Source organism: Novosphingobium barchaimii LL02 (assembly GCF_001046635.1).
GTDB classification, from domain to species: Bacteria; Pseudomonadota; Alphaproteobacteria; order Sphingomonadales; family Sphingomonadaceae; genus Novosphingobium; species Novosphingobium barchaimii.
The window spans coordinates 57672-115342 of record NZ_KQ130459.1; the positions used below are offsets into that span (position 1 = coordinate 57672).

Below are 57671 nucleotides of genomic sequence, written 5' to 3' on the forward strand. Positions count from 1 at the left end.
TGGCCAAGCTCAACTTCCGTGACTTCAAGGAAGTTGCGTCCATCGTTCCCGGCCTGCAACTGACCACCGAAGCGAACGGCACCGGCGGCAACGCGCGTCTGCGCGGCGTCAACTTTGACATTACCGCCAGCGGCAGTAACCCGACGGTCGAATTCTACTTCAACGATGCCCCGATCACCGCCGGCGCCATACTTCAGCAGATGTACGACATCGGCCAGATTGAAGTGCAGCGCGGACCCCAGGGGACGCTGCGTGGACGCGCCGCACCTTCGGGGTCGATCACCATCGGCGCCAAGAAGCCCGATCTCTATGAACTCGGTGGTTTCACCGACATGACCGCCAACGACATCGGCACGGTCAACTTCAAAGGCGGCCTCAACCTGCCCGTGATCGAAGGCGTGGCAGCGATCCGCGTCGCCGGTGTGTGGGACGAAAACGAAGGCGACCGCGTGCGCCCGATCACCGCAGGCCGCGATCCCTTCTCGCGGACCAAAAGCGGGCGCGTTTCGGCGCTGGTCCAGCCAACCGACTGGCTGAAGCTGGAGGGCCTCTACCAGTACATGGACCGCAGGGCGTTCACTTACGATCAGGTCGCCTCGTTCAGCGAAGCCAACCCTGACGCGGCTGCCAGCCCCGTCTACGTCAGCACCGCCGACCGGCGTTCGATCCAGGAAACCGCACGGGAAATCCATCAGGTCTATGAAATCTTCAACTGGCGCGCCGAGGCTTCGGCGATGGGCCAGGTGCTGATATATCAGGGTCAGCACAATACCCAGAAAATCAGCGCACCAGAGAATCAGGACTTCGGCAACTTCTTCCCTGGCGACGTTGAACAATTAACTTATTCGCATCCAGCCTGGACTTCGCATGAAATCCGGTTGCAGAACGATGCGCGTATCGCCGACATCTTCGACTACGTGGTGGGTTACTTCAACTACAAGACCAGCCAGCCGACCGAACTGACCCGCCCGACTATCATCGGTTTTCCGACGAGCGCTAATACAGGGCAGATCGCAACGGTGTTACAGACGGCAGTGGGCCGCGTCGGGGACAGCCGCGAAAAGTCGTTCTTCGGCAACCTGACCGCTCACATCGGCGCGAGCACCGAAATCTCCGGCGGTGTGCGGCGGATCTCCTACCAGTCCGAAAACGCGCTCTACGTGAACGGCGCGCTGACCGACACGCAGGGGCAGGATGCGAAGAAGTGGATTTATTCGGCTTCGGTGAAGCAAAACTTCACGCCGGACTTCATGATCTATGCCAGCACCGGCAGTTCGTGGCGTCCGGGCATTAACGTCGTGGGCGACTTCAGCCAGCGGCAGTCTGCACTGGAGAGCAGCTTCATCAATCTGCCGGCGGAAACGTCGAAGTCCTACGAGGTCGGCTTCAAGAGCACGATGATGGGCGGACGCCTGCGCGCGAACGCGACAGCCTACCATCAAAAGTTCACGAACTACCCCTACCGTGTCGGCGGACGCGGGATCTACTTTGTGGACTACACCAATCCGGCGAACCCGGTCGTCTCGCAGTTCAACTTCGTCGGCGCGGTGCCGGTCGAGGTGAACGGCATCGAGGGTGACGTTTCCTTCGATGTCGTGCGCGGCCTCAGCGTAAGCGCAGTCGCCAGCTATTCAATGGGAAAGATCAAGGGCGGAGTGATCCCGTGCAACGACCTAAACCGCGATGGCATTCCCGATGCGACAACTAATGCGCCAACGCTGGGGCAGTTGCAGGCGGCTACCGATGCCAACAACCTTGCAGCCTGCGCGGTCTCGCAGCGGTCGGGCTTCCAGTCGCCGTTCAGTGCCTCGCTTACCAGCGAGTATAACTTCGCGATCAGCAATCATGCGAATGCCTACTTACGCGGACTGCTGAACTTCGCGGGCACATCGCGGGTCGATCCGAACAACGTCTACGACGATATCGGATCGTACGGGCTGGTGAACCTTTACGCGGGCATCCGCGATTCGAAGGGCGCATGGGAGGTCTCGCTGTTTGCAAAGAACCTTTTCGACACCACCAAGACGCTGAGCCGCAGCGACCCGCTGTTCACGTCCTACCGCAACGCCGCAGGGGGGTTTGCGGCGACGACCTATACCAGCACCTACACGGCGGTCACCAGTACCGCCCCGCGCGAATTCGGTATCAACGTGCGTTACGCATTCGGCTCGCGCTGAGGTTTTCGCCCGTTATCGGGAAGGGTGACCCCGTTCCCGATAACGGGCGATGGAGAGACGCGATGGAGGCGATGGTACAACAAATGGTCGATCGTGAGGCGATCCGCACTTGCGTCGCCCGGTTGGCGCGCGGTGAAGACCGGCGCAGCGCCGACCTGATCCGCGCTTGCTGGTGGCCCGGGGCGCGTTTCGACTACGGCGTCCATAGCGGTGATTTCGACACTTATCTCGCCTGGGTGGTACCGGGGGCCGACGCGATCAAGGACACGCAGCACTTGCTGGGCCAGACCCACATCGAGCTTGATGGCGATGCGGCAAAGGCGGAGACGCATGTGTTCTCCTACCACCGCATCGACATGGGCGAGAAGGGCGAGCGCGATACCTGCATCGGCGGGCGCTATCTCGATCGCTTCGAGAAGCGCGCCAATGAAACGGGCGATGGCGAATGGCGGATCGCGCATCGGGTAATGCTCTACGACTGGGAGCAGGATTGGGGCCAGGCAGCGGACTGGTCGAAGGGGGTGATGGGCTATCCTTTCACCGCCGGCCATTTCTCCGGCCGCGCCAAGGGCGATTTCAGCGAAAACTGGTTTGCGGGAGACGGGAAATGAGCGGGCCACTGACAGGCAAGGTGGCGCTCGTCACCGGGGCGAGCCGGGGTATCGGCAAGGGTATTGCGCTGGTCCTCGCGGAGCAGGGCGCCACCGTTTACATCACGGGACGCACCGTGCGCGAGGGCGACTATTACTTGCCTGGCACCGTGGGCGGCACCGCTGCCGAGTGCGACGAGCGCGGTAAGGTGAGTGGCGGCAGGGGCGTTGCCGTCGCCTGCGATCATAACGACGACGTGGCGGTGGAAGCGCTGTTTGCGCGCATCGCCTCGGAATCCGGGCGGCTTGATATTCTCGTCAACAATGCCTTCACGATTTCGGAGGATTTGCTGGAGCCCAAGGGGTTCTGGGAAAAGCCGCTTTCCAACCTCGAAATGTGGGATGTCGGGGTGAAGTCCAACTACGTGGCGGCTTGGCACGCGGCGAAGATCATGGTGCCGCAAGGGTCCGGGCTGATCGTCGCGATCTCCGGCTTTGCGGCGGTGACTTATACTTACAGCGTGATTTTCGGCACGTCGAAGTCGGCAGCAGACCGCATGGCGCGGGACATGGCCATCGAACTGGAGCCGCACGGCGTCGCCTCGCTCACCCTGTGGCAGGGCCTCACGCTGACCGAGAAGGCGCAGGACAATCTCGCGCGGATGGGCGATCGGATGACCAAGACCATCACTTCTATGCAGGGCAGCACTGTCGAACATCCCGGCCGGGTGATCGCCGCGCTGGCGGCCGATCCGGCGGTGATGAAGCGCTCGGGTGGGGAGTTCGTCACAGCCGAACTGGCGCAGGAATATGGCATCACCGATGTCGACGGCAGCGTGATTGCCTCTGCGCGGGCCAGGCGTGGCTCGCCGATCTGGCAGCCGATCAGCGAGATCGATTATCGTGGCAAGTAATCGCGAGACGCGCATCGACGCACTGCTCGACAAGCAGGACATCGCCGAGTGCCTTGCCCGCTTCTCGCGCGGGATGGACCGCTTCGACCGCGATATCTACCTCTCGGCGTTCTGGGACGATGCCGAAATGGCCGCCGGACCCTTTGTGGGCAGCGCGGCGGATTGTTGGGACTGGGCGGTGCCGATGCATGAGGCCGGGCAGATCGTCACGCACCATGCGCTGCTGCAGACGACCATCGATCTCGACAGCGATTTTGCGCATTCGGAAACCTACTACCAGTTCGTGGGCCGCAATCGTGACGAAAGTCTGTGGATCGCCGGCGGGCGTTACATTGATCGGCTGGAGCGGCGCGGCGGAGAATGGAAGATCGCGCTGCGCACCAACGTAATCGAGTGGGGCTGTCTGCCGCCGCCCATGCCGATCCCTTTTGCCGATGTGCCTGACATTGCGGTGAACGGCGTGTCCTCGCGCAGCAAGGAAGACCCGTCGTATCAAAGGCCGCTGGTCAACCGCCGCGCGGTGCAGTGTGCGTAGCCCTACCAGTCGGCCGCCGCTGAAGGCCCGGAAAGATCGCTCCATTCCTCGAAATGCGGCGCCAGTTCATCCGGCAATTCTTTCTCGAACGCCGCGCCCATCGGATAGTGCGGCATTGCCTGCGCCACCGCGTCCAGCAGAGCCAGCCCCTGCAGGCGGTCCTTCGGGCGTTTGAGCGGATTGCGTTTGTCCTGCGCCGCCATCCATAGCTTGTGCAGCGCGAACCACCGCGGGTCCGGTGCGACGATGCGCGCGGGCGAGCCGTCGCGGCAACCGATCACATGATCCACCGGGCGGCCCAGCAGCAGCCATTCCTGCTCCGGCAGCGGCACCGGGCGCGGCTGGTCGCGCCCGCCCAGCGTTGCCGCGCGAGAGGGCGCGACCAGAAGCTCCACCTCATAGGCCCGTGCATTGCGAGCCTGGAAATCGCGCTCGATGTTGACGGTGAAGGTAGGGTCGACTGCTTTTAGCATTTCCCACACGCGCTTTTCTTCATCCTGCGTCTGCGCGACCCAGGCCAGATCGAAGTCCTCCGTCTCGTCGGGCAGGTCGATGCGGCTGTTGGCCTCGGCCATGTACGCGGCGATGGCATTGGTGCCCACCACAAGCAGGTGCGAGCCGAGCAGCACCCGCCGGTCGCATTCGCGCAGGATGGGCCCGGCGTCCGAGGACAGCAGCGGCAGCCGCAGCGCCCGGTACAGCGCCGCGCTTTCCGCGAGCGCCGGGCGCAGGCCCTTGATCCGTTCCTTCAGCGCTTCCTTTTCGGCACGGTAGGAAAGAAATTGTGCTTCCAGTTCCGGCGTCATCGCGCCGAGACTGCGGCCATTGCCGCCCCGGTCGAAGATGCGGTACAGGTATTCACGTTGGCCTACCGTCTTGCGCCGCAGGTCGTAGGGTAGGGCGGCCAATGCGCGCTCTGCGTCAATCCAGACCTCGTAGCGCTGGCGCAGGTTCACCAGCAGGCGCGATTGTTCATCGCTGAAGGGGCGGATGCGGGTCATGGGAAGTTTATCCCACAAATCACATCATCCGTAAATATGTGGGATAATCACCCTGACGCGGTGCCCGCCAGCAGAGGTTGAAGCCGCCGCCTCAGCAGCGCCACCAGAAGGCTGACCTTGGGAGAAAGGTGCTTGAGACGCGGATAGACGGCCCATATCGGCTCGTCGTCGGGGCAGTCGGGCGCGAGCACTTCCTCCAGTCGTCCCGCTGCGATGAGAGCGGCGGCGTAGAAGGCGGGCAACTGACAGATGCCCATTGCGTCCAGCGCGGCTTCCAGGACCATGGTCCCGTTGTTGCAGCGCCAGCGCCCTTCGGGGCGAAATGTCTCGCCGCGTTGGAAATGCCATGTCGGCGCGGAGCCGACGAGGCAGTCGTGGTCCTTGAGGTCGGCGATGCGCTGCGGAATGCCCCGCGCGGCCAGGTATGCCGGTGCCGCCACCGTCACCATCGCGCGCGAGGCGACGCGGGTGACGACGAGGCGTGAATCCTCCAGATGCCCGGTACGGATGGCCACGTCGTACCCATCGCGGATCAGGTCCACCACATCGTTGTCGAGGTCGCAGGCGATCGACAATTCGGGGTGCTGGGCCGCATATTCGCGCAGGATCGGACCGATGAAACGCTCTCCCAACGTGTAGGAGCAGGTGATGCGCAAATTACCGCGCGGGCTCCCCTGCGCGGCAACAGCGGCGATGGCATCCTCGCGCTCGGAGATCAGGCGGCTGCCGGTCTCGTAGAAGATGCGCCCCGCTTCCGTCAGGCCCAGCGAGCGGGTGGTGCGGTGGAACAACTGGCTGCCCAGCTTTGCCTCAAGCCGGCTGACGGCGCGGCTCATGTGAGTGACAGAGGCGCCGAAGCTGCGGGCGGCGGCGGTGAAACTGCCGGCGCGCGCCACCGTCACGAATTCCTCGATGCCGTCCCAGGCGCCAATCATTCATTTTTTCCACTCGGTTATAATGCTTTTCCCAAGAACCCCATTAACGACAATCCTGCAAGGCGCTAGAAGGCACCGCATAGACAGGAGACTGCACAGATGAAGACCCGCGCCGCCGTTGCCTTCGAAGCGAAAAAGCCGCTCGAGATCGTCGAAGTGGACCTCGAAGGTCCGCGCGAAGGCGAAGTCCTGGTCGAGATCATGGCGACCGGCATCTGCCATACCGACGCCTATACCCTTGATGGTCTGGACAGCGAGGGCATCTTCCCCTCAATACTCGGCCACGAAGGTGCAGGCATCGTGCGCGAAGTGGGCGCGGGCGTCACCAGCGTGGTGCCGGACGATCACGTAATCCCGCTTTACACGCCGGAATGCCGCCAGTGTAAGTCGTGCCTCTCGGGCAAGACCAACCTGTGCACCGCGATCCGGGCAACGCAGGGCAAGGGCCTGATGCCGGACGGCACCAGCCGTTTCAGCTACAAGGGCCAGCAGATTTTCCATTACATGGGCTGCTCGACCTTCTCGAACTTCATCGTGCTGCCGGAAATCGCCCTCGCCAAGATCCGCACCGACGCCCCGTTCCAGACCTCGTGCTACATCGGCTGCGGCGTGACCACGGGCGTTGGCGCGGTAGTGAACACCGCCAAGGTGCAGGTCGGCGACAATGTCGTGGTCTTCGGGCTGGGCGGCATCGGCCTCAACGTGATCCAGGGCGCGAAGATGGCGGGCGCGGGCCTGATCGTCGGCGTCGACCTCAACCCAGACCGTGAAGAGTGGGGCCGCCGTTTCGGCATGGACGCCTTCATCAACGGCAAAGGCAAGAGCCGCGAAGAAGTCATCGCCGAGGTTCTGGCCCTGACCGACGGCGGTGCGGACTATACCTTCGACTGCACCGGCAACACCGAAGTCATGCGCACCGCGCTCGAAGCCTGCCATCGCGGCTGGGGCACCTCGATCGTGATCGGCGTGGCCGAGGCGGGCAAGGAAATTGCCACGCGCCCGTTCCAGCTCGTTACGGGACGCAACTGGCGCGGCAGCGCGTTCGGCGGCGCCAAGGGCCGCACCGACGTGCCCAAGATCGTCGACTGGTACATGAACGGAAAGATCCAGATCGACCCAATGATCACCCATGTCCTCAGCCTGGACGAGATCAACAAGGGCTTCGACCTAATGCATGCGGGCGAGAGCATCCGTTCGGTCGTCGTCTTCTGATGGATACCATTTCCACCAACCGCAGCCACGGCGGCACTCAAGGCGTCTATAGCCATCGGAGCGCCGAGACGGGGACGCAGATGACTTTCTCCGTCTTCGTGCCGGATCATGCGCCCGGCGCGAAGCTGCCGGTGGTGTGGTTTCTTTCAGGGCTCACCTGCACCCATGCCAACGTCACCGAAAAGGGTGAATTTCGTGCTGCTTGCGCGCAGCACGGCGTAATCTTCGTCGCGCCGGATACGAGCCCGCGCGGCGATGACGTGCCGGACGACGAAGCATACGACTTCGGCAAAGGCGCGGGTTTCTACGTCGACGCTACGCAGCAGCCCTGGGCGGCGAACTTCCGCATGCGCGCTTATATCGAGAAGGAACTGCCCGCGCTGGTCGCGGCGCAGTTCCCGGCCGATATGGCAAGGCAGGGGATCACCGGCCACTCGATGGGCGGGCACGGCGCGTTGACGATCGCACTACGCAATCCCGGCGTCTTCCGCTCGGTCAGCGCGTTCTCGCCGATCGTTTCGCCGCTCAATTGCCCTTGGGGCGACAAGGCGTTGACCGGCTACATCGGCGCGGATCGCACGGTCTGGCGCGAGTACGACGCCTGTGCGCTGATCGAGGACGGCGCCCGCCTGCCGGACCTGCTCGTCGATCAGGGCACCGCGGATGGCTTCCTAGAAGGCCAGCTCAAGACGCAGATTCTGGCGGACGCCTGCGAGAAGGTTGGCCAGCCGGCGACCATTCGCATGCAGGAGGGCTACGACCATTCCTATTACTTCATTTCCACGTTCATGGCGGATCACATCGCCTGGCACTCCGAGCGCCTCAAGGACTGACTGCGTCAGGCAACGCAGAAGCGGCATGACGCAAAGCGTCCAGCGTCTGAAAGCCGGTCCGATACGTAATTTTGCACAAAAGATCGCACCCGATCCGATTGGATCGGCGTATGTGCCGGCCCAGGAATAGGCGGGGGCGGATAGGGGAAAACTAAGCAAAACTGACGGCTATATCGTCCGACGACTGCCCTTTGCTGACGAAACCCCACGCCATCCCGCGTTTGCAATGCCACTTTCCGGGCCGCCAACCGCGATAGGGCCGGAGTGGCTTCAATTGGACGTGATCGCCGCCTGCGCATCCGTAATCTGAATGAAAGGGGGCATTTTCGCCGCCATCGACGGATTGAGGGTCAGGCGGGCAGCCACGTATCATGAGGGCAACTTCGGACAAAAGGGATCGAACGGCAGGCGCAGGCAGACGCGATGCGTTTCGCCGCGCGCTGTTGGGCATGGGGGCCCTGCTGGTGCTGACGGGCGCGAATGCCTTCGCGCAGGGTAATCCTCCTGCAATCAGCCAGTCGCCCACGATCGACCGTGACCGCCTCGACCGCGCCGGCCCGGCCATTCCACGGACGGCTCCTGAGATACAACTGCCATCGGCTCCCGCCCGCGTCGAAGCGGCGACCACAGTGCAGGTCGCCCTCAGTCAAGTCCGCTACGAAGGCGCGACCCTGTCGACTGAAACTCTGGACCAGGCGACGCGGCCCTTCGTCGGATCGCCGCTCGACCGGGACATGCTCCAGAAGATCGCGAATGCGATCAGCGGTGCCTATGCCAAGAGCGATATCGCATTCTATGCAGTTAGCATTCCGGCGCAGTCGGCAGCTGGCGGTGTGCTGGTGGTGCACGTGATCGAAGGGCGTATCGTCGAATACAAGCTGGCCAGCGAGTCCAGGAGCACACCCAAGCGTCTCATCGACGCGCAGGTCAAGCGGTTGATGCGCGAAACGCCAACCCACAAATCGACGATCGAACGCACGCTGTCACTGCTGCGCGACATTCCTGGCCAGACGGTGCAGGCGAACCTTCGCACCACGACGACGCCGGGTGAACTTGCGCTCGATCTAGACGTGAAGCGCAAGCAAGTGGACGTGACGCTGAACCTCAACAATCGCGGTGTCGTCAACGTCACCTCCGGCGCGCAGGCGCAGCTTGCGCTCTCGCTTAACGGGTTGCTGCGCGAAGGCGATACAACGCAGCTGTCGGGCTATATTCCGTTTCAGCCGAGCCGCTACCAGTTCTATTCCGCGAGCCATGCCACTCCGATCGGTTCCAACGGAACCACGGTTGGGCTGAGCGGCGCCTATGTTCGTACACGCACTCGCGACCTTGGCATCAAGGGCGAAGCCAAGCAGATGGGCATTGTCGTCGCCCATCCGCTGATCCGCTCCTACAAGCGCAACCTGACGCTGACGGCCTCTTTCGACGGGACCAACAGCAGCAATTACTACCTCGATACGGCCTTTGGCGGGTTCCGTACCCGTGCGCTGCGGTTGGGGGCCAATTGGTCCTCGATAGGCGATACGAGCGGCTACGGCGTTTCGCTCAGCCTAAGCCAGGGCTTCAATGCCTTCGGCGCGCGCGAGATCGAGGGCTATTCGAAACCCTCCTACCGCAAGGCCAATCTGCAGACCACGTTCGTCAAACAGCTAAGCTCTTCCATTACCGCGAAGGCAACGGTCAGGGGGCAGTATAGCAGTGATCGCCTGCCTACGACGGAGCGGGTCGTCCTGGGCGGCGAAGGTGCGGGCCTTGCGTTTCGCGATGGATTTCTGACGGCCGATAAAGCCGCGACAGGCGGCGCGGAACTTTCCTGGCGGATGATAGGAGGAAAAACCGACCCGCGCGGATTGACCGTTTTTGCTTATGCGGATGGCGCCTTGGCGCATTCTCATGCGCGCCCGCTGTATAACCTGCCTGGCCGCAACTACTCCTTGGCATCGGCAGGCGGAGGAGTGCGAATCACTCCAATAAGGGGGTGGACTGGATCTGCACAAATAGCAATTCCTGTCAAGAAACCATTTGCAGGAATTAGCGAAAAGCCGCGCTTTTTCTTCAGCGTGTCGCGCACGCTCTGATCACCCGTTTTGCGTACACGCAAAACCTTGCCGGGTGAAAAACAGGAAATCACCATGCAAAACATTTGGGAAGTCTGGTCCGACGCATTGACCGAGGCTGAGTGTGACGCGATTGCCGCGCGCGCTGAACACTACGCACCTGCGGAAGCCACGATAGGTTTTTCTGACGCGCTGCGTAGCGACAAGGGCTATCGCACCTCCACCATTCGCTGGCTCGACACTTCGCGTGAGAAGGACATTGTCGGACGCATCATGGATTTCGTTCGCTGTTCTAATCGCACCAACTTCGGTGTTGATGTGGAGGCGCCGTTTGAGCTTCAGTACACAGAATATCGCGCGACGAACAAAGGGCATTACGACTGGCATCAGGATGTCTGGCTGGAATCGCCGCGCCCTTATGCCCGCAAGCTTTCGGTCGTAGTTCAACTCTCCTCACCGGATGAGTACAAGGGCGGTGGGTTCGAGTTCTTCGGCATCCAGAACCCTGGCGCGACATTCTTAGGGCGCGGCAGTCTGCTGATCTTCCCATCTTTCCTGCAGCACCGAGTCTTACCAGTCACTGACGGTCTGCGGCGTAGCCTGGTGACGTGGATCGAGGGTCCGAACTGGCGCTGAGGCGGCAACTCTCCTGTCATCCGCCCACTTTCAATCGTTGTCGGACCGGTGCGGCCTTGGTTGGCCGCGATCGCAGCATTGGGGCGTTTACTTCCACCCGGCGCGGTTATCTATTTGGATCTAGGGCGCAGGCGCACTCCCGATACCCTTTGTGTCGAATGGGGCTGCTAGGTCTGGTCGTCACATTAGGCGAAACGAGGTGGTCGGGCCTTCCCATCTTCGCTTGGCGATCGCCGGATCGGTGGCGTTGCCTTAGACAATGCTGTTTGTGCTCCGCCTGCCAGGAGGCGAGGACGTAATGTTTGTTGCAGCTCTGTCGGTGTGAGTGCCTGCATCGAACATGCCCGCCATGCCCTTTGTCACTGTACTTGCCGGAGCCTTGGTCGCGATCTCGCTCAATCTGGTGAACCGCCTGGTCTGCTTCATTCGCGCGGAAACAGTTCCTTGCAGCGCGGCGATTGTCGTAGGCGCGCTTTGCGTCCTGATCGCACGCTTCAATGGCCTCGGAGCGGCGGCCTGCACATTCATCATCTGCTGACGCGGGTGTGCGCCGAGTTGCGGATTGCACCCGCATCGGGCGGAACCGTTGAGGGGGTAGGAAGCAGGGCGTCTGCACCCGCAGTTCTCATGCAGTATAGCCGAAAAAACCTTGCAGAACGGTCGGAAAATAACGGAAATCCGACAGTTTGATACGCAAATTCGGTGGTTGCGATAGCGTCATTCATAGCGTCGATTTGATGCAAGTTCGGCTGGTCAGGCGGGATTAGCAGCGTCACCCTCAAGGCAATTCAGAGGCGGTCTACAGCCTCGGCGCATCAGTGGAGTAAGTGAACTTGCGGCAGACCCTGTCCGTTTCGACAGCCCGGCTTTCGGTAGGCATCATTGCGTCGCTGGGAGCGCTTTGCGGCCCTGCGGCGCTCGCTCAGACCTATGGACCTGATGCGACCACGCCGGGAGAGGCCGCTGTTGCCGGAGCGCTCGACAAGGTCGCCAGCCCAGCAACCAGCCCTTATGCAACGATGCTTGGCGCAATCGACGCGCTGCCCGATCCTGCCGCTCGCGCTGATGCGCTGGGCCAGTTGAGCCCCCGTAACTACCGCCTTATGCCGCGACTTTCGATCCAGTCCATGGATGCGACAGACCGCGACATCCGTGGCTACCTGCAACAGCGCCGCGAGATGGCGCTGGATGCGTCCGCCAATGTTCCGGTGAGCGGCGATCGGACCATCTCCGTCATGGGTAGCTATGGTCTGCGTCAGGGCAAGTACAAGGCGCGGGTTGACCGCCCGGCTGCCAATTCCGACAGTCGCTCGGTGCGTGTGGGTTTCGATGTTATGCCCGTTGCCGGCCTAATTATGGGTGCCTCAATCGGCATCGATGGTCTGGACACTGCACTTGATCGCAGCCAGAGGCCGCGCAGTACGATGTTCAATGCGGGCATCACGCCTTACGCCAGCTATACCAACGGCCGCTTCTACGTCGACGCCACCGCCGGATATACGCGCAGCTGGTATCAGCTGCGCCGGCAGGTTTCCTATAATGGTTTCAACGACCAGCTGCAGGCCGGAGCGAATGGCGATAACGCCGCCGCTTCGGTCGAGGCTGGCGGCATCCTGCAGCTCGGCGTCCTTCGGGCGCAACCTTTCGCCGGGCTACAATACCGCTATGCAGACCTTGGCGGCATAGTGGAAAGCGGCGGCGCGGCATCGCTGGCCGTCGCTAAATTCAAGTCCGAAACCGTGAGGAGTAGCCTGGGCATGCGTGTGTCCACGGCGCTGCAAAAGGGAAGCTGGACGCTACGGCCCAGTGTCGAAGGGCAATGGCAGCGTGAACTGCGATCAAGGCCGGAAAGCCGGATCGAGGCTGTGTTCGTCAATGGTGGAACCCCGATTTTCACTTTGCCGTCCTGGCGTTACGATCGCGACACAGCTGTCGTGGGCGCCAGCCTGACTGCAGTACATGGGGAACGCACTGCCGTTCGTTTCTCGTATTCGGGCGAGTTCGCCAATGATCGGCATGTCCACGGGTTCGCGTTTACCGCTAGCCGCCGGTTCTGATCGGAACCTTCGGCGAGCATTCCGTCGCGCGAAACGGCGGGATCAATGGGTTGATAGAGCCGATCCGAACATAGTCGGCGCGGCGCTATGATTCAGCTTCCGCTATGTATTCTCGCAAGAAACACGGAAGTAGGGGCGCGCAATGGGTGGTTTTGTACGGGATATTCTCACCACGCTTTCCTACGAGCCTGACCCGGCCGAGACGTCGCGTGTCGAGGGTGCCGAACTTTCACGGCTGGACCAAAGACTTGCGGGTTTCGTTCAGGGAAATGGCAGGCGAACGGCGATTTCCATCCGGCCTGGGGATTGCAGCGTTTGGGATGGTAATCCGCGCGATGTGCCGGGGCTTTCTGCAGATAGTTGCCGTTCCCTGATCGAATCTATCGCGCAGGAAGACGGCAATCGTATCCCTGTATTGGTACGCAACAATCCGCCCGGATCGGAACTTCCTTACGAACTGCTCGTCGGTAGTCGCAGGCGTTTTTCCGTCAACTGGCTCAATCACAACGGCCGGCCGGAAATTCGCCTCAACGCGATGGTCGTGGACCTAAGCGACGAAGAGGCGTTCCGGCTTGCGGATATTGAGAACCGCGAACGCCAGGACATTACCGAACTTGACCGTGCACGCAGCTACCAAGGGGCGGTTGATCGCTTCTACGGCGGGGTGCAGTCGCGCATGGCTGAGGCTCTCAATCTGTCCAACAGCCAGCTCAGCCGCTTGTTGTCGCTGGCGCAGATGCCGGACGAGGTGGTCGATGCTTTCGCCACCCGTGAGGAGCTGCGCGTGCGTCATTCCGAAGTGCTGACTCCGCTGCTGCGTCGGTCCGAACAGCGTGAGCGCCTGCTCGTCGCTGCGCGTGGCGTTGGGCAGGAGCAGCAGCGCCTTGCTGCCGCTGGAGATCGGATGATCCCGGCCGCTACCGTTCTTACCCGTCTGAAACAGGCAGCGATGGAAGGCGGCGCGGCGCGCGCACAGGATATGCAGGTCATGATGGGCGATGACCGCGTGGGCCGGATCAAGCCGGGCCGTGACGGTCTGACCGTTGAACTGGCGATCGCGGGGGATGCCGACCTCGACCGTATTCTTGCAGCCCTGCGCACCGCGATTCTCGACAGCCGCGCCCGGCTCACCGAGGAAAAGCGCGATTCGGCGCTTGACTGACCACAACCTACCAGGCGCTCCAAAGGACGCGACCCGGCGATAAATCACTTTCATTTCGGCTCTATCATCCGGCCCGTGCGCAAGTCTCCACTTGCTCGCGGGCCGGTTCGGTTTTCGGCTTTCTTCTACCTTAAATGGGGTGTTTGCGCGCGGTCTGGCGTTTTTGACGACCCATTTCCCGATTGAAATCCATGCTTTTCGGAGTCTCTGATGGAGACATCTCGTAGTTGGGCATCGCGTTACCGTAGCGGCTTCTTCTGAGCGCGATCTCGCCTCCTGACTGTGCCTAACCATCAACGCACTGGGCAGTTCATGGAGGACAACACAATGCCGCGTAGTAAACCGCGCCAGACGACAAGGCACATCCTGCTTTGCGCGACGGCTATTCCGCTTCTTCTTCTGGGCGCCTGCGCCGATGGCGTTGGCTTCCGCGTCGGCGCCGGCGGCGGCGGCACGCCGTCGGGACCGTCTGGTCCGACCGATCCGGCGGGTCCGTCGGGTCCCAGCGGCCCGAGTGGGCCCACTGGTCCGACTGACCCTTCTGGCCCTAGCGGTCCTTCCGGTCCTTCCGGTCCCAGCGGTCCGACCGGCCCAACCGATCCATCAGGTCCGACTGGCCCCACGGGTCCGACTGGGCCCACCAGTCCAACTGATCCGTCCGGGCCAGCGGGACCGACGGGTCCGACCGGCCCTGGAGGTCCGACCGGCCCTGGAGGTCCGACCGGCCCTGGAGGTCCGACCGGCCCTGGAGGTCCGACCGGCCCTGGAGGTCCGACCGGCCCCGGAGGTCCGACCGGCCCCGGAGGTCCGACTGGCCCTGGAGGTCCGACTGGCCCCACTGGCCCGTCGAGCTTCACCGGCACAGTCGCTGGTGTGACTATCGGCGGCAATCCGATCCTTGGTCCGAGCGGTCCAGGAACGCTGATTGACGTCAACGTCACCCCGGGTACCTCGACCAACAACGGCGGCGGTATCGCGGTCGATGTCCTGACGGGTGACGGCAGCCTGGTGAATGTCGCTCTGCCGACGACGACGGCGCAGACGCAGGAGGCGCTTGCCCCGGTCGGCTCGCTGGCGGGTGCCCTGCTGGGCAGCCAGCTTGGGGGCACCGTTACGCAGCTCACCGACGGGCTCTCGCCCACGGTGGCTGCGGTGACCTCCACCGTCAGCCAGGTGACGACGCCGCTGCTTGACACGGTGGATACCGTGCTGGCTCCGGTGATTGGACAGAACGGCCTGCTTGCCCCGGTAACGGGCCAGCTCGGCGGCCTGATCGATGGGATCACCGGCAGCTTGCCCATTGGCGGCGGTGGAACGGTGCCTACGTATACTGGCCCGCTCGTAGGGCTGGACCTTGGTAACAATGTCCTGACGGGCCCCAGCACCAGCGGTACACTTGCCGGTGTCAATCTGCTCTCGGATGGTCCGGGACTGGTTTCGGGGCAGCTGGTGACGGCTGACGTGCTTGCCAACGGCAATGTGCTCGACGTGACACTGCCAACTACTGCGGCTGGTGTTGCTCAGGGCCTTGCCCCGGTGGGCAACCTTGCCGGATCGCTCCTTGGTCAGCAGGTTGGGACTGGCGTCACGCAGGTGACGAACGGTCTGGCTCCCGTGCTGGCTCCCGTGACCGGCGTAGTCGAGGGTGTGGCATCGCCGCTTCTTGGCGCGGTCAACGGAACCCTTGGTCAGGTCGTCGGCGGTGTCGGCGGCGTCACGGATGCAGGAACGGTGCTGGCTCCGGTAACGGGCGTGGTGGGCGGCCTGCTTGGCGGTGTCGGCGGCGTCACGGATGCAGGAACGGTGCTGGCTCCGGTAACGGGCGTGGTGGGCGGCCTGCTTGGCGGTGTCGGCGGCGGCACGGATGCAGGAACGGTGCTGGCTCCGGTAACGGGCGTGGTGGGCGGCCTGCTTGGCGGTGTCGGCAGCGGCGCGGGTACAGGAACGATCCTCGCGCCTGTGACCGGTGCTGTAGGCAGCCTGCTGACGGGGGCTGGTGGCAACACTGGAGCGGGGTCCGTTCTGACCCCCGTGACGGGGGCGGTCAGCGGCCTGCTCGGCGGAACAAGCGGCAGTTCGTCCGGCGCCGGGTCCCTGCTCTCACCCCTAACCGGTCTGCTGGGGGGCAGAACAGCCAACTGAACGAGGCCGGCGTGTCCGCCGCTTTGTTGCCCTCCCCCTGGTTGGACACGCTGTAGCCCGACCTCGGATGACGAGGCGGGGGGAGGGGGTGGTCCTTGCCATGGACCACTCCCTCTTCGCCTTTCGAAATTCGCGGACAGTATTTCCCGAGTAAATGAACAAGGAGAATACCATGACGACTGAAGCCTCACGCCAAGCCCGCGATCTTCTGCGCATGTCACTCAACCTGCTTGACGACGACGAATCGCTGACTGCAGTGGCCATGATCTCCGGTGCGCTAGACCTTCTGGAACGCCGCGCCGAGCCTGCCGCCCTGCGGCCGGCCATGGCCTGGCAGCATCTTTCGCAACTTCAGCCATTGGCCGGCGGCTGCCGCAGCTGTGCCTGATCTGCAACGGTATTTTCCAATACGCAAAACCTCTGTGGAAATAACCGTAGACTGTTATAGATTTGGAAACGAAAAAGAACCTAAGTGATGTTAACTAGCATCGAAAAGAACGAAATTGGTGCGGTGGGAGATATTAGAGAAGGCGGTCGCATGCAGAGCAAACAGGCTCTCGTATTGCTCATCGACGATGTCAGGGAAATCGTCGAAGAGCTGCTGACGTTCATGGAGCTTCACGGCATTCCCGCGGTCGGAGTGTCCGATCTCGACGAGGCTATAGCCGCGCTCGAGGGAAACCCCGCAATCCGCGTGCTGGCTTGCGATGTCCGGCTGGGGCGGGAATCCGGGCTCACGATCGTCTCGCGCATTCGCAATCATACCGTGCTCTGTCAGCGCCCTTTCAACTATATGTTCATTACCGGTGACCCGCTGCTTCAGGATCCGACATTGCAAATGCCCGATCATATGGTTCTGACAAAACCCGTCCAGCCGCAGATATTGATCGACGTCCTGCGCGACATGCTGGGCGAACTTGAAAATTCGACGCAGCAGGGAGACGGTTGACGATGAAACCGAACGAGATCACCCAGCGCGATATCGAGAACTGGACCCGGTGCACGCCTATGAAACAGCAGTGCCATCCGGTGGAGGACATTGCTGCGCGGACGATGTCCGGCGGGATCGACATTAGCGATGCGCACCAGTTGTTCGAAACGATCGCCGCAAAATCCCGCCTTGCCGACCTTGGAGAGCAGTCTTCCGCGCTGGCCCACGAACTGCGCCAGCCGTTGTTCTCGATCTCGGTCGCCAACGAAAATCTGCGCATGATGCTGGGCCGCTGCGATATCACCAAATCGCAGCTCGACAAGGCGATCGCGCGTATCGCGCAGCAGGTCGAACGGGCACAGACCATCATCGAGCGCACTCTGGCTTATGCTTCGGGCAATAGCCGGGGCGCGGTAGGCGCGGACATCGGGCTGGCCGCCAGCAACGCAGTGGAATTCCTGCGACCCTTGTTCGAAGCCGCCAATATCGAGATCGACGATCGCGGTGCCGATGTCCACGCAAGCATTGGCCTGTGCCAGGTCGAGACCGAGCAGGTCTTCGTCAACATCCTGCGCAATGCGGCAGAGAGCATCGAAAGCCGGCGGGAGGGCGGCTGGCAGGGGGCCGGGCACATTGCGATCCGCATTGCCGTGCAGGAGGGAGCCGTGCGCTGTGTCGTTTCCGATAACGGCGCCGGTCTTTCGGGCGATACGGCGCGGGCGGTATTCCAACCGTTCTTTACGACCAAGCCGCGTGTCGGCACCGGCCTGGGCCTGCATATCTGCCGGCAGGTGCTGAAGAAGGCTGGCGGCGTCGTTACCCTGGTGCCTGGAGAAAACGAAGGCGCCCGCGTGGAGATCGAACTGCCTCTGGGCGGCTAATCTTTTTGGGCGGGCAAGTGCGGAGAGGGCAGGTCATAGTCGGCTCCCGTTTCAGCTTCAGATATCGTAGCGGCCAAGCCGGATGATGAACCGCACCGGCTGACGATTGCGCACGAGGCAGCGGAAATCGCTTGCCGCGTCACGTGCGACCTGCTCCACCAGCCATAGTGTGGCTTCATCAATGCGGTGGCTGGGCAGGGGCTTTCCGTCGCTATCCGTGCACTCCACCGTTACCACGACATGGCCCGGCGTCATCGAGGCGTGCAGCAGAACGTCGCCGCGAAGCTTCTTGCCCTCGCTATCCACGAAACTCGCAAAGGCGCTGAGCAGAGAGGCTACCGCCATCATCTCCAGCGCGCCGTGCTGCACAGGCACCAAATGATCCAGCGCGTTGCCGCGCAGGTGGATCGAAACGCCGTGATGGCGCATACTGGACTTCGTGGCGGCCACGGCTCGCTCCAGAGCGCTGCGTACCGTCAGCTGGCCGTCGCCGTCATGGCCGTCACGGCCGAACCAGCGGAACAGGCTGAGAATGGCAGCCGCGCCTTCGGTATGCGAGGCGATCCGCTTTACTCGTTCCTTCAATTGCTGGCGGTTCTCGTCGTCGATATCAAGGCGGCCGATTATGTAATCCATGTTGGCGTTGGCCATCGAGATCACGTTCAGCGGCTGGGCAAGGTCATGCAGCATGCCGCTGGTGATGCGGCCTAGCAGCAGGTCGCGCGTCACTTCGACCAACCCGCCGTCACCCCATGCAAGCAGTCTTGCGTCGACGACCGCAAGGTGGCGGGCAATGCCGGCGCCCACGAACGACGCGCATATCGAGGCGACGACCACGGAGATATTGGCGGCAATGCCCGGCAGAATGAAGTGCAGGCACAGGGCCAGGCTGCCGGACACCATCGCGAGAAGCCAGGACCAGCGCGAAGCCTGCAGGAATGCAGGGGCCAGACGGCGGGGAAAGGACGCCGCGGTGGCTACCATCAGGAGGTCCGCCCAGTACGAAGCGGACTGCATCGCATCGGGTATGAAGAAAAGCCCGGCGACCAAGACCGCCGTTACCCCCAAAGCCAGCGCGGTGCGGTGCAGGACGAACAGGCCACCTGCGGCAGCTGCGCTCAATACGCCGGCACCGGGGGCCTCGGCTGCGGTCAGGCCAAGGATCAGCGCGCATAGCGCGACTGCGGCCGGGTACATCCGTGTGCCGTCCTCCCAGACGCGCACCGGCCCAGTACGTTGAGAATAAGGAATTATGAGCTTGCACTCCCGCGTGCGGCGATGGGGATGTTGTAGCGAAGCCTGAATTCTTCAGCTGGTTTGTTCATTCCCGCGCTTCCTCTATCTAGGCACGCTAACCGCGCCAATCGTGCGACAAGCCACGAACGGCCATTTGGCTCCCGATGGCGATGCGCAAAACTGGGCCGTGTCGAGGAAGAGATACTACGAATCCCCGGGACACCAGGCCCAGTTCCACGGCGCCCATTTCCTGTCGACGGCATTGCACAAACTGCACTTCCTATTGCCTTGGTACTGGAGGCAAGTCACGAAAAGAACCGATACGAAGGTGACTGGTAAGGCCCCCAAGTGGCTGCGTGCCAAGCCTTGGGAGGGTGTTGGGTAGTGGCCGGTTAACCGGTGCTAGTGGCGGAATACTCAGTAAAAACCCCTTGCCCCGGCGATGCCTTCGCATCGGCTTCTTCTCAATGACTACGAGAATCCGAGGCGCGCTATCATTCAGACATCAAGACGAACTTGTCCCGGCAAGGAACGGTTCGGCGAAATTTCGGGACGCGGGGCAGCGTTTCCGGTTTGCGTAAGCGCAATGGCAAAGGGGAATTGCATGCGCCTGGGTTCGAAAGCGAAACTCACGATCGGAGTCGGACTTGTGGCAGCGGCCACGTTCGGTTTCCTCGGTGTTCGCGAACTTGGCAGATCATCGACTACGAAGGCCAGTCCGGTGAGCGTGCTCGCCGGAAAGCCAGTTGAGGCTAACGGGATCGTTCTTGCGACGACCACCCGCGCCGTGAAGATCGGCGAGACGATCACGGCCGACATGATCCGCAACACTGCCTTCGATCCGGTGAAGTTTCCGGCGGCGGCAACGCCCGCCGAAGTAATTGGGCGGGTGGCCACGCGCGCCATCGCCGCAAACACCCTGATCCCGCGCGAGGCGCTGCAGCAGGAAAGCAAACTGGCGATCCGGGTGCCCGTGGGTATGCGGGCAATCAGCATCGACACTACGGCGGAAATCGCCGTAGCCGGTATGGTGCGCCCCGGTGACAAGGTGGACGTGCAGGTGGTCTATCCCGGCGAGGACGCGATCAGCGGCGCGCGGGGCAATGGCCGTAGCCGCGCCAAGACCCTGCTTCAGCTGGTCTCGGTTTTGGCGGTGGGCGACCTTGTGCTGGGCACCCCGGTCAAGGAGGGGGTGGCCGACACGGTGTCCGCACCGCCACCCACACCGGCGCGCACGGTCACGCTGGCGCTGTCTCCTCAGCAGGTCTCCGAACTCTCGCTCGCGAAGAGCACCGGCGCGCTGTACCTTTCGCTGCGCAACCCAGAGGACGCGCAGGAGGTGGACTCCGCGCAGATCGCCAGTTCGCCCGAACCCACACCGCGCGCCGTAGCGGCCGCTGCGCCTGTGCCCGCCATGATGGCGGCGCAGCGCATGGCGCCGCCGCCTGCCGCGCCGGCCCCGCGCCGTGCTCCGGCGCCGCACGCGATCGAACTGGTTGTGGGCGGCAATCGCGAAGTCATCTATTCCGGGAGTGGTTCGCGATGAAGGTCTTGATGGCAAAAGGCCCGATCGTTGCGGGGCTTCTCGCGCTGGCCGCACCTGCGGTGCTGGCGCCGAGTATCGCGGCTGCGCAGGAAGGGCGCGCGCTGCAAGTTGATGAAGCACGCACGCTGTCCTTCTCCCGCGCCATCGGGCGCGTCGAGGTCAGCCGCGAAAATGTGATCTCGGTTTCCGCGCCGTCCACCCGTTCGCTGCGCATCACCGGCCTCGGCGCGGGGCAGGCTACGCTCAGCGTCTATGCGCCGGACGGATCGCTGATCGAGGAGGGCCAGATCCAGGTCGACCCGGCGCCTCCGTCGTTTTCCAATGGCTCTGGACCGCTGCGGGCGGGCGAGAAGGTGGTCGCGGTTGACCTTCAGTTTGCTGCGGTTTCGTCCTCCACACTCAAGGCGCTGGGCTTCAGCTTCTCCAAGCTCTCCGGCGATTTGCAGGGGGCGGTGGTTTCGCCCAGCAGCCTGAACTCGTACAGCTTCGGCGGATCGGGCCTGTCCGTTAACGCCTCGGCGCCGATCCAGAGCGCCTTCAACTTGTTCCTTTCGGCTCCGAACCGGGGCATCGGCGCTGTCCTGAGCGCGCTGTCGACCAACGGGCTTTCGCAGCTTCTGGCGCAGCCGACGCTGCTGGTGCGGTCCGGCGCGCAGGCCGAGTTCCTGGCCGGCGGCGAAGTTCCGGTGCCGGTTCCGCAGTCCAATGGCGGCACGGGCAATTCGATTTCTATCGAGTACAAGAAGTTCGGCGTAAGCCTGAAGGTAAGACCTTTCGTTCTGTCTGAGAACAATATCGTCCTCGAGATCGAACCCGAGGTGAGCGAACTGGACTACAGCAACGGTGTCCAGTTGCAGGGTTACGTGGTGCCGGGTTTCCGCAATCGCTCCGCCAAGACCACGGTCGAACTGGGTAGCGGGCAGAGCTTCGTGATTGCCGGCCTCAACTACACGAATTCCTCGGTCACGAAGGACAAGGTGCCGTTCCTGGGCGATATTCCGGTGCTGGGAGCCTTCTTCAAGCGTCAGCAGAACCAGAAGGAACGGCAGGAACTGATCATCGTCGCCACGCCGCGTCTGGTGGAACCGGAAGCGGTGCGCCCGGTACTGGCGGACAACATGAAGACACTCGATCCGGGCGTGGGGCAGATGATCGTGGGCAACGACGGTGTGGAACAGGCGACAAAGTCCTTTGGCGTGGTGAGGCGCTGACATGGTTCGTATCCATCTTCTCTCGATCGACCGCGCGCTGGCCCAGCGCATCACCGACGCCATGGGCGCGCATGTCTCGGTCGACATGGCGCAGTCCCTGGACGACGCGACGTTCGACGGCCCCGGCATAGTCGTCATCGATCATGCCTCGATCCCGGCCGAACGCTCGATGGCCTCGGTCATCGGCGAGGTCTCGCAGGCCGCTCCCGGCCGGGCCGTGGTGCTCGCCACCGAGGACATGTACGCTGTGCACGTCCTTCAGGCGATCCGTTCCGGCGCGACCGACGTGATGCCGCGCGGGGCCGTCGCCGCCGAAGTGAGCGAGATCCTTTCGCGCGTACTCAATTCCGCGCTCGCCAGCCAGGGCCGCCTTGGCCGGCTGACACTGGTGCTGGGAACCGACCGCGACGCGACTGCCATGCTCGCCACCGACATGGCGCTGGCGCACAGCCTCGACGGCCCGCCGACCTTGCTGATCGATTGCACCCTGCCGTCCAGCACGGCCGAAGCCTATCTCGACCTCAAGGTGGACTACGGCCTCGCCTCCGCCATCACCGATATCGACCGGATGGACGCCAGCCTGCTGGGCGACGCTCTGGCGCGCCATGAACGCAGCGGGCTGACCGTTTTGACTCTCGACGGCGGCACGGGCGCGGAGCCGGTAGGGATCGGCCCGTCCGACATCGTCGGGCTGGTGCAACTGCTGCGGGCCAGCTGCGCGAATGTCGTGCTGTGCGGCGGGTCGCTGCGCAACGGCGGCCTGCTCCGGGAACTCGCTTCGCAGGCACAGAGCATCGAGGTGGTCTGCAGCCAGTCGATCCGCGAGCTGGACTCCTGTCGCCGCCTGCTCGACCGCATCGCGCTCGATACGGCCAGCGCGCAGCGCCTGCGACTGCTGGTATGGGATCACGATCCGCGCATCCTCCTCGACGGTCGGCGCATGGCGGATGCGCTGGATATCGACACGGTGCTGGGCGTGCCCACAGACCGGGTGCGTATGCGCAATGCCCTCAACGCCGGGCGACCGATGATGATCGAGCGCGACGGCGGCCAATATGCGCAGGCGATCCGCCGGGCCTGCGGCATCTCTGCGTCGACGAAGAGCAACAATTTCGGCATCGAAAAGATGCGCAAGGCCATCCTGCGGTCGGTGGAGCGCACCGCATGAGCCTGCTGACAAACGAGTTCGAGCCCGAGGGTCGCAACCCGGGAGATGCCGATTCCAGGCGAAAGGCGCCCATCGCCCAGCCGTCAGCTCAAAGAATGAGCGACAGCTACCAGGCGGTCAAGGCACAGACCTGCCGCCAGGTGATCGAGCAGCTCGAAGCGCAGGGTGCCACTGCCGAGGCGCTCGACAAGCGCACCCTGCGCACCGAAATCGAACAGGTCATCAACAGCCGCAGCCGGCGCGGCCAGCTCGCGCTCAACAGCGCCGAGCGGCTGCTGCTGATCGAGGATGTCGAGGACGAAGTGGTAGGCCTCGGCCCGCTGGCGCCGCTGCTGCGCGATGCCAGTGTCGACGACATCATCGTCAACGGCGCCAATACGATCTATGCCGAACGCGGCGGGGTCCTGCAGCGGGTCGAGACGCGTTTTCGCGACGATGCGCACCTGATGAACATAATCCAGCGCATCGTCGGCCCGATCGGACGCCGCGTGGATGAGGCAACGCCTTATGTCGACGCGCGCCTGCCGGATGGTTCGCGCGTGAACATCGTCATCCCGCCGATCGCGCTCGACGGGCCGCTGGTGTCGATCCGCAAGTTTCGCCTTCAGGCGCTGAGCGTCGAGGACTGCGTGAACAGCGGGACGATGAGCCAGGCGATGGCGGCGTTCCTCACGGCTGCCGTGCGATCGCGCCTGAACATCCTGATCTGCGGCGGCACCGGCGCCGGCAAGTCCACCCTGCTCAATGTTCTGTCGAGCTGCATCAGCAACTCGGAACGCCTTGTCACGATCGAGGATGCGGCGGAACTTCAGCTGCGCCAGGACCATGTCGTGCGGCTGGAAACGCGGCCGCCCAACGTCGACGGCAGCCGCGAAGTCAGCGCCCGCGATCTTGTGCGCAACGCACTGCGCATGCGCCCCGACCGCATCATCCTGGGCGAAGTCCGCGGCGTCGAGGCGGTGGAAATGCTGCAGGCGATGTCGACCGGCCACGATGGCTCGATGGCCACGCTGCACGCCAATACCCCGCGCGATGCCCTTTCGCGTCTGGAGATGCTGCTCGGTTTTGCCGGTGCGCAGAACGACGTGCGCGCGGTACGCCGCTTCGTCGCCAATTCCATCCACGCCATCGTCAACATCCAGCGCCTGTCGAACGGTTCGCGCCGCATCACCTCGATTGCCGAAGTCACCGGCGTCGAAGGCGAAGCCTATACCCTGAACGAGCTGTTCCATTTCGAGGAGCACCCGCCGCTGTCCGGCGAGGGCCTGTTCCGCACGATGTCGCCGCGACCCTACCATGCCGCGCGCCTGCGCGATTACGCCCCGCCCGCGGTGAGCGCCGCCGGTAGCGGGAAGGAGGGCACTGCATGGTAAAGGGCATCGCCTATCTGCTGCTGGCGTTCCTGCTGCTGGGCGTGATGGCCTACAGTTGGTTCTCCGAGCGCGCGCGGGGCCGCGTGACGCTCGACCGGCGGCTTGAGGCGATCTCCACGCCGGGCACTGCGCCGGTGCGCCAGATCATGGCCGTTACCGTGCCCGAACGGATCGCGCCGCTTCTGGCGCAGGCGCAAATCGAACTGACCGTTCCCACTTTGCAGATGATCATCGGGGCAGGGCTGATTCTGGCGCTACTCCTGCTGCTGTTCGCTGGTCCGGCAGTTGCCCTGATCGCGCTGGTGGGTATTCCGATGATGGCGCTTTCGTGGCTGCAAGGCCGTGCCCGCAAGCGGGTCGAGGCGCTGACGGATGCGATGCCTTTGTACCTCGATGGCGTGCGCCAGTTGCAGTCGGTGGGCAATTCGCTGTCGCAGGCGCTGGAGCGCGCGCTCGCGGATTCGCCCGATGCGCTCAAAAGCTATTTCGCGCAGACCGCCCGGCGGCTTGCCATGGGGGCGCCCGTGGCCGAGACGATGCAGCAGCTGGCCGATCGTCTGCAGATCCCCGAGGTCTCGATGCTTGCGGCCGCGATCCGCACCAACCTGCGCTACGGCGGCTCGATCGCAACGGTGTTCAACAACCTCGCCAATATCCTGCGCGAGCGTATCCGCATTCGCCGCGAACTTTCCGCCGCAACGTCTGAAGCCAGGGTCAGCGCGAAAGTGCTTATCGGCATGCCGCTTATTTCGATGGCGCTGCTGGTGGCCATGAACCGAAACTACATCCAGTTCTTCATCCACGATCCACGCGGGCACACGATGTCGATGGTGGCGATCGGCCTCGAAGTTCTGGGCATCCTGATCATTCGCCGCATGTTAAGGCCTTCGTTCTGATGCAGGGACTGTTCGCCTTCCTTTCGTTCGGCTTGGCCATGGGGGGCTTGCTGCTTGCGGCGGCGGGGGTGCGCTGGTTGCAGGTCGATGCGCGGCTGGGCGCCCGGATCGAAGGGCAGGCCGTGCGGGCGGGCAGTGCTGCGGGGCGGAGCCGTTCCGCGCCGCGCCTGCCGCAGGTGTTCATCGCACGCGGGCGCGACCGCAGCGAAATCGAGCTGAAACTGCGCAGCGCCGGGTATTTCGAACCCAACGCGATCGAGGTCTTCGTCTGGCTGCGCCTGGGCGCCGCCGCGTTGGTGGCGGTCGCTTCGCTGCTCACATGCTGGGCGGTTACCGGCAATCCCTTCAAGCCCTTGTTCCCTACTTTTGCGCTGCCGGGTCTCACCTATATCGGCGCGAAGTACGTGTTGCATATGCGGGCCAATGCGCGCGAGCAGGTGCTGACGGCCGAGTTTCCTTTCCTCCTCGACCTCATGCTGATGATGCTCGAAAGCGGCGTCTCGCTGGACCAGTGCTTCCGCGGCATTGCTCGCGACGAGCGCGTGGCGGTGCCCAATCATGCGCGGCTGGTGGCGATGCTGGTCGACGATCTCGATCGCGGGCAGGACTACCAGATCGCCTTCGACCGCTGGGCTACGCGCGTGGGGGTGCAAGGTTCGCGCGAACTGGCGGCGCTGTTCCGCCAGTCGCTGTTCCAGGGCATGGAGCTGGTTCCGGCCCTACGCGAATTCATCCGCGAGTTCTCGCAGCGACGTGTCGCCCGCGCACGCGAGCAGATCGGCAAGATCACCGTGCGCATGGTGGTGCTGATGCTGGTCTTCTTCATGCCGGCGCTGTTCATCGTCCTGGCCGGACCGCCGGTTGCCGCCATTCTCGACACTTTGCGGAGTACCGCACGATGAGGCGCCTTGTCTTGCTTGCAATGGCCATGTCCATGCCGATGGCGGGCGCGGGTTCCGCGATCGCGGCTGACGCATCGGGGCAGGGGGCGCTGGAAGGGTCGACGCGGGGGCTGTACATCTCGCTCATCCGGCAGGCGCGGACCGATGGGCGTCCGCGCGCCGCGATTGCGTATCTCGACGATTTCGACCGCCAGCATCCCGACGACCGCGAGGCGCAATTGCTGCGCGTCAATTGCCTGCTCGACCTGGGCCAGGTGACGGCCGCACGCACTGCCCTGTCGCGAATCCCATCCAGCGACCGTAGCGGCGCGGCCCAGGCGATGCGCGGTCACGTTTTTGCGGCGGAGGGCAACTGGAGGCAAGCGGCGGTGCAATATGCTGCAGCTTTGCAGGTCAGTCCCGCCGATGCCTTCATCGCCAATGCGCTGGGCTATGCCTGGCTTCGCGCCGGGCAGTCCGCGCAAGCGGTGGAGACCCTGCGCGGGGCCTACGATCTTGCGCCTGACGATGCTGTTGTGCGCAACAATCTGATGCTCGCCCTGACCGTCACCGGCAGGCTGGCCGAAGCCGATGGCCTGCTTTCGAAGGTTGCCGACATCAGGGAAAAAGCGCGGCTGCGTCAGCAAGTGGCGGGCGAGGCAGCACGCCTTGCGGTGGCGGGAGGCGGCACCGTGTCGCTGGGCTCATGATCGAAGGGCGCACCCGGAAGCGGTGGCTGCGCCGCTTACGTGAACTTGCGCGGGACGACAGCGGTGTTGTCGGACCGATGATCGCCGTGCTTGGTGTTTCGCTGCTGGCGGCGGCGGGTCTCGCGCTCGACGTTGCGCTCTATTATTCGGGCAATCGAGACTTGCGCTCCGCCACCGAGGCGGCCGCGCTCGCCGCCGCAATGGACCCGGCGCACGCGCAGTCCCGTGCGGTCGATTACCTGACGCGCAATGGCTATGACGCTTCCGTGCTCAAGACGGTCGAGGTTGGCTATTACTGCGCCAATATCGATCGTGCTTCGGGCTCGCGCTTTGTCGCGGCGGGTTCGCCGGACGTTGCCAGCTGCCCCGGCAGTTCGGTGAACAATGCGGTGCGGCTGACGACGGGCAAGGACAGCCGCCAGTTCCTGTCGGGCACATTGGGTAGCGCCAGCCCCATCCCCCAGCTTGGCGCAACGGCCAGCGCCGCACGGGTCGACGAGGCGGGGATCGCTGTCACCTCGGGCCTGTTGACGGTCACAAATACCCTGGTCAACTCGGTCAACGAACTGCTCGGCGCGCTGCTGGGCATCAAGCTGCTGCTGTCCACCGCCGACATCGAGGCGCTGATGGGCGGCAATGTCGACGCCGGCCGCTTCTTCGACGCGCTCGCGAAGCGCGCCGGCCAGAGCGGCACGTACCAGCAGCTTATCGAGGGCACTTACGGCATTCAGGACATCGCCTATGCCGCCGCCGATGCGACTTATGCGGGCAACACCGTCACTGCCGCCGCCACCGCGACTGCCCTGCGCTCGTTCGGCACGGCGGCGGGCAATGGCTACCGCGTGCCTCTTGCCGGGCTGTTCGGGCTGGGCGTGTGGAAGAACATGCCGGTCGGCGGGACCGAAGTGCGGCCAGGCCTGCGCGCCGGGCTCAATGCCTATCAGCTGATCTCCTATGCCGTGCAGGGCGGCCCCGGCGCGATCGATGCGTCGGACCTTGTCAGCCTGGTCGTGCCCAACAGCGTCGTGGCGATCCGGGCCGTCGGCACCGGACTGGCGGACCGTCCGCGCTTCGCTTTCGGCCCCGCCGGAGAAACGACGGTCGGCACTTCCATGCTGCGTCTCCAGGTCGATGTGCAGGTGGTGAACCTGAATTTGCTGAATGTCGTGGGCGCAAAAGCGCAGGTGCCGCTGGTTATCGATGTGGATGCAGCGCAGGCCACCATCGCCAAGATCGATTGTGCGGGCAAAACTGAACAGAGTAGCCAAACTACAGTCACTTTGGCTGCAAATTCCGGCCTTGTGAATGTTTATCTTGGCAAGCTCGTTAACGCAAATGCAATGACTAAACCCGTACCAATACTCACGAGTTCAGACTTTGAGTATACAGATATACTTAGGACAAGCCTCCTGGGAATCGAGTTGGCCGCGATACAAGGCAAAGCCGTGGTGCAACCTGTAATTGGTGCGAGCAATAATAACATTACTTTTGTACCGGACCCAAACCAGACCTTCGATCCTGCACAGCCGATCTCGTTCGGCGGCGGGGTGGTTGTAGGCAACAGGCTGCAGGTTGGCGCGACGTTGCAGGGTTTGACCAAAGATTTGAAGCTCAAGGCATGTACGATATTGGTGGGCTGCATCGTGAATACGGATGCGCAGGCATTGTCGAATGTTCTGAGCGTGGTGAACACCGTTGGCGGCGTGCTGGGAAACACTACCGACCCGCTGCTCGACAATATCCTGGCCGCGCTCGGTGTCGAACTGGGCCATGCCACAGTCTGGGTAAGCGGCGCGCGGTGCGGTGTGCCGGTGCTGATCTAAGGTTTCAATGGCGCCATCGGGCTTCCCTCCTGCCTGGTGATGGCCTCTGTCGAAATGGAGGATTTGGGGAGTGAATACTATGATGACTTCAATTCAGAAGCTTATGATCCGTCTCCGCAGCGATGAGCGCGGCCTGACGGCAGTCGAATACGCCGTGCTTGGCGCAATTGTTGTGGCAGCCATTGGTGCAGTAGGGGCGGCTTTCCGCTCGTCACTTATCGCTGCCTTCGCCCGTATTTTCACGGCCACTTGAAAGGGAGCAGCGGTGATGCGCAAGTCAGCAAGGAATCTGTTCCAACTGCTGAAGTGCGAGCAGGGCATCGCAGCGCTGGAATTCGTCTTTCTGGCTCCGGCGCTGCTGGCCCTTGTCTTTTCGATCATCGTCTATTCGATCTACTTCACCGCCGTGATCGGCGTGCGTCAGGCCGCCGCCGAAGGGGCCCGGGCCGCTGTCGCCGGCCTCTCCAGCACCGAGCGCGTCTCGCTTGCGCAGGCGCGCGCGATGGAGGTGATCACCAATTACGGCGCCATGCTGGGCGGTGGCCACCAGCCGGTGATTACTGCCGGTGCGGGCACTACTACCGGCACTTTTCAGGTACAGGTGAGCTATGACATGAGCGGCAGCCCGATCATGCGCTACGGTAACTTCATTCCGCTTCCATCAAGCAACGTCCAGGCCAGCGTCGTGGTCACCAACGGAGGCTACTGACGTGGATGCCGCAGGATATTTCTACCTGGCCCTGCTGGTTCTGGTGTTGATACCCGTCGTGATACTGCCATGGGAAGGGCATACGCCCCCGGACTGGCTCTACATCGTGCTGGCGGCCTGCGGGCTGACCGGGGCGATGCTGCTGGGCGGGCTTCCGGCGCTTGCGCTATCGTGCGCTGCGGGGCTGGGATGCCTTGTCTTGGCCGGCGGCGCGGTCACCTTGTTGCGGATGCGGACCCGGCTGCGGATACTCACCGGCGGGCAGATAAAGCTGCTATCCGCGGGTTCTACGTGGCTCGGTGTAAATGGGGCCTTGGCAATGGTGGTCGTAGCGCTATTCACTCTATTTGTGATCGCCGCGTTTCAGCGGGCAGGTGCTGTCAGGCGCCGGCCCGATGCTTCGGCGATCGTGGCAATGGCCATTGTTTCGGTCGCCATGCAACAACATCTGCCTGGATTGTGATATAGGTGTTCGCAAACATACTATGACGGGACGATGCGATGCCTAAGAACTGGCGAACCCGACTAGGGTCGATTCTTGGACCCAATGCCTCGGAAGACAATGATTTCGGTGCGGAATATGCAGTCGAACGTGCAGCCTCGGCGGAATTGCCAAAGGCGACGGAAGCAGGAGCATTCCAGTCCGTCGAACCGGTACTCATCGTCGACGACGATGCCGACTGGGGCAAGGAATGCGCTTTCAGCCTGCGCCAGATGGGCTACGAGCCCTTCGTGGCGACCAGCGCCGACGAGGCGCTGGCCCTGTTTGTCGACCACGACATCTCCATCGCCATCGTCGATTACAACCTGCCCGGGCTCGATGGCATCACCCTGATCCAGGAAATGGCGCAGCAGGCCGAGGCGGAGGGGCGCCAGCTGCGCTTCATCATGGCCACCGGCTATGCGACAAAGGACGTCGCGATCGACGCGATGCGGGCCTCGGCGATCGACTTTCTGGAAAAGCCGATCAGCCAGTCCGACCTGCGCCGCGCGCTGCAGCGTATTCGCGGGCTGGCGCCCGCACCGGGCGCGCGCAAAGTTCTGATCGACAAGATTTCCAATCTCAGCACCGAACTGCAGCGCCTTGCCCATTTGATGGACGAGCCGGGTCGCTCCTCGGCGCCGGCGGAGGCGCCGGTGCCATCCGTTTCCTCGCCGCTGCCGGGCGGACCGGTCACGCCGGAGCAGTTGACCGTGTTCATCCGCGATCAGCTCCGCCGGGAAACCAAGCGGCGCGCGATCGGCGGCGGAGAACTGTTCGGCGACCCGGCCTGGGCGATGATGCTGGACCTGTTGCTGGCGAAGATCGAAAAGCGTCAGGTTTCGGTATCGAGCGCCTGCATCGCGTCGGGCGCGCCGATGAGCACCGCGCTGAGGCTGGTGCGCCGCCTTGTCGACGAAGAGGTGCTGTGCCGCCTGCCCGACGAACACGATCGGCGGCGCCATTTCCTGGCGATCAATCCCAAATGCGAGAAGCCGCTGGTGGATTACCTCACGGAGCAGGTACGCCAGCGCGGCTGATGCCGGCTCTCGGCGGGATGCTCGCAGATCGTTTGAAAAATGCGCAGAAGAGCGCATTTTGAAGGCGGCACCAGCCCACTCGCCCACCCGGCCACCCAACGGCAGTATTCTATGGGTGGCCGGGTGGGGGAGTGGGCTGGTGCGGCAAAATGGGCAAAGCCCATTCTCAAACGGTCTCTCGGGCGTCGTTGAGTTTACGCCCGAGTGTTACGCGGTTGTTCCAGCGTTATCTCACCCCCCTGGCGACGCCGTGAAGCATGACGGACACAGCGTCCGTCATGCTTCTGCTGGCAGTCAGGGGGCGATCATGCCCGTCATGCGATGGTTGGGATGATGCCGCCTTCAACTCGAACCGAAGCGCCGTTGGTGACAGCGCCGAGCGGGCTGGCGAGCAGGGCCACCTGTGCGGCGATCTCGTCTGCTTCGATCAGGCGGCGGATCAGCGAAAGCGGGCGCAGCTTGGTGAAGAACTCCTTCTCGCGCTCGGCCTCGGGGGCGTCCTTGTTTTCGACGACCGAGCGGATGAATTCGACAATCCCTTCCGAGCGGGTCGGGCCGGGCAGGACCGAGTTCACCGTCACCCCGGTGCCGCGCGTCTGCTCGGCAAGGCCGCGGGCGATCGCGAGCTGGGCGGTCTTGGTCATGCCGTAGTGGATCATCTCGCCGGGGATCACGAGCCCGCTTTCGCTGGCGATGAAGATCACGCGGCCCCAGTCCCTGGCGAGCATCCGGGGGAAGTAGTGGCGGGCCAGGCGCGCGCCGCTGACGACGTTGACCTCGAAAAAGCGGTGCCAGTCCTCGTCGGAAATCTCGGTGAAGGGCTTGGCCTCGTAAATGCCCAGGTTATTGACCAGAATGTCGACATCCGGAACCGCCGCGATCAGCGCAGCGGCGCCTTCGGCCGTCGCGGGATCGGCAAGGACGGCGCGCACCTTGCCGCCTTGCGCAGCCTTGGCAGCGACCTTGACGGCGGCTTCGTCGAGCTTGTGCCGGTTACGGCCCGAAATGACCACGTCGACGCCTTCGCCAACAAGGCGCTCGGCGATGGCAAGGCCGATGCCGGCGGTCGATCCGGTAACGAGAGCGGTCTTGCCGGTGAGTTTCAAATCCATGAGATAAAGTCCTTCACGATGTTGCCCGCGAATGTAGGACGCAGTGGTATTGATGAACAGCCAGCGCGAGGGCATCTTAGAAGTGATTCAAAATCACGGATGCGACGATATATGGATAACCGCTTCGGTGAAATGCAGATCTTCCTCGCCGTCGCGCAAAGCGGCAGCTTTGCCGGTGCGGCCCGGGCGCTGCGGCTTACCCCGTCGGCGGTCAGCCGCGCCATCGCCCGGCTGGAGGCGCGGCTGGGGGCGCAGTTGGTGTCTCGCACCACGCGGGCGCTGGCGCTGACGGCGGAAGGCGAACTCTACCGCGAGCGCGTGGCCGGGCTCGTCGCCGAGATCGACGAAGTGGAGCGCGGCTTCGCGCGCGCTGACGAAGCGCCCCGGGGGCCTTTGCGGATCAACGCTTCGGTGCCGTTCGGAACCCAGTGCCTGCTGCCGATCCTGCCGCTATTCCAGGCGCTTCACCCCGGCGTGACGCTGGATTTGGCGCTGTCGGACACGCTGGTCGATCTGGTGGAGGAGCGGGCGGATATCGCCATCCGCATAGGTCCGCTACGCGATACCGGGCTCAAGGCGAAGAAGCTGGGGCGCAGCGCGATGGCCGTGGTCGCCAGCCCTGCCTATCTGCGGGAACGAGGCGAGCCCGTCCATCCGCGTGAACTGGCGCAGCACGCATGTCTGCGCTTCAGCTTCCGCCGTTCGGTAGACACATGGCCGTTCCTCGTCGAAGGAACGCTTGTTCACCGGCCGATAGACGGCGTGTTCATGGGCAATTCGGGCGAAGTGGTGCGGATGATGGCGGCAGCCGGCGGCGGTATTGCCCGGCTGGGCCGGTTCCACGTTGCCGCCGATCTTGCTTCGGGCCGGTTGGTCGAGATCCTGCGCGACTGCAATCCGGGCGACCACGAGGACATCCACGCGCTTTATGCGGGGCACCAGCGGCTGGCATCGCGGATCAGGGCGTTTCTGGACTTTCTTGACGCGCACCTGAGGCTACCGGGCGCGCCGCCGAAGATCAGCGAGCGGGCCGGTCCGCGCGCCAGTTGATGATGGCGATGGCCAGCCATGCCCCCATGCTGACTTCGCCGATCCAGACGATCGTGCCCAGCGCCGGGCCGAGCATCCAGCCTTCCAGCGCCCAGCAGAGCGCGATGAGCAGCCAGCCGGCGATCCGGGCAAGCCTGGCACGGGCCTCGGGCACGGTGCGGCCGACAAGGTCGCGCTGATGGCGCTTCATCGACAGCGCAAGCATCAGGAACGCCGCGCAGGCCAGCGCTATGGCAAGGGTGTGGATCACTGGCTCACCGCCTTGCGCGAAGTCCGGCGGAGCGGGGCCGCCGCCTTTTTCGCCCGGTGCTGCGCCACTTTGCCAGCCGCGTGCAGGAAGCAGGCCGCCAGCGCGATCATCACCAGATCGAACGCTATGAACAGCCAGTCGCCATTGGTGATACTGGCGGCGAACCCGCGCGAAGTGGTCAGAGCATTGACTACCGGCACCGCCGCAAAGCAGGCCCCGGCGAGGGCCAGCGTCTCGGTCCATGCCCGTCCGGCGGGGCGCACCATGCCCCACAGGCCCACGGCGAGCCAGGCGAGGAACAGGCTGTCGATCTCGCGGTCTGGCCGCTGGGCAAGATCTGCGGGAAGCAGGCGATTGGCGAGGAAATAGACGGCGATGCCGGTGGCAAGGCCGGGGATCGCAGCGATGTTCAGCCGTTCAACAAGACGGAAGCCGAAGTGCGGCCGCGCCGGATCGGGGAGGCGGGCGCGGCGTTTGACGGTCCAGAGCACCAGTCCGCTGCCGACCATGACGGTGCCGCCGATGCCGCTCAGGAAATACAGCCAGCGCAGGCCCCACTGGGCGAAGCGCCCCGTGTGCAGGCCGATCATCACGCTTTCCGTCGCCAGCGCCGCGCCGCTGGCGGTGTGAGCGGCCAGATCCTTGCCGGTGGCGCCTGCGAAGGCGGCCGTCTCTCCGCGCGCGGCAATGGCAGCGCCGGGCGACCGGGTGAACAGGACGCGGGCCGTCGCATCGCCGGGGTTCGTCACGCTGATATAACCCACCTGTTTGCCGCCCCATCCGGCAGAGGCCGCGCGCATCAGCGGCGCAAGATCGACGAGCGGCTGGGCCCTGCCGCTGCGTTCGGCCGCCGGTTCGCGGCCGAAAACCTGCTCCTGAAATACCGACGGCGAGGCATAGTTCGCGGCGATGCCCCAGGGCATGTACATCGAGGCCAGCGTGACCAATCCGGTAAAGGTGATCATCAGGTGGAAAGGCAGTGCGATCACGGCGGTCACATTATGCGCGTCCAGCCAGCTTCTCTGCCCCTTGCCGAAGCGTAGCATGAAAAAATCGGCGAAGATCTTCTTGTGGGTGACGATGCCCGAAAGGATCGCCGTAAGCATGAACATCGCCGCGATACCCACGAGGTAGCGCGCCCACAGCACCGGCATATAGTGAAGGTCGAAATGGAAGCGGTAGAGGAAGAAGCCGCCGCTGGTTTCGCGCACGGTGATCGCGCGGCCTGCCTGGTCCAGCACAGCGGAGGTTTCGCCGCGTTTACCGCGTGTCCCGTCGCCGGGTTGCCAGTAAACCTGGGTGGTGGCGCTGCGGCCGTTCGGCAGGGTGATATACCAACTGATCGCATCGGGGGCGACTTTGTTCAAGTATCTCACAGCGCCTTGGGCGGACGCTTCAGGATCGGCGCTGCCGGTTACTTCCGGCTGCATCCAGCGGGTGATCTCGTCCTGGAAATAGGCTGCGGTGCCGGTGGCGAACATCGCGAAGAGCAACCAGCCAAGCAGCAGCCCGCTCCACGTGTGGAACAGCGCCATGGATTGACGCAGGCTGTCCTTCACAGTCGTCCTCCCGATGTCAGGGAAAGCCACAGGCCTGCGCCCAGGACGGCGCCCGAACCGATCATCCAGAGCCACAGCTTAAGGGCCGATCTCACGCCGAACGCCACAAGCGCCAGCACCGAGAACATCACGAAGGAGGCCAGCATCGCCGCCACGCTGGCATTGGCCGGATCGACGCCCAGCCCGCGCCACAGCAGGCGGGCGAGGGTCGCGGTCGCGAGGGACGTCAGCAGATAGTTGGCCGGGATCGCCGCGAGCAACCGCGCTGCCACGTCTGTCCGGCCGGCCGGAATTCGTCCCACACCCTGCGCTTTTCCTGCCATCGCCGCTATGCCGACCAGGACCGGCGGCGCGGCGATGATGCGCGTGGGCGCAATTGGGTGCGGGGTAGCAGGCGCAACGGCATCTCGTTTTCTGACGGGCATCGCACGCTATTGCGAGGCACTCTCAATTATTGTCGCTAAGGCGCGCGTCGGTGGTTGTCAATGATCGGCGTGGCTTGTGCAGGGGCGGGTAGGTCCCCGCCATGGGCTGTTTGCCGGAAATCAGGGCTCTTTGAATGCGCGGGAGGCGGAATCCGCCCGCAGCGTTCCGAATAGCAGGGCATCTTATGTGCGCGGCTTATAATACGGATTACATCACGATCTCATGCGCTGCGATTGCCGTGCGGCTGATGCAATAACTCCCTATTTTCCTCGTTTACACGGCAACTTGGTGAACAGCCATCCTGGCGCACGTCCGCCGCGTCATCGCGGTCCCGGTGAGGTCACGGCGCTGCTTTGATCTGGGTTGGGCGAATCAGGTCCTGTGCGAATAGGCGTAGCAAGCAGCGAAGCGAGGCGAGAAGGCCGGATTTTCTCGCGGTATGCCTCATGCAGCGCGACCGGCGGCACCCTTGTGCAAAATGGCGGCCATTTACGATTGAATGAAAACGTCACTCATTTGTGTTCATATAAAAAATCTCGTGAAATGATAGCGTTGAGGTCTTTCTATATGGGGGGTCGCGATGGCTGGCTTGCAATCGCCTGCGAATCGGTCATTGTAATGAAAACGACACTCATTCGGGCGTTCAAGGGGTTCACAATGGTCTCGAAGCGTTTTGCCCTCATGGCTGGCGGCTCCAGTCTCGCGATGGATACTGCACTGTGAACGCTGCCCTGCAGCCGCCCCGCGCGATTTGAGAATGGGCGGCGCGGCATCGTTCTCCTCCCGGACGCTGCGCCGCCTTCACTCCCGCCCTTCGCGAGCGCAAGCGCGAGGGGCGGGAGCATGACCCTTTCATCAGGTGAGACCGCCATGCCCGACGCAGATCTGCCCACCGACCTGTTCGACCTTGCCGAAGCCATCGCCGCAGGAGACGTCAGCGCCGAGATGGCCGTCAATGCCGCCATCGCCAAGGCGCAGACGTGGGAGCATCTGGGCGCCTTCGTCGCGATCGAGGCCGAAGCGGCGCTGGAGCAGGCGCGTGACTGCGACCGTGAACGGGCGCGCGGCAGGCTTCGCGGGTCGCTTCACGGGGTGCCGCTGGCGCACAAGGACATGTTCTTCCGCGCCGGAATACCGACCGAGGCGGGTTCGCTGATCTGGCGCGGCCATCTGCCGCGCGAAACCTCGCCGCTCGTTTCGCGGCTGGAGGCAGCGGGCGCGATCACCATCGGGCGGCTGCACATGGCCGAATTCGCTATGGGCCCCACCGGGCACAACGCGCACCTGGGGCGCTGCGGCAATCCCTGGAACGCCGAGGCTATTTCGGGCGGCTCGTCGTCGGGCTCGGGGGCTGCGGTCGGCGCGCGGATCGTCACGGGGGCGCTGGGCTCGGATACGGGCGGATCGGTTCGCCTGCCAGCCGCGTTCTGCGGCGTGGTGGGGCTCAAGCCCACCAACGGGCTGCTGCCGGGAACCGCGATGATGCCGCTGTCGCACACGCTCGACACCGCCGGGCCGCTGGCCACGTCGAGCCGTTCGCTGGCCCGGCTCATGACGGTTCTTACCGCGTCGGGCCACGATTACGAGGCTGGTCTTGCCGCCGGCTGCGATGGCCTCACCATCGGCGTGCCTACCCGCTATTTCACCGAAGACCTGCACCCCGAAGTCGCCGCGGCCTTCGCCGCCGCGCGCGCGGTGTTCGAACGACTGGGCGCGAAAGTGGTCGATGTCGCCATCCCCGACCATTCGGGCTACCCGGAAATAGCGGCGCGGATATGGGCGCCCGAAGCCGCCGCCTTCCACGCCCGCCACCTTGCCGAACGTCCCCGGGATTTCGGTGAACAAGTGCGCAACCGCCTGACGGCGGGCGCTGCCGTGGCGCCGCAGGACTATCTGGCGGCGCTGGGCCGGCGAAAGTCCGCGCAGTCGGATATGCTGTCCGGCCCCTTCGCCCAGGTGGACCTCCTGTTGACACCCGCCGCGCGAATGCCGGTGCCGCTGGCCGATGAAGTCGGTGCGACAGGCGGCGCGGCGATGCAGGCGATGATCGGCGAACTGTCCGCGCTGACACGCACGATCTCGATGCTGGGTTTCCCCGCGCTGGTGACGCCTATGGGCTTCGACACGCGCGGCCTGCCACTGGCGCTGCAACTGATCGGCCCTCCGAAGGCCGAACAGTATCTGCTGTGCGGAGGTTTCGCCTACGAGCAGGCGACGGACTGGCTCGGCCGTGTACCTTCCGCTTTTCCTTCTCTCCCTTAACCTCTCTTCCCAGGAGTAAGCCCATGGATATCGGTCTGTTCATTCCCATCGGCAACAACGGTTGGCTGATCTCGGCCAATGCGCCGCAGTACAAGCCCAGCTTCGAAATGAACAAGAAGCTCGTCCAGACCGCCGAAGGCTACGGCTTCGATTTCGCGCTTTCCATGATCAAGCTGCGCGGTTTCGGCGGCAAGACGGAATTCTGGGACTACAACCTGGAAAGCTTCACGCTGATGAGCGCGCTGGCGGCCGTGACGAGCAAGATCAAGCTGTTCGCCTCCACCGCGATCCTGACGCTGCCTCCTGCCATGGTGGCGCGCATGGCCGTGACCATCGATTCCGTCGCACCGGGCCGCTTCGGCATCAACATCGTCACCGGCTGGGCCAAGGGTGAGTACGAGCAGATGGGTATGTGGCCGGGCGATGCCTATTTCGGCCACCGCTACGACTATGCCAGCGAATACGTGCAGGTCATGAAGGACCTGTGGACCGATGGTAAGTCCGACTTCAAGGGCGAGCACTTCCAGATGGAGGACTGCCAGCTTCTGCCCAAGCCCAGCAATGGCAAGATCGAGATCGTCGGCGCCGGCCAGTCGGCGCGCGGCATGGAGTTCGTGTCCAACTACGGCGACTACAACTTCGTCACCGCTGGCGGCGTCAACAAGCCGACCAAGCACGCCCCCACCGTGGAGGCACTGGTCGAAGCAGCCGCCAAGACCGGACGCGACGTGGGCGCCTACATCCTGTGCATGGTCATCGCCGACGAAAGCGACGAGGCCGCGATGGCCAAGTGGCAGAGCTACCGTGAAGGCGCCGACGTCGACGCGCTGGCATGGATGAGCGACCAGGGCGCTGCCGACAAGAATGCCGGCGCGGATTCAACTGCCCGCCACATCAACCTGCCGGAAGGCGCGGTGAACCTGGGTATCGGCACGTTCGTCGGTTCCTACGAGACCGTCGCCAAGCTGCTCGATGAAGCCGCCTCCGTACCCGGCACCAAGGGCATCATGCTGACCTTCGACGACTTCGAGAAGGGTCTCGTCGACTTCGGCGAGAAGATCCAGCCGCTGATGGCCTGCCGCGCGGATCGCCTCGTGGCGGCCTGACCCCATTTGCCTACCCTGACGGCCCAGTCTCTCCCTTTTTCGGGGCCGTTTTGATGAACTGGCCGCCGACATGCCGCTTTCGCGGGCATGTCGGCGGCCTTCTTTTTGAGGATGTTCGGCGCGCGGCACGGATGAGTCGCCCCGAAAGCGGGCTACCCCGTTTGCCGCAATGCAACAAAATCCGGCGCGATCGCTTAGAAGCGGATAGGTGCACATCCTTCCAGAGTGATTTTTCCGCCTTCATGAAAATAGATCGCCGCAGTGTCCTGTCCGGCATCATCACCAGCTCTTTCGCTCTCGGGGTATCCCGCGGGGCACTGGCCGCGGGCGATGTCGAGCGTGTGGATGACCTCATCAAGCGCATGACGGTAGAGGAAAAGGCGGGGCAGATGACCTGTCTTGCCGATGCCTTCCGTCCATTCAATCCGCCCAACCCGGATGCCGGCATCCAGGATGTGAAGCGGCTGGCGCAGGAAATCCGCAAGGGCCGCGTCGGCTGTCTGTTCAACGGCATCGGCGTGGCAGGGGCGCGCAGGGCCCAGGAAATGGCGGTTAACGACAGCCGTCTGGGCATTCCGCTGATCTTTGCGGGCGACGTGATCCACGGCCTGAAAACGATCTTCCCGGTGCCGCTGGGCGAGGCGTCGTGTTTCGACCCGGCGATGGTCCGGCGCACCGCGCGGGCCATGGCGGTCGAAGCGACGGCGGCGGGCCTTCACCTGACGTTCGCGCCGATGGCCGATGTCGCGCGGGACCAACGCTGGGGCCGCGTGGTCGAAGGGGCGGGCGAGGACGTGACCCTCACCGCTCTTCTGACCGCCGCGCGGGTCCGGGGCTTCCAGGGCCGTGATCTGCGGCGCGACGATTCGCTGCTGGCATGTCCCAAGCACTTCGCCGCTTACGGTGCGGTGGCGGCGGGGCTGGAATACGGCAACGTCGATATCAGCGACGAGACGTTGCGCGAAACCCACCTGCCGCCCTTCGGCTCGGCTTTTGCGGCGGGGGCGCTGACGACGATGGCGGCGTTCAACGAGATCAACGGCGTGCCCGCCACCGCCGACCGCGAACTGATGACCGATATCCTGCGCGGCGAGATGGGCTTTCGCGGCTTCGTCTTCTCGGACTACACCGCCGATGAGGAACTGGTCGCGCACGGCTTTGCCGAAGACGACCGCGATGCGGCGCGGCTGGCGGTGCTGGCCGGCGTCGACATGTCGATGCAGAGCGGGCTCTACATCCGTTATCTGCCCGAACTGGTGAAGAGCGGCGCGGTGCCGATGGGTACCATCGACGTTGCCGTGCGCCGCATCCTTTACGTGAAGGCCGCCATGGGCCTGTTCGAAAACCCGTGGCGTTCGCTGGACGAAAAGGCGGAAAGCAGCCGGATCGGCGCGCCTGCCCATATCGCCCTCGCACGGGAGGCAGGGACGCGTTCGGCGGTGCTGCTCAAGAACGACGGTGTGCTGCCGCTGGACCCGGACAAGCAGCAGAAGATCGCCTTGATCGGCCCTTTCGGCGAGGACAAGGACAACCTTTACGGGCCCTGGGCCTTCTACGGCGATCCGGCCAAGGGCGTCGATATCGCCAGCGGCCTGCGCGCCGCGCTGCCCGATCCCGCCAAGCTGACGGTGGTGGTGGGCTGCGGCATCCATGAGCCCCTGGACGGCGGCATCGAGGCGGCGGTGAAGGCGGCCAAGGCGGCCGATGTCGTCCTGCTGGCGGTTGGCGAATCGCAGGACATGTCGGGTGAGGCACAGTCGCGCACCGTGATCGAGATTCCCGCCGCCCAGCAGGCGCTGGCCGATGCCATCGCCGCGACCGGCAAGCCCACGGTTGTCCTTCTGCGCCACGGCCGCGCGCTAGCGCTGCACGAAGGCGTCGCCAATGCCAATGCGGTGCTGGCAACGTGGTTCCTCGGTTCCGAGGCGGGCAATGCCATCGCCGATCTGGTCACAGGGAAGGCTGATCCTTCGGGCAAGCTGCCGGTCAGTTTTCCATGGGAATCGGGCCAGGAGCCGTTCTTCTACGACCGCAAATCCACCGGTCGCCCGGTGCTCGACAAGGGCAGCACTGAGTACAAGGCCCGCTATTCCACTACCGACAACAGCGCTCGCTACCCCTTTGGCCACGGCCTCAGCTACACCGATTTCGCGCTGGACCGGCTGCACGTTGCCGATCCGGCCCTGCGCTGGGACGGGACCATCGAGATCACGGTCCGCCTTACCAACAAGGGCAAGCGCAAGGGCAGCGAAGTGGTGCAGCTTTATATCCGCGACCGTGTGGCCAGCCGCACCCGGCCAATTCGGGAGCTGAAGCGGATGGAGCGGGTGACGCTCGATCCGGGGGGCAGCCGGACGGTAAGGTTCACGCTGTCGCGCATCGATCTGGAGTTCGTCGGTTCGGGTAACAAGCGTATCGCCGAGCCGGGGCTGTTCGATATCTGGGTGGGCCAGTCTTCGGAAGGGGGACTGCATTCGCAGATCACGCTCTACGCAGCGGTAGCCGCGTAGCTGCCTGCATGATGCGGGGATGACCGGGCCTTAGAGACCGTTTGAGAATGGGCTGGCGGCGCATTCAAAATGCGCTCCTCTGCGCATTTTCAAACGGTCTCTTAGCCGTCCCGCGCGGCGTCCTTGCGCAGTGCGGTCAGGTCGATCCCCAGCTTGTTGACCTTGTAGTAGAAGGTCTTGCGCGGGATCCCCAGGCGCTGAATCGCCGCGCCGATCTCACCGTTGGCGTTCATCACCGCCCCCACGATCGTCTCGCGCTCGAAGGCGTCCAGCCGCTGCGGCAGGGTGTCACCGGCGGCGTCGGATTGCGGCTGCGGCGCTGACTCGATCAGCCGCAGCACGAAGCGTTCGGCATAATGCGCCAGTTCGCGCACATTGCCGGGCCAGTCGTGCCCGGCAAGGTGGTCGCGCACGGCGCCGGTCATCTCGGGCAGGGGGCGCCGCAGACGCGCGGCCGCCGCGCCGGCAAGGTGCGCGAACAGCGCGGGCACATCCTCGCGCCGTTCACGCAAGGGAGGCATCCGCAGGCGCAGCGCCGCCAGCCGGTAGAACAGGGCGGGCGCGATCCGTTCGGCCAGGTCACCTTCTTCCGCTCCGCCAGTGGCGATCACGCGCAGGTCCAGCGGCAGCGGCTCGCGCGCGCCGGGGCTGCGCAGGGCGCGTTCCTCCACCAGAGGCACCAGCCGCGACTGCAGGCGCCGCGCGGCCTGGTCGATATCGTCGAGGAACAGGGTGCCGCGATTGGCGGCAGCGATGCTGGCCTCGCCGCTGGGGGCGAAGAGTTCATCCTCCAGCGGATCGGGCAGGGCAGCGCAGGCAACCGCCAGAAAACGGTGCCGCGCGCGCTTGCCGGCGCGGTGGATCAGGCGGGCGAGCAGTTCCTTGCCGGTGCCGGTCTCACCCTCGATGAACAGGTCGATATCGGCATTGGCAAGGGTGGGTATCATCTCGCGCAGGCGCCGGATCGCGGGCGACTGGCCGACCAGCCCGGACGATTCCTCCCCTTGCGCCTCCGCCCGCAGCCGCCGGTTGTCGAGCACAAGGGAGCGGGCGGTCGCCGCGCGGTCGGCGGCGGCGATCAACGCCTGCGGGTCGAACGGCTTGGTGAGGAAGTCCCAGGCCCCGGCCTTCAGTGCATCGACCGCCATGGTCACGTCTCCGTGGCCGGTCACCAGGATCACCGGCAGTTCGCTGTCCCGTTCGTGCAGGGCGCGCTGCAGCTCGATGCCGGACATGTACGGCATGCGCACGTCGGTCACCACCAGGCCGGGCCAGCCGGCATCGATGGCTGCCAGCGCGGGCGCGGCGGCGGCGAAGGATTCCACCGTGAAACCGGCAAGGGTCAGAACCTGCGCGGTGGAGACGCGAAGGTCTTCGTCGTCCTCCACCAGAGCGACGCGGCGGGAACTGTCCATCACGACGGCGCGCGCTTCAGGGTGATGGCGAAGCAGGCGCCCGTTTCGGTGGGCACAAGGTGCAGGTTGCCGCCGAAGTCCTCCATAATGTCCTTGGCGATCACCAGCCCAAGGCCAAGGCCGGTCTGGCGGCTGGTGGCGAAGGGGGTGAACAGGCGGCCCGCCACTTCGGGCGCGATGCCGGGGCCGTTATCGGCGACGAGCATACGCACGGCGCCTTCATGGTACGCCCATGTCAGGGCAAGGCGCGGTTCGGGGCACGTCTCCAGCGCTTCCAGCGCGTTTTGCAGGACGTTGACCAGCACCTGCTCCAGCCGCACCCGTCCGCCGAAGACCACCACTTCCGGGCCGATCTGCGGCCGTGCGAAATCAACGCGCGAGAGGCGTTCCTTGAGCAGGAGGCAGGCGCCTTCCACGACTTCCTCCAGCGGGATCGGCCCGCCCGCCCGGCTGCCCTTGCGCGCGAAACCGCGCAGTTCGGCGGTGACGGTGCCGATACGCTCGGCCAGCCGGTCTATCGCCTGAAGGTTGGCGCGCACTTCGCCGTCCGCCCCCATGTCCAGCAGCTGGCGCGAGGTTGCGGCATAGTTGCGGATCGCCGCCACCGGCTGCGCGGTTTCATGCGCGACGCTGGCGGTGACCTGCCCCAGCGTGGCGAGGCGGTTGGCCTGCCGCAGCCCTTCGCGTAGCTGCGCGGCATGTTCCTCGGCGGCGGCGCGCTCCTCGATCTCGCGGCGCAGGTCCACCGTTCGTGCGGCGACGGCGGCTTCCAGCTGCGCGGTGCGTTCGGAGCGGCGGCGTCCGCGCTCGCGCAGGAACAGGGCAAGGGCAAGCAGCGCGAGGGTGGCCAGGGCGGCGCCGATCTGGGCCGCGCGCACGGTGGTATCGATGGCGCGCAGGGGCAGCGCCAGGTTCACCCGCCACCCGGCGGGGCTGGGCGGCGTGGCGGCGAGCAGGAAATCTCCCCTTACACCGGGGATCGCGATGCGGCCGTCCGCCAGCACGGTGAAGGGGGGCGGGCCGAGATTGCCGACGCCGATCGTCTCGCGCTCGATGCGGCTGCGCTGCGGGCCAAGGGTGCGCGTGGCGGCATAGCGCCAGTCGGGGCGGCTGGTGACGAGGATCACGCCGTCGCGGTCAGTCACGAAAGTCAGGCCGCCGCTTTCGCGCCACTGCGCCTCGACCCGGTCGAACGCCATCTTCATGACCACCACGCTGCCCCCGGCGGCGCGTCGCGCGAAGAACAGGCCGGGCTGGCGGCTGACCGTGCCCAGCGCGAACTGTTCGCCGGTGCCGGTGCGCATGGCGGCGCGGAAATAAGGCCGAAAGCTATAGTCCTTGCCCAGGAAACTGCGCGGATCGCGCCAGTTGCTGGCGGCCAGCGTCAGTCCGTCGCTGCGGATGACGTAGATGATCGGCGATCCGAAATCGCGTGAAAGCCGCTCCAGCTTGGCGTTCATCACGCCCGCTGCGCCGGGTTTGCCGGAGACGAGCGCCACAAGGTCCTCATCGTCGCCCAATGCAAGGGGGAGCAGGCGGAAGCGCGCCACTTCGCTGGCGAGCAGGGCCTGACGCAGCCGCGCGTCCGTGGCTGCTGCCTGCGCAAAGCGCGCCGTGGCGGCGCTGCGCACGGCCAGTCCGGCGGCGAAGGCCATGAGCGCGGCGCAGACCAGCGCTGCGGCCAGCAGACCGAGGTTTCTCGTTCGGATCACCCGAATCCGATACGCCAAGGCTTGGCGATGTGCAAATTTCTGCACTTTTTGGACGGGGCATGTGCAGGAAGCTGGACAGGAACGTGCCTGTTGTATTGCTAAAGAATTGAAAAACAACGATTCATCAATTTTCGCAATTCCCTTTGCGCGCAGCGCATCAAAGCGCAAAATTGCCCGGCACGAGCACCGCCCCAGGCGTTGCCTTGCCCGAGAGGATCAGGCGACCGATATGAAGTACACACCCACCGACGTTCAGCCCCATGACGGCGCGCATCCCGCGCCGCGCCGCTGGTATTCCCATCTCTACCTGCAGGTGCTGGTGGCGATCACGGCGGGCGTCCTGCTCGGGCACTTCTATCCGGCCTTGGGCGAATCGCTGAAGCCGGTGGGCGACATGTTCATCAAGCTGGTGAAGATGGTGATTGCCCCCGTCATCTTCCTCACCATCGTGACCGGCATCGCCGGGATGCGCGATCTCGGCTCGGTGGGCCGCGTGGCCGCCAAGGCGTTCGGCTACTTCTTCTTCTTCTCCACCCTGGCACTGATCGTCGGCATGGTGGTCGCCAACGTGGTGAAGCCGGGCTCGGGCCTCAACATCGACCCTGCCTCCCTCGATGCCGGCAAGGTCGCCGAATATTCCGAGAAGGCGCACGAAACCTCGCTGGTCGGCTTTCTCAATGCGATGATCCCGGAAACGCTGGTGTCCTCGCTCACGCAGGGCAACATCCTTCAGGTCCTCGTAGTCGCGATCCTGTTCGGCATTTCGCTGGCCTCGATCGGTGAGCGGGGCGAGCGTATCCTTTCGATCCTCGAAGACGTCTCGGTCGTCGTCTTCAAGCTGGTGTCGATCGTCATGCGCGTGGCGCCGATCGGCGCCTTTGGCGCCATGGCCTTCACCATCGGCAAGTACGGTGTGGGCAGCCTGGCCAACCTGGCCGCGCTGGTGGCGACGTTCTATGCAACCTCGCTGATCTTCGTGTTGGTGGTGCTGGGCGCCGTGGCGCGCCTTTGCGGATTCTCGATCTTCCGCCTGATCGGCTATCTCAAGGGCGAACTGCTGCTGGTGCTGGGCACGTCCTCCTCGGAAAGCGCGCTGCCCGCGCTGATCGAGAAGATGGAGCGCGCCGGTTGCCCCAAGGCGATCGTCGGCCTCGTCGTCCCCACCGGCTACAGCTTCAACCTCGACGGCACCAATATCTACATGACGCTGGCGGCGCTGTTCATCGCGCAGGCCTGCAACGTCGACCTGACCATCGGCCAGCAGCTGCTTCTGCTCGGCGTGGCGATGCTTTCGTCCAAGGGCGCGGCGGGCGTTACCGGGGCGGGCTTCATCACCCTGGCGGCCACACTGTCGATCGTGCCTTCTGTGCCGGTCGCGGGCATGGCGCTGATCCTGGGCGTGGACCGCTTCATGTCCGAATGCCGCAGCCTCACCAACTTCATCGGCAATGCGGTGGCGACGGTGGTGGTCTCGCGCTGGGAAGGCAGGCTGGACCACGACCAGCTGGATGCCGCGCTCAGCGGCACCACGCTGGCGCTGCCCGCCCACGCCGTTCCCGCCGAATAAGCGCGGCCCCGAGACAACAAGCGCGCCCGATAGAGGCGCGCGCACCGGGAGACTCTCGATGACTACGTTTTGCGCGCGGCTGTTTGCCGCCACCCTTTCGCTCGCCTCCGTCATGGTCCCTGCGCTGGCGCACGCCGAAGACAAGAAGGCTGAATATCCCGCCTCCTACAACGGCGACGGCGCCGTCACGGGCGGCTACAGCCTTTCACGCTGGGCCGAGGACTGGACCTCGATGGGCGATGCGAAAAAGCGCGACGACCCGCTGGACCGGCTGAAGTATCTGCCGCTGGACGAGGACGGCGACATCTATCTCACCCTCTCGGGCGAACTGCGCCTGCGGGTAAACGAGACGACCAATCCGAACCTGCGCGAAGCCGATGCCCAGCGCCAGGACATCACCCGCGTGGTTGCCGGGGCGGATCTGCATATCGGTGAGCACTTGCGCGCTTATGGCGAGCTTGCCCATGGCGGCATCGGCGGGCGCAATCTTGGCGTGCCATCCACCTCGCTGCGCAACGATCTGGTGATCCAGCAGTCATTCGTCGAAGCCAGCGGCGAGATCGGCGGCATCGACGTCGGCGTGCGCTATGGACGGCAGGAATTCACCGACGGTCCCAATCTGCTGACCTCGCAGCGTGACAGCAACACGATCCGCTATACCCTGAACGGCGTGCGCGCATGGGCGCGCGGGCGGACGGTGCGTGCGGGCGTGTTCGATTTCCGGCCGACCTCTTACGGCGATCTCGGTACGGCGGACGATGTCAACGATCCGGCGCGCCGGTTTTCGGGCGGAAATCTTGGCTTCGTGCTGCCCAAGACGTTTCTTGGCGGCTCGCAGCTCTATCTCGATACCTTCCTGTGGCGGCGGCAGAACGACGTTGGGGCCTGGGGCGGACGGATCGGCCCGGCGACGCGCTATTACCTGGGCGCGCAGCTGCGCGGCGACGTTGGGCCGGTTAACGTGGACTGGACGGTCAACCACCAGTGAGGGACCTATATCAACCAGGACATCGATGCCTGGCAGGCCTTCATCGCCACGACCTACCGGCTGGGCAAGGCCAAGACCGCACCGCGCGTGGGTGTCCACGCCGACTATGCCAGCGGCGGCGGAGGCTATGGCGACGGCAAGCTGCGCAATGCCTATTCGCCCTTCGGCAACAACATCTACTTCAGCTATCAGCTGTACCTCACGCCCTCGAACCTCGTTGCAGTGACCCCGAACGTCAGCTTCACTCCGTTCAAGAACGCCCGCGTCACGGCGGAGTATGAGATGGCCTGGCGCGATAATGTCTACGATGCGGTTTACCGGGCCAATGGTCAGCCCTTCGCGGGAACGCAGAACGGGCGGTCGCGCAAGATCGCCGATCTCGCGCGGTTGCAGCTGGTGTGGTCGATTACGCCGCGTGTATCGTTCACCGGCCGGTATGAGCATCTGGCGGCGGGTCCGGCGCTGACCGATGCGGGCTATCGCAGCTCGGACTTCCTTGCCGGCTGGGTCAGCTTTCGCTTTTGATATCCGCCGCCCGCTCGTCCTGAGCCTGTCGAAGGACGAACAGGCGGGGAGATATCAGCCCTTGATCGCGGCGCGGGCGGCGATCACGGCGCCCAGGGCGGCAACCCAGCTGACCAGCAGGAAGCTGGTGCCGTAATCGCCGCACCAGGCATAGATCGTCGCCATCGCGGCAGGGCCGATCATGACCCCCAGGAACGTGTAGACCAGCGAGCCGCCGATCACGCGGCCCGCGTCTTCGGGGGCGCAGTGGTGAGTGCATTCGGCCATGACCACGCCGTTCCACCCGCTCATGCAGAAGCCGAACAGGCACAGCACCGCGATCTGGACCCAGATCGGCAGCGCGTCGAGCTGCCATAGCGCGATCATGCAGCCCATCGACACCGCGCCGATCAGCGCCAGCACCGCAAAGCCGCCGAACCGGTCGCCAAGGCCGCCCCATGAGACACGGCCCAGCGCGCCGCAGGCCTGAAGCGCTCCGGCGACAAGCCCGGCCTGAACCAGCGGCCAGCCGTGATCCACCAGCATGATGACCGCGAATGCGGACAGCGAAAGCTGGAGCGAGGAGTAGAGCATTCCCAGCACCGCCAGCGAACGCAGCGCGGCGCTGCCCCAGACGAGGCGCTGCTCGTAAACGAAGTTGGGCCACAGGGCGACGCTGGGGGGGCGCGTGGGCCGTGGCGGCCCGCCCTTCAGCGCCAGCACGCCGATCATCGCGAAACAGGGAATGGCAAGCAGGGTCAGGGACATCTGCCAGCCCAGCCGCGGGGCCATCGCCGGCAGCAGCAGGCTGGCCAGCACCCCGCCGATAGGCACGCCCGCCTGCTTGATCGAGAAGATCAGCGAACGCCGGTGCGGCGGCGTCACCGCGCCCAGGATCTGCGCGCTGGCGGGGTTCTGCACCCCGTAGCCGATGCCGATCACGATCGAGGCAAGCACCGCCACCCATGGGTTCGCGCTTGCCAGCAGAAGCAGCGCTGTGCCGAAGCAGCCCAGCGCCAGTTGCTCCACCTGCACGGGACCGCGGTGCTGGATCAGGGTTCCCGCGAAGGCCGATGCCATCATGCCCGCGGCGTAGATCACGCTGATCTGATAGCCGACGTAATGCGGAGCAAGCCCGAAATCAGGCGCGACCAGCGGCGCGATGCCGGTAAGAGCCAGCGCGGTCACCGTCGACAGAATCTGGATCGTCGTCGTGGTCGCGAGCGCGGCGGCGATCGACGGTCCGGCCGAGGGTCCGCGTGAATGCGGGGCCGCTTGAGGGCTGGCAGGCTGAGTCATTGCTGCACCGCATAATGTAATGCTTTACACAAGCCAAGCGGGAAGTCACACTGCTCACCTGTCATCAAGCCCTGCCTATGCATGTGACGCGCGTGCAGACGCGGTCTTCCTTGAGGGATTCGTTGATTCATGGTCCAGAGCGCCTACTCCTCCGCCACCGCGAATGTCCATGCTGCATTGCAGCGCATCGCCGCGCGCGATGCGCGGGTGCGGGCTTGGCTTCATGTCGATGACGTCGGCGCGTTGGCGTCTGCGCAGGCTCTGGATGCGCCAGGCGGCGCTAAAGGGCCGTTAGCAGGGCTTTGTGTGGGGGTTAAGGACGTCATCGCGGTCGCCGGACTGCCCCTGACGCACAACTCGCCGCTGTTCACAGGCTTCGTGCCGTCCGAGGATGCGGCCTGCGTCGCCACCCTGCGCGCGGCAGGCGCGGTGATCCTGGGCAAGACCGACACCACCGAATTCGCCGCGGCCGGGCGTAATGCCGTCAGCGCCAATCCTCATGACCTTACGCGCACGCCGGGCGGGTCCTCGGCCGGTTCGGCGGCGGCGGTGGCGGACGGGCACGTGCCGCTGGCGCTGGCGACGCAGACCGGCGGATCGACCATCCGGCCCGCCAGTTTCTGCGGGATTCACGGGTTCAAGCCGACCTGGGGCCTCGTCAGCCGCGAGGGGGTGAAGATGTACGCCAACAGCCTAGACACCGTAGGCTGGTACACCCGCGACCTTGATCTGTGCGACAAGGTCTGCGCGGTTTTCGGGCTGGCCGAGGCCGCGCCGCTTGGGCCGCAGCCCTTGCGGATCGGCGTTTTCCGCACGCCGTGGTGGGATGAGATGACGCCCGGCGGCAAGGCCGCGTTCGACGGCGTGGCCGCCGCGATGGCGCGCGCCGGGGTGGTGATGGTGGATATCGCAGTGCTCCCTGAATTCGAGCATCTCAACGACGATCACCGCGCCATCCTGTTCCGGGAAGGGGCGGCGGCGTTCCTCGGCCTGGCCCGTTCGCGGCCAGGCCTGCTCCACGCCGATTTCCACCTGCGGGTCGATGCGCTCGCCAGTTATCCCGACGCGCGTCTGCGCGAAGCCCATGACCGCGCCGCTGCCGCGCGGGCGGGGTTCGAGCGGGCGATTGCGGGGCTGGATGCGGTGCTGGCGCCCAGCGCGCCGGGGATCGCGCCGCTGGGCCGTTCGCCGGGGGAGCCGAAGTTCAACCAGCCCTGGACGCTGCTCCACGCCCCTGTCGTCAACCTGCCGCTGGCGCAGGGAGAGGGGGGAATGCCCATCGGCGTGTCGCTGGTCGCGCCGCGCTATGCCGACAGGCGGCTGGTAGCGGCGGCGCGCGAGATCGAAGAGCGGCTCGGCGCGGCGCGGCCTTCGGCCTAGGCCTTGCGCCGCTTTTTCGGAGCGGCGGTGGATTGGCGCACGATCAGGCGATGCGGCAGAATCACCTCGCGCGAGGCGCTGACCTGATCCGGCTGGAGCAACGAATCCAGCATCAGCCGCATCGCCGCCTCGCCGATCTCCACCGTCGGAATGTGGACGGTGGTGAGCGGCGGGCTGGAGAAGGCGCCGAAGCGCAAGTCATCGAAACCGGTGACGGACATTTCGTCCGGAACGCTGATGCCGCGCTGTTGCAGGGCGCTGAGCGCACCCAGCGCCATTTCGTCGTTGGCGCAGGTGACGGCGGTGAACTGCGGGTCGGCGTCCAGCAGCCGCAGCATCGCATCGTAGCCCGACTGGAGCGAGAAATCGCCGGTCGCGATGATGGCTTCGTCCACCTCGATGCGTGCGCGCAGCAGGCCCAGCTTGTAGCCGGAGAGGCGGTCCTTCGACATGAACTGGTCAAGCGGGCCGGTGATCGCGGCGATGCGGGTATGGCCCAGTTCGGCAAGGTGGCCCACGACCAGCGCGCTGGCTTCGTGGTCATCGGTGCGCACGCGCGGCAGGGTGATGTCCGGCGGATATTCGCAGGCCGCGACCAGCGGGGGCATCTTGCTTTTGGTGGGAGGATTGCGGACGATATCGGGCAGGGTCTTTTCGAGCAGGATCATGCCATCGGCCTGCTTGCCCGCGATCATCGAGACGTATTTGTTAAGGGTGTCGATATCGCCTTCGGTGATGCCCAGCAGAACGCGCATCTTGTTCGCCCGCGCCACGTTCTCGATGCCCTCGACGAAGGCGGAGGTGAACGGGTTGAAGATGCTGGGAACGGCGACGATGACGTTGTCGCTACGCTGGCGGCGCAGCCCTGCGGCGAGATGGTTGGGTTCGTAGTTGAGGTCGGCGATGGCCGCCTCGATCCGCTCGATGGTGGCGGGTCGCACCAGCGAAGGCGTGCTGAGCGCGCGAGAGACCGTTGCTACCGAAACACCCGCGACGCGGGCGATGTCCTTGATATTCGCCATAGGATGTAAACGTTACATTTGCGATCGCCTGGCGGCAAGCGCGGGTGTTGCATGACGTGCAATTCATTGTTGAGGTGACGGCGTCAGAACACCTCGGCCGCGATCACTTCCGCCGCGCGCCAGGCGAAGGCCATGGCCGGGCCGTTGGTATTGCCCGAGATCGCGGTCGGCATGGCCGAACAGTCCGCCACGTAAAGCCCGCTCACGCCGTGGACGCGAAGGCCGCCGTCGATGACATTCTCCGCCGCATCCGGCCCCATGCGGCAGGTGCCGGTGCCGTGCAGGCCCGTGGAGATCATCCAGTTGGCGGCCTGCTGGATTTCCTCGTCGCTCTGAACTGCGGAACCGGGCGCGGTTTCCTCGCCCACGTAAGGCGCGAGGGCGGGCTGGGCCATGACTTCGCGCACCTTGCGGATGGCGCGCTGGATGGTCACGCGGTCTTCGGGGACGGAAAACCACTGCGGCACCAGACGCGGCGATACGGCCGGGTCGGTCGAGGCGATCTCGACATAGCCGTGGCTGCTCGGGCGCAGACAGAAGGCGGTGGCGGTGATGCCGGGGACGCTTTCCGTCTGGCCGCGCCCGGCCTCGGGCTTGTCGTCTTCCGACTGAGCCATGGAATAGGGCGAGATGCCGATCTGGAGATCCGGCCAGTCCTTGTCGGCCTCGATCGAGGCCATGACCGAGACTTCCGGCAGCAGCGAGGCCATCAGGCCCTTGCCGCCCAGCATGTAGCGCAGCCCATGCATATAGGCGCGCCAGCCCCGGAATTCATGATTGAGGCCGCGCGCTTTCTTGAGCCGCCATGACAGCGAGACCATCATGTGTTCGTTCATGTGGCGGCCGACGTGCGGGTTTTCGTGGACGACCTCGATGCCGTGACGACGCAGGACTTCGCCCGGGCCGATGCCGGAAAGCTGGAGCAGCTTGGGGCTTTGCAACACACCTGCCGACAGGATGGTGCGCGGCGCGGTTAAGGTCACCTCGCGGCCGCCCACCTGGACCAGCACGCCAGTGGCCTGCTTGCCCTCAAAGGTCACGCGGCGGACCAGTGCGCCCGTCAGGATCGTCAGATTGGCCCGCTTTTCAGCCTGCTTGAGGAAGGCGGTATAGGCGGTGACGCGGTTGCCGCGCGCATCGACGGTCTGCTGGGTCCGCCCGGCGACCTGTGTGCCAGGCGTGTTGACGTCGGGGTGGACGGGAATGCCTGCCTCGCGCGCGGCTTCCAGGATCGCGCCGGTCAGCACGGCGTCGCCCCGGGGCACTTCGGTTACCTGCATCGGGCCGCCCTTGCCGCGCTGGCCGTAGCCGGTTCCCCGGAAGTCTTCGATTTCGCGGTAGCAGCGCTCAATCTCGGACCAGTTCCAGCCCTTGTTGCCCAGCGCTTCCCAGGCGTCGAAATCGCGCGGCTGGCCGCGGAAATACCAGGTGCCGTTGACCGCGCTCGATCCGCCAAGGCCCTTGCCGTAGTACCAGGTTTCGCCGGCGGGGCGTTCCCCCTGCTGTTCGGCGGGGAAGGGCCAGTACCACTTGGGCCTGGCCCAGATCTTGACCATTCCGCGCGGCATGCGGACCATGAATTCGTCGTTGCGGCCGCCTGCTTCCAGCAGCAGCACCTGCTTGCTGCCGTCGGCGCTGAGGCGCTCGGCCAGGACGCAGCCGGCCGAACCGGCGCCAACGATGATGTAGTCGAACTGAGTGCGCATTTCAGGTCTCGATCAGGCGGGAGCAGCTTGGCCGCGCGTATAGGCGGGGGCAAAGCGGAACAGCAGAAGCGACAGGCCCATCGCCACATAACTGGCGGCGGGCAGCCAGACGTGGCCGGCCATAACGGCGGTGACCACGGCGGGCGTGGCGGCGGCCTTGGCGTCATAGGCGGCAAGGCTGAGGAACCATGCGCCGGCGGCGCCGCCCACGCTCATGCCCAGCTTCACGCCGAAGCTGGAGGCGGCGAACAGGAAGCCCTGCGCCCGGAAGCCCGAGCGCCACGCGCCGTAGTCCACTGCGTCGGCCATCAGCGAGAACAGCAGGCCGCCGATCAGGCCCTGGCCCATATAGGCGACGACATTGGCGGTAATGAGCCACGCGTGGCTGTCCGACAGCGGCATCAGGGCGGTGAACAGCGTGGCCACGCCGGCGCCGATGGCGCCGGTCATGCGCTTGCCGATGGCATTGGCGCACACGCCCGCGAGCGCGGTGCCGATCAGCACCGCCAGCATCGTCAGCATCAGGGTGGAGGTGAACTCGGCATCGCCCAGCACGTTGCTGGCGAAATAGACGAAGGACTGGATGTGACCGGTAAAACCGATCCAGAAGAAGAAGTTGACCAGCATCGTCGCGATCCACGGCCAGTTGCCTTTGGTGGCCTCAAGCGACTGTGCGGTGGTGAGTTTGGCGACGCTGGCGTCCACCTCCACCCGCTCGCGCGTATTGGCGAAGGCATTGAGCATGCACACCAGCGTGATGACGCCGGTGATCGCGGCCAGGACGAGGAAGCCATGCGCCTCGTCGCCATGGCTGAACGCCTTGATGAGTGGCAGCGCGGCATAGCCGATGCCGACCGTGGCGGATGATCCGATCACTTCGCGCAGGGCGTTGATGGTGTTGCGCTGGCGTGGATCGCGGGTCAGCGTGGGCAGCATCGAGTTGAGCGGCAGGCTGACGGCGGAATAGAGTATGCCCATCAGCGTGTAGCTGACGAAGATGAAGGCGATCTTCTCCCAGCCTTGCAGCGGCGGCGCCCAGAACACGATCGCGCCGCACACCGCGAAAGGCACGGCCAGCCACAGCAGGAATGGGCGGTGCTTGCCCCAGCGCGTCTCGGTGCGGTCGATCAGCAGGCCCATCATAGGGTCGAAAATCGCATCGACGCAGCGCGCGATCAGGAACAACGAGGCGACGGTGCCGGCGCTGACGCCGTAGATGTCGGTATAGAAGTAAAGCAGGTAGGCATTGGTCATGCCGAACGGCAGGTTGATCCCGAAATTGCCCAGCGCGTAGCTGAGCTTTTCGCGCCAGGTCAGTGCGCTGCCGTCCAGGCCGCCGCTCATGCCGGGCAGCCGACGCGCGAAGGGGGCAGGCGTTCGAGCACGGTGCGGGCGAATTCAAGCGACTTGCGGGTCTCGGTAAGCGGGTCCGGCACGGCGTCGATCTCCAGGATGGCCCAGTTCTGGCTGGTACGTGTCGCCATCAACTCCGCCCATGCGCCGAAGTCCACCTTGCCGTCGCCAAGCGCGCAGAAATAGGCGCGGTGGGCGTGGTGGATGGCGTGGTCGATGGGGATGTTGATCGGCATGGGGCCGGTCGCGTCCTTCCAGTGGGCGATTACCACGCGCTCGGCATGGCGCGCCGCGATGGCCGCCGGATCGCCGCCGGAAAGCAGGATATGCGCGCTGTCGGGGCAGAAGCCGACATAGACCGGATCGGTCAGCAGCATCAGCAGGTCGATGTCGCGCGGCTGGCAGAACATCGAGTGCGCCTCGGTGTGGAGCGCCAGGCGCACGCCGTGGCGCAGCACCGCCGCGCCGAGGCGATTGGCGAAATCCGCCGCCTTCTGCGCCAGGTCGAGGCCTACAAAGAGCGGCGGCTGGGCATCCCAGCTGGCCCGCATCGGCAGGCCGATCACCATGACGTCGGCGCCCCACCCGGCAAGCGCCTTGGCCAGTTCCTCACCCTTGGCGAGCCAGCGGGCCTCGGACTGCGGATCGCCGACGCCGCCCTCGATGGCGATGTCTGCGAAGAAGCCGCTGGCGACGGCCAGGCCCCGCCGGTCCAATTCGGCCCTGGCCCCTTCATGCGATCCGTAAGCAGCGATCAGGCCGTCCGCGCCGAAAGGGGCGAAGGTCATTTCGATGCCGGTGACGCCGCTCTGCTCCAGCGTATCGAGCATCCGGTCCCAGAAGGGGCGCGGCTGGGCATTGCCGAAAGCGACGACCTCGTCCTCATTCGCCATCCCCCAGAAACCGGGATGGAAGAACGTGATGAGATCGACACCGAACGGAAGCATTTGACGATACCTTGGGTTGAGGCGAAGCACGGATTTCCCCATGCGCTGCCAATGTAAACCTTTTCTTTTCGAAAAAGCCCGAATCCTCAGGCCTTGTCAAGACATGCCGTACCAAGGGTTGCCGGATTTCCGGTTTTCCGGGTGACTAACGTGTGTTATCGTTTTCATATGCCCCAGTGAAAGCCGCCGGGCGAAGGCTAAAGTGAAGGAAAACAATGCCTGATCGTATCCGTATGGGCCTCGTCGGTGGAGGTCCCGGCTCGTTCATAGGGCCGGTACACCGCATCGCTGCCGAACTGGACGGCGAGATCGCGCTTGTCGCGGGCGCCTTCAGCCGCGATGCGCAGCGCAGCGCAGAGGCCGGGCGCGGCTATGGCATTGCGCCGGAGCGCGCTTATCCCTCGATCGAGGCAATGCTGGACGCCGAGGCGGCCCGCGCCGACGGCATCCAGTTCGTCACCATCGCCACGCCCAACTTCCATCACCTGCCCGCCGCCTGCGCAGCAATGCGCGCCGGGATCGCGGTGATGAGCGACAAGCCGATGACCGCGACGCTGGACCAGGCGCGCGAACTGGCGGCGGTGCTTGCTGCGAACCCGGTGCCGTACGGGCTGACGTATACGTATTCCGGCTACCCGCTGGTGCGTGAAATGCGCGAACGCATTGCCACAGGCGCGATCGGCGCGGTGCGCAAGGTCGTGGTGGAATACAACCAAGGCTGGCTGGCCGGAGCGGGAGAGGGCAAGCAGGCCGAATGGCGGCTGGACCCGGCCCGCTCGGGCGAGGGCGGTTGCATCGCCGACATCGGCGTCCACGCCTTTCACCTCGCCGAATTCGTCACCGGCCTGCGCGTCAGCCGTATCAACGCCGATCTTGGCACCGTGGTGCAGGGCCGCGCGCTCGACGATGATTGCCAGATGTTCCTGCGCTTCGAAGGCGGCGCGCGGGGGCTGCTCTCGGCCTCGCAGGTGATGACGGGTGAGGGCAACGATCTTGCCATCCGCATCTACGGCGAAACCGGCGCCTTGCGCTGGAGCCAAGAAAACCCGAACCGCTTCGAATGGCTGAAGGGCGAGGGCGGCATGGAAGTGGTGCGCGCCGGCGATCCGGGGCTGTCCGCGATCGCCATGCGCGGCATCCGCCTTCCGGGCGGTCACCCGGAAGGGCTGCTGGAAGCACTGGCCAATCTCTACCGCGATTTCGCGCGGGACATGCGCGGCGAAGGCGGCTCGCTGGTGCCGGGTATCGAGGATGGCCTGCGCGGCATGGCGCTGGTCGCCGCTGCCGTGGCCGCAAGCCGCGCCGAAAGCGGCTGGGTCGATCTCAAGGTTTGAAGGAAAGGCTTTCGCATATGAAAACGATCAAGGGTCCGGGCATCTTCCTTGCCCAGTTCGTGGGCGATGACGCGCCTTTCAATTCGCTCGATTCGATTGCGGAATGGGCTGCTGGCCTGGGCTACAAGGGCCTCCAGGTTCCCAGCAACGACAGCCGGTTGATCGATCTTGAAAAGGCGGCGGAAAGCCAGGATTACTGCGACGAAGTGCTGGGCACGCTGGCCGCTCACGGGCTGGAGCTGACCGAGCTTTCCACTCACATTCAGGGGCAGTTGGTAGCCGTGCACCCGGCCTATGACGCCGCGTTCGATGCTTTCGCGCCAACGCAGGTGCGCGGCAACCCCGGCGCGCGCCAGCAATGGGCGGTGAGCCAGCTGGAAATGGCGGCGCGCGCCAGCCAGCGGCTGGGCCTGACCACCCACGCCAGTTTCTCGGGCGCGCTGGCATGGCCCTATTTTTATGCCTGGCCGCAGCGCCCGGCGCAGCTGGTGGACGAGGCTTTCGCCGAACTGGCAAGGCGCTGGCGCCCGATTCTGGACCGCTTCGACGAAGCCGGCGTCGATATCGGCTTCGAATTGCACCCCGGCGAAGACCTGCACGACGGCGTCACGTTCGAACGCTTTCTGGAAGCCACGGGCAATCACCCGCGCGCCAATATCCTCTATGATCCCAGCCACTTCGTGCTGCAGCAGCTCGATTACCTGGGCTTCATCGACATCTACCATGAGCGGATCAAGTGCTTCCACGTCAAGGACGCCGAGTTTCGCATGTCCCCCAGATCCGGCGTCTACGGTGGCTATCAGGGCTGGGTCGATCGTCCCGGACGGTTCCGCTCGCTGGGCGATGGACAGGTGGACTTCACGCAGATCTTCTCGAAGATGGCGCAGTACGATTTTGCCGGCTGGGCCGTGCTCGAATGGGAATGCGCGCTCAAGCATCCCGAAGTCGGCGCGGCGGAAGGCGCACCCTTCATCGACCGGCACATCATCCGCGTGACCGACCATGCCTTCGACGACTTCGTCAGTGGCAATG

At 64.7% G+C, this 57671-nt stretch carries 49 protein-coding genes and 1 pseudogene (2 of these 50 cut by a window edge); 36 read left to right on the forward strand and 14 right to left on the reverse strand.

Translation table 11 applies throughout. The features are described 5' to 3' along the window. The 4 genes from V474_RS21950 to V474_RS21965 form a co-directional block, all read left to right on the forward strand. Positions 1-2177 carry the 3' portion of a TonB-dependent receptor gene (locus V474_RS21950; RefSeq protein WP_059153360.1) on the forward strand. Its footprint begins 196 nt before the window's first position, so 2177 of the gene's 2373 nt are visible here — the last part of the coding sequence; the start codon falls outside the window, past its left edge; the stop codon is at positions 2175-2177. A gap of 62 nt (positions 2178-2239) precedes the next feature. Continuing rightward, complete coding sequence (locus V474_RS21955; RefSeq protein WP_059153361.1) at positions 2240-2788, forward strand: nuclear transport factor 2 family protein; 549 nt, start codon at positions 2240-2242, stop codon at positions 2786-2788. Then, positions 2785-3681, forward strand: a complete 897-nt coding sequence (locus V474_RS21960; RefSeq protein ID WP_059153362.1) for an SDR family NAD(P)-dependent oxidoreductase — start codon at positions 2785-2787, stop codon at positions 3679-3681. Before V474_RS21955 ends, V474_RS21960 begins: the two co-directional genes overlap by 4 nt. Continuing rightward, positions 3671-4216: a nuclear transport factor 2 family protein gene (locus V474_RS21965; RefSeq protein ID WP_059153363.1), complete on the forward strand. Its 546-nt coding sequence runs from the start codon at positions 3671-3673 to the stop codon at positions 4214-4216. Before V474_RS21960 ends, V474_RS21965 begins: the two co-directional genes overlap by 11 nt. A gap of 2 nt (positions 4217-4218) precedes the next feature. Here the strand turns inward: V474_RS21965 and V474_RS21970 are convergent, their stop codons facing one another. Then, positions 4219-5217: a GSU2403 family nucleotidyltransferase fold protein gene (locus V474_RS21970; RefSeq protein ID WP_059153364.1), complete on the reverse strand. Its 999-nt coding sequence runs from the start codon at positions 5215-5217 to the stop codon at positions 4219-4221. 47 nt (positions 5218-5264) lie between these two features. Then, entirely contained in the window at positions 5265-6152 is an 888-nt protein-coding gene (locus tag V474_RS21975; protein WP_059153365.1) for a LysR family transcriptional regulator, read from the reverse strand. A gap of 99 nt (positions 6153-6251) precedes the next feature. Between V474_RS21975 and V474_RS21980 the strand changes: the two genes are divergently transcribed. The 11 genes from V474_RS21980 (at position 6252) to V474_RS22030 (ending at position 18063) form a co-directional block, all read left to right on the forward strand. Next, positions 6252-7364, forward strand: coding sequence for an S-(hydroxymethyl)glutathione dehydrogenase/class III alcohol dehydrogenase (locus V474_RS21980; protein WP_059153366.1), 1113 nt, complete (start codon positions 6252-6254; stop codon positions 7362-7364). Continuing rightward, on the forward strand, positions 7364-8197 hold the full coding sequence (fghA, locus tag V474_RS21985) for an S-formylglutathione hydrolase (RefSeq protein ID WP_059153367.1): 834 nt from the start codon (positions 7364-7366) through the stop codon (positions 8195-8197). The genes V474_RS21980 and fghA overlap by 1 nt, the downstream gene beginning before the upstream one ends. Positions 8198-8646: 449 nt before the next feature. Beyond that, on the forward strand, positions 8647-10275 hold the full coding sequence (locus tag V474_RS21990; RefSeq protein WP_059153368.1) for a ShlB/FhaC/HecB family hemolysin secretion/activation protein: 1629 nt from the start codon (positions 8647-8649) through the stop codon (positions 10273-10275). Between the two features lie 54 nt (positions 10276-10329). Further along, entirely contained in the window at positions 10330-10890 is a 561-nt protein-coding gene (locus V474_RS21995) for a 2OG-Fe(II) oxygenase (protein WP_059153369.1), read from the forward strand. A gap of 349 nt (positions 10891-11239) precedes the next feature. Beyond that, positions 11240-11428: a hypothetical protein gene (locus V474_RS22000; RefSeq protein ID WP_059153370.1), complete on the forward strand. Its 189-nt coding sequence runs from the start codon at positions 11240-11242 to the stop codon at positions 11426-11428. A gap of 295 nt (positions 11429-11723) precedes the next feature. Then, complete coding sequence (locus tag V474_RS22005) at positions 11724-12947, forward strand: autotransporter outer membrane beta-barrel domain-containing protein (protein WP_236711388.1); 1224 nt, start codon at positions 11724-11726, stop codon at positions 12945-12947. A gap of 142 nt (positions 12948-13089) precedes the next feature. After that, complete coding sequence (locus V474_RS22010) at positions 13090-14109, forward strand: ParB/RepB/Spo0J family partition protein (RefSeq protein ID WP_059153371.1); 1020 nt, start codon at positions 13090-13092, stop codon at positions 14107-14109. A gap of 873 nt (positions 14110-14982) precedes the next feature. Next, a complete protein-coding gene (locus tag V474_RS22015; protein ID WP_059153372.1) occupies positions 14983-16251 on the forward strand; it encodes a hypothetical protein in 1269 nt (422 codons plus the stop codon). A 172-nt stretch (positions 16252-16423) separates the two neighbouring features. Continuing rightward, a complete protein-coding gene (locus V474_RS22020; protein WP_148649513.1) occupies positions 16424-16639 on the forward strand; it encodes a hypothetical protein in 216 nt (71 codons plus the stop codon). A 150-nt stretch (positions 16640-16789) separates the two neighbouring features. Continuing rightward, a complete protein-coding gene (locus V474_RS22025; protein WP_059153374.1) occupies positions 16790-17200 on the forward strand; it encodes a response regulator in 411 nt (136 codons plus the stop codon). A gap of 2 nt (positions 17201-17202) precedes the next feature. Further along, complete coding sequence (locus V474_RS22030; protein ID WP_059153375.1) at positions 17203-18063, forward strand: sensor histidine kinase; 861 nt, start codon at positions 17203-17205, stop codon at positions 18061-18063. 57 nt (positions 18064-18120) lie between these two features. Here V474_RS22030 and V474_RS22035 read toward each other — a convergent pair whose 3' ends face one another. Further along, positions 18121-19260 (reverse strand): sensor histidine kinase, encoded by a 1140-nt coding sequence (locus tag V474_RS22035; RefSeq protein WP_236711389.1) that lies wholly within the window; start codon positions 19258-19260, stop codon positions 18121-18123. Positions 19261-19903: 643 nt separating this feature from the next. Here V474_RS22035 and cpaB point away from each other — a divergent pair. From cpaB to V474_RS22095, 12 genes are all read left to right on the forward strand, one after another. Continuing rightward, positions 19904-20845 (forward strand): Flp pilus assembly protein CpaB, encoded by a 942-nt coding sequence (gene cpaB / locus V474_RS22040; protein ID WP_059153376.1) that lies wholly within the window; start codon positions 19904-19906, stop codon positions 20843-20845. Then, entirely contained in the window at positions 20842-22056 is a 1215-nt protein-coding gene (locus V474_RS22045; protein WP_059153377.1) for a type II and III secretion system protein family protein, read from the forward strand. Before cpaB ends, V474_RS22045 begins: the two co-directional genes overlap by 4 nt. Before the next feature lies 1 nt (position 22057). Continuing rightward, positions 22058-23224, forward strand: a complete 1167-nt coding sequence (locus V474_RS22050) for an AAA family ATPase (protein ID WP_059153378.1) — start codon at positions 22058-22060, stop codon at positions 23222-23224. Continuing rightward, on the forward strand, positions 23221-24597 hold the full coding sequence (locus V474_RS22055) for a CpaF family protein (RefSeq protein WP_059153379.1): 1377 nt from the start codon (positions 23221-23223) through the stop codon (positions 24595-24597). The genes V474_RS22050 and V474_RS22055 overlap by 4 nt, the downstream gene beginning before the upstream one ends. Continuing rightward, positions 24591-25493, forward strand: a complete 903-nt coding sequence (locus V474_RS22060) for a type II secretion system F family protein (RefSeq protein ID WP_059153380.1) — start codon at positions 24591-24593, stop codon at positions 25491-25493. The genes V474_RS22055 and V474_RS22060 overlap by 7 nt, the downstream gene beginning before the upstream one ends. Then, complete coding sequence (locus V474_RS22065) at positions 25493-26395, forward strand: type II secretion system F family protein (protein ID WP_082699966.1); 903 nt, start codon at positions 25493-25495, stop codon at positions 26393-26395. The genes V474_RS22060 and V474_RS22065 overlap by 1 nt, the downstream gene beginning before the upstream one ends. 26 nt (positions 26396-26421) lie before the next feature. After that, positions 26422-27084: a tetratricopeptide repeat protein gene (locus V474_RS22070; RefSeq protein WP_236711390.1), complete on the forward strand. Its 663-nt coding sequence runs from the start codon at positions 26422-26424 to the stop codon at positions 27082-27084. Next, on the forward strand, positions 27081-28907 hold the full coding sequence (locus V474_RS22075; RefSeq protein ID WP_059153381.1) for a TadG family pilus assembly protein: 1827 nt from the start codon (positions 27081-27083) through the stop codon (positions 28905-28907). Before V474_RS22070 ends, V474_RS22075 begins: the two co-directional genes overlap by 4 nt. A gap of 79 nt (positions 28908-28986) precedes the next feature. Next, positions 28987-29160 carry a Flp family type IVb pilin gene (locus tag V474_RS22080; RefSeq protein WP_059153382.1) on the forward strand — a complete coding sequence of 58 codons (174 nt, stop codon included), beginning with the start codon at positions 28987-28989 and terminating at the stop codon, positions 29158-29160. Positions 29161-29175: 15 nt separating this feature from the next. Beyond that, positions 29176-29616 (forward strand): TadE/TadG family type IV pilus assembly protein, encoded by a 441-nt coding sequence (locus V474_RS22085; protein ID WP_059153383.1) that lies wholly within the window; start codon positions 29176-29178, stop codon positions 29614-29616. Position 29617: 1 nt separating this feature from the next. Continuing rightward, positions 29618-30079, forward strand: coding sequence for a hypothetical protein (locus V474_RS22090; RefSeq protein ID WP_059153384.1), 462 nt, complete (start codon positions 29618-29620; stop codon positions 30077-30079). A 38-nt stretch (positions 30080-30117) separates the two neighbouring features. Further along, entirely contained in the window at positions 30118-31137 is a 1020-nt protein-coding gene (locus tag V474_RS22095) for a response regulator (RefSeq protein ID WP_059153385.1), read from the forward strand. A gap of 314 nt (positions 31138-31451) precedes the next feature. Here the strand turns inward: V474_RS22095 and V474_RS22100 are convergent, their stop codons facing one another. Next, positions 31452-32249, reverse strand: a complete 798-nt coding sequence (locus V474_RS22100) for an SDR family NAD(P)-dependent oxidoreductase (RefSeq protein WP_059153434.1) — start codon at positions 32247-32249, stop codon at positions 31452-31454. Between the two features lie 111 nt (positions 32250-32360). Between V474_RS22100 and V474_RS22105 the strand changes: the two genes are divergently transcribed. Then, positions 32361-33299 (forward strand): LysR family transcriptional regulator, encoded by a 939-nt coding sequence (locus tag V474_RS22105; RefSeq protein ID WP_059153386.1) that lies wholly within the window; start codon positions 32361-32363, stop codon positions 33297-33299. Here V474_RS22105 and V474_RS22110 read toward each other — a convergent pair. From V474_RS22110 to V474_RS22120, 3 genes are read right to left on the reverse strand one after another with little or no spacing between them, the layout of a single operon-like run. Next, a complete protein-coding gene (locus V474_RS22110) occupies positions 33268-33549 on the reverse strand; it encodes a DUF3325 domain-containing protein (RefSeq protein WP_059153387.1) in 282 nt (93 codons plus the stop codon). The genes V474_RS22105 and V474_RS22110 overlap by 32 nt on opposite strands. Next, entirely contained in the window at positions 33546-35108 is a 1563-nt protein-coding gene (locus tag V474_RS22115; RefSeq protein ID WP_059153388.1) for a PepSY-associated TM helix domain-containing protein, read from the reverse strand. The genes V474_RS22110 and V474_RS22115 overlap by 4 nt, the downstream gene beginning before the upstream one ends. Next, positions 35105-35533 (reverse strand): hypothetical protein, encoded by a 429-nt coding sequence (locus V474_RS22120; protein ID WP_236711391.1) that lies wholly within the window; start codon positions 35531-35533, stop codon positions 35105-35107. The genes V474_RS22115 and V474_RS22120 overlap by 4 nt, the downstream gene beginning before the upstream one ends. Positions 35534-36377: 844 nt before the next feature. Between V474_RS22120 and V474_RS22125 the strand changes: the two genes are divergently transcribed. The 3 genes from V474_RS22125 to bglX all read left to right on the forward strand — a co-directional run bounded on the left by V474_RS22125 (position 36378) and on the right by bglX (position 41412). Next, positions 36378-37796 carry an amidase gene (locus V474_RS22125; RefSeq protein WP_236711392.1) on the forward strand — a complete coding sequence of 473 codons (1419 nt, stop codon included), beginning with the start codon at positions 36378-36380 and terminating at the stop codon, positions 37794-37796. A gap of 23 nt (positions 37797-37819) precedes the next feature. Then, on the forward strand, positions 37820-38902 hold the full coding sequence (gene rutA, locus V474_RS22130) for a pyrimidine utilization protein A (protein ID WP_059153390.1): 1083 nt from the start codon (positions 37820-37822) through the stop codon (positions 38900-38902). Between the two features lie 242 nt (positions 38903-39144). Beyond that, positions 39145-41412: a beta-glucosidase BglX gene (gene bglX / locus V474_RS22135; RefSeq protein WP_059153391.1), complete on the forward strand. Its 2268-nt coding sequence runs from the start codon at positions 39145-39147 to the stop codon at positions 41410-41412. Between the two features lie 101 nt (positions 41413-41513). Here the strand turns inward: bglX and V474_RS22140 are convergent, their stop codons facing one another. Beyond that, positions 41514-42827, reverse strand: a complete 1314-nt coding sequence (locus tag V474_RS22140) for a sigma-54-dependent transcriptional regulator (RefSeq protein WP_059153392.1) — start codon at positions 42825-42827, stop codon at positions 41514-41516. Next, the gene (locus V474_RS22145; protein ID WP_148649518.1) at positions 42827-44482 is read right to left on the reverse strand and encodes a sensor histidine kinase; all 1656 of its coding nucleotides are present in this window, start codon (positions 44480-44482) and stop codon (positions 42827-42829) included. The genes V474_RS22140 and V474_RS22145 overlap by 1 nt, the downstream gene beginning before the upstream one ends. 286 nt (positions 44483-44768) lie before the next feature. On the opposite strand from V474_RS22145, the gene V474_RS22150 reads away from it, so the two are divergent. Together V474_RS22150 and V474_RS22155 are read left to right on the forward strand one after the other, a co-directional pair. Continuing rightward, positions 44769-46106, forward strand: coding sequence for a dicarboxylate/amino acid:cation symporter (locus V474_RS22150; protein WP_059153393.1), 1338 nt, complete (start codon positions 44769-44771; stop codon positions 46104-46106). Between the two features lie 58 nt (positions 46107-46164). Next, positions 46165-47619 (forward strand): annotated as a pseudogene (locus V474_RS22155) (alginate export family protein). A gap of 54 nt (positions 47620-47673) precedes the next feature. Here V474_RS22155 and V474_RS22160 read toward each other — a convergent pair. Continuing rightward, complete coding sequence (locus V474_RS22160) at positions 47674-48897, reverse strand: MFS transporter (protein ID WP_059153394.1); 1224 nt, start codon at positions 48895-48897, stop codon at positions 47674-47676. Positions 48898-49026: 129 nt separating this feature from the next. Here V474_RS22160 and V474_RS22165 point away from each other — a divergent pair, with 129 nt between their 5' ends. Continuing rightward, entirely contained in the window at positions 49027-50277 is a 1251-nt protein-coding gene (locus tag V474_RS22165) for an amidase (RefSeq protein WP_059153395.1), read from the forward strand. On the opposite strand, the gene V474_RS22170 is transcribed toward V474_RS22165, so the two are convergent. The 4 genes from V474_RS22170 to V474_RS22185 form a co-directional block, all read right to left on the reverse strand. Continuing rightward, entirely contained in the window at positions 50274-51299 is a 1026-nt protein-coding gene (locus V474_RS22170; RefSeq protein WP_059153396.1) for a LacI family DNA-binding transcriptional regulator, read from the reverse strand. The genes V474_RS22165 and V474_RS22170 overlap by 4 nt on opposite strands. Positions 51300-51382: 83 nt before the next feature. After that, a complete protein-coding gene (locus V474_RS22175) occupies positions 51383-53005 on the reverse strand; it encodes a GMC family oxidoreductase (protein ID WP_059153397.1) in 1623 nt (540 codons plus the stop codon). Positions 53006-53017: 12 nt separating this feature from the next. Continuing rightward, complete coding sequence (locus V474_RS22180) at positions 53018-54349, reverse strand: MFS transporter (RefSeq protein WP_059153398.1); 1332 nt, start codon at positions 54347-54349, stop codon at positions 53018-53020. Next, on the reverse strand, positions 54346-55305 hold the full coding sequence (locus V474_RS22185) for a sugar phosphate isomerase/epimerase family protein (protein ID WP_059153399.1): 960 nt from the start codon (positions 55303-55305) through the stop codon (positions 54346-54348). Before V474_RS22185 ends, V474_RS22180 begins: the two co-directional genes overlap by 4 nt. 215 nt (positions 55306-55520) lie before the next feature. Here V474_RS22185 and V474_RS22190 point away from each other — a divergent pair, with 215 nt between their 5' ends. Then, on the forward strand, positions 55521-56639 hold the full coding sequence (locus V474_RS22190; protein WP_059153400.1) for a Gfo/Idh/MocA family protein: 1119 nt from the start codon (positions 55521-55523) through the stop codon (positions 56637-56639). Positions 56640-56656: 17 nt separating this feature from the next. Beyond that, positions 56657-57671 carry the 5' portion of a sugar phosphate isomerase/epimerase family protein gene (locus tag V474_RS22195; RefSeq protein ID WP_059153401.1) on the forward strand. 41 nt of this gene lie beyond the right edge of the window, so 1015 of the gene's 1056 nt are visible here — the first part of the coding sequence; the start codon lies at positions 56657-56659; its stop codon lies beyond the right edge, outside the window.

What these genes read in the sequence shown, in the direction of transcription:
- V474_RS21955 (WP_059153361.1), top strand. Translation starts at nt 2,240, where the DNA reads ATGGAGGCGATGGTACAACAAATGGTCGATCGTGAGGCGATCCGCACT.
- V474_RS21960 (WP_059153362.1), top strand. Translation starts at nt 2,785, where the DNA reads ATGAGCGGGCCACTGACAGGCAAGGTGGCGCTCGTCACCGGGGCGAGC.
- V474_RS21970 (WP_059153364.1), bottom strand. Translation starts at nt 5,217, where the DNA reads ATGACCCGCATCCGCCCCTTCAGCGATGAACAATCGCGCCTGCTGGTG.
- V474_RS21975 (WP_059153365.1), bottom strand. Translation starts at nt 6,152, where the DNA reads ATGATTGGCGCCTGGGACGGCATCGAGGAATTCGTGACGGTGGCGCGC.
- V474_RS21980 (WP_059153366.1), top strand. Translation starts at nt 6,252, where the DNA reads ATGAAGACCCGCGCCGCCGTTGCCTTCGAAGCGAAAAAGCCGCTCGAG.
- fghA (WP_059153367.1), top strand. Translation starts at nt 7,364, where the DNA reads ATGGATACCATTTCCACCAACCGCAGCCACGGCGGCACTCAAGGCGTC.
- V474_RS21990 (WP_059153368.1), top strand. Translation starts at nt 8,647, where the DNA reads ATGGGGGCCCTGCTGGTGCTGACGGGCGCGAATGCCTTCGCGCAGGGT.
- V474_RS21995 (WP_059153369.1), top strand. Translation starts at nt 10,330, where the DNA reads ATGCAAAACATTTGGGAAGTCTGGTCCGACGCATTGACCGAGGCTGAG.
- V474_RS22000 (WP_059153370.1), top strand. Translation starts at nt 11,240, where the DNA reads ATGCCCTTTGTCACTGTACTTGCCGGAGCCTTGGTCGCGATCTCGCTC.
- V474_RS22010 (WP_059153371.1), top strand. Translation starts at nt 13,090, where the DNA reads ATGGGTGGTTTTGTACGGGATATTCTCACCACGCTTTCCTACGAGCCT.
- V474_RS22020 (WP_148649513.1), top strand. Translation starts at nt 16,424, where the DNA reads ATGACGACTGAAGCCTCACGCCAAGCCCGCGATCTTCTGCGCATGTCA.
- V474_RS22025 (WP_059153374.1), top strand. Translation starts at nt 16,790, where the DNA reads ATGCAGAGCAAACAGGCTCTCGTATTGCTCATCGACGATGTCAGGGAA.
- V474_RS22030 (WP_059153375.1), top strand. Translation starts at nt 17,203, where the DNA reads ATGAAACCGAACGAGATCACCCAGCGCGATATCGAGAACTGGACCCGG.
- V474_RS22035 (WP_236711389.1), bottom strand. Translation starts at nt 19,260, where the DNA reads ATGTACCCGGCCGCAGTCGCGCTATGCGCGCTGATCCTTGGCCTGACC.
- cpaB (WP_059153376.1), top strand. Translation starts at nt 19,904, where the DNA reads ATGCGCCTGGGTTCGAAAGCGAAACTCACGATCGGAGTCGGACTTGTG.
- V474_RS22045 (WP_059153377.1), top strand. Translation starts at nt 20,842, where the DNA reads ATGAAGGTCTTGATGGCAAAAGGCCCGATCGTTGCGGGGCTTCTCGCG.
- V474_RS22050 (WP_059153378.1), top strand. Translation starts at nt 22,058, where the DNA reads ATGGTTCGTATCCATCTTCTCTCGATCGACCGCGCGCTGGCCCAGCGC.
- V474_RS22055 (WP_059153379.1), top strand. Translation starts at nt 23,221, where the DNA reads ATGAGCCTGCTGACAAACGAGTTCGAGCCCGAGGGTCGCAACCCGGGA.
- V474_RS22060 (WP_059153380.1), top strand. Translation starts at nt 24,591, where the DNA reads ATGGTAAAGGGCATCGCCTATCTGCTGCTGGCGTTCCTGCTGCTGGGC.
- V474_RS22065 (WP_082699966.1), top strand. Translation starts at nt 25,493, where the DNA reads ATGCAGGGACTGTTCGCCTTCCTTTCGTTCGGCTTGGCCATGGGGGGC.
- V474_RS22070 (WP_236711390.1), top strand. Translation starts at nt 26,422, where the DNA reads ATGTCCATGCCGATGGCGGGCGCGGGTTCCGCGATCGCGGCTGACGCA.
- V474_RS22075 (WP_059153381.1), top strand. Translation starts at nt 27,081, where the DNA reads ATGATCGAAGGGCGCACCCGGAAGCGGTGGCTGCGCCGCTTACGTGAA.
- V474_RS22080 (WP_059153382.1), top strand. Translation starts at nt 28,987, where the DNA reads ATGATGACTTCAATTCAGAAGCTTATGATCCGTCTCCGCAGCGATGAG.
- V474_RS22085 (WP_059153383.1), top strand. Translation starts at nt 29,176, where the DNA reads ATGCGCAAGTCAGCAAGGAATCTGTTCCAACTGCTGAAGTGCGAGCAG.
- V474_RS22095 (WP_059153385.1), top strand. Translation starts at nt 30,118, where the DNA reads ATGCCTAAGAACTGGCGAACCCGACTAGGGTCGATTCTTGGACCCAAT.
- V474_RS22100 (WP_059153434.1), bottom strand. Translation starts at nt 32,249, where the DNA reads ATGGATTTGAAACTCACCGGCAAGACCGCTCTCGTTACCGGATCGACC.
- V474_RS22105 (WP_059153386.1), top strand. Translation starts at nt 32,361, where the DNA reads ATGGATAACCGCTTCGGTGAAATGCAGATCTTCCTCGCCGTCGCGCAA.
- V474_RS22120 (WP_236711391.1), bottom strand. Translation starts at nt 35,533, where the DNA reads ATGCCCGTCAGAAAACGAGATGCCGTTGCGCCTGCTACCCCGCACCCA.
- V474_RS22125 (WP_236711392.1), top strand. Translation starts at nt 36,378, where the DNA reads ATGACCCTTTCATCAGGTGAGACCGCCATGCCCGACGCAGATCTGCCC.
- rutA (WP_059153390.1), top strand. Translation starts at nt 37,820, where the DNA reads ATGGATATCGGTCTGTTCATTCCCATCGGCAACAACGGTTGGCTGATC.
- bglX (WP_059153391.1), top strand. Translation starts at nt 39,145, where the DNA reads ATGAAAATAGATCGCCGCAGTGTCCTGTCCGGCATCATCACCAGCTCT.
- V474_RS22140 (WP_059153392.1), bottom strand. Translation starts at nt 42,827, where the DNA reads ATGGACAGTTCCCGCCGCGTCGCTCTGGTGGAGGACGACGAAGACCTT.
- V474_RS22145 (WP_148649518.1), bottom strand. Translation starts at nt 44,482, where the DNA reads ATGGCCTTCGCCGCCGGACTGGCCGTGCGCAGCGCCGCCACGGCGCGC.
- V474_RS22150 (WP_059153393.1), top strand. Translation starts at nt 44,769, where the DNA reads ATGAAGTACACACCCACCGACGTTCAGCCCCATGACGGCGCGCATCCC.
- V474_RS22160 (WP_059153394.1), bottom strand. Translation starts at nt 48,897, where the DNA reads ATGACTCAGCCTGCCAGCCCTCAAGCGGCCCCGCATTCACGCGGACCC.
- V474_RS22165 (WP_059153395.1), top strand. Translation starts at nt 49,027, where the DNA reads ATGGTCCAGAGCGCCTACTCCTCCGCCACCGCGAATGTCCATGCTGCA.
- V474_RS22170 (WP_059153396.1), bottom strand. Translation starts at nt 51,299, where the DNA reads ATGGCGAATATCAAGGACATCGCCCGCGTCGCGGGTGTTTCGGTAGCA.
- V474_RS22175 (WP_059153397.1), bottom strand. Translation starts at nt 53,005, where the DNA reads ATGCGCACTCAGTTCGACTACATCATCGTTGGCGCCGGTTCGGCCGGC.
- V474_RS22180 (WP_059153398.1), bottom strand. Translation starts at nt 54,349, where the DNA reads ATGAGCGGCGGCCTGGACGGCAGCGCACTGACCTGGCGCGAAAAGCTC.
- V474_RS22185 (WP_059153399.1), bottom strand. Translation starts at nt 55,305, where the DNA reads ATGCTTCCGTTCGGTGTCGATCTCATCACGTTCTTCCATCCCGGTTTC.
- V474_RS22190 (WP_059153400.1), top strand. Translation starts at nt 55,521, where the DNA reads ATGCCTGATCGTATCCGTATGGGCCTCGTCGGTGGAGGTCCCGGCTCG.